Source organism: Chryseobacterium pennae (assembly GCF_003385515.1).
In the GTDB taxonomy this organism is placed as follows: Bacteria; Bacteroidota; Bacteroidia; order Flavobacteriales; family Weeksellaceae; genus Chryseobacterium; species Chryseobacterium pennae.
Genome location: NZ_QNVT01000002.1, coordinates 57,672 through 115,342, shown reverse-complemented (window position 1 = coordinate 115,342; position 57,671 = coordinate 57,672). Strand labels below are relative to the sequence as shown.

The 57,671-nt window shown below is 35.1% G+C and carries 52 protein-coding genes and 1 tRNA gene (1 of these 53 only partly in view); 41 read left to right on the top strand and 12 right to left on the bottom strand.

The window, feature by feature from the left end:
- Window positions 1-80 precede the first annotated feature (80 nt).
- A complete protein-coding gene (gene cmk / locus DRF65_RS03060) occupies window positions 81-755 on the bottom strand; it encodes a (d)CMP kinase (protein ID WP_115968787.1) in 675 nt (224 codons plus the stop codon).
- A 73-nt stretch (window positions 756-828) separates the two neighbouring features.
- The gene (porQ, locus tag DRF65_RS03055; protein ID WP_115968786.1) at window positions 829-1,821 is read right to left on the bottom strand and encodes a type IX secretion system protein PorQ; all 993 of its coding nucleotides are present in this window, start codon (window positions 1,819-1,821) and stop codon (window positions 829-831) included.
- A 168-nt stretch (window positions 1,822-1,989) separates the two neighbouring features.
- Here porQ and pyrH point away from each other — a divergent pair, with 168 nt between their 5' ends.
- From pyrH to DRF65_RS03040, 3 genes are all read left to right on the top strand, one after another.
- On the top strand, window positions 1,990-2,697 hold the full coding sequence (gene pyrH, locus DRF65_RS03050; RefSeq protein ID WP_045496358.1) for a UMP kinase: 708 nt from the start codon (window positions 1,990-1,992) through the stop codon (window positions 2,695-2,697).
- A gap of 135 nt (window positions 2,698-2,832) precedes the next feature.
- A complete protein-coding gene (frr, locus tag DRF65_RS03045; protein ID WP_115968785.1) occupies window positions 2,833-3,387 on the top strand; it encodes a ribosome recycling factor in 555 nt (184 codons plus the stop codon).
- 195 nt (window positions 3,388-3,582) lie between these two features.
- Entirely contained in the window at window positions 3,583-4,644 is a 1,062-nt protein-coding gene (locus DRF65_RS03040) for a 3-oxoacyl-ACP synthase III family protein (RefSeq protein ID WP_115968784.1), read from the top strand.
- 50 nt (window positions 4,645-4,694) lie between these two features.
- Here DRF65_RS03040 and DRF65_RS03035 read toward each other — a convergent pair whose 3' ends face one another.
- From DRF65_RS03035 to DRF65_RS03020, 4 genes are all read right to left on the bottom strand, one after another.
- Window positions 4,695-5,492, bottom strand: coding sequence for a hypothetical protein (locus DRF65_RS03035; RefSeq protein ID WP_115968783.1), 798 nt, complete (start codon window positions 5,490-5,492; stop codon window positions 4,695-4,697).
- 342 nt (window positions 5,493-5,834) lie between these two features.
- Entirely contained in the window at window positions 5,835-7,292 is a 1,458-nt protein-coding gene (locus tag DRF65_RS03030) for an LptF/LptG family permease (RefSeq protein WP_115968782.1), read from the bottom strand.
- Between the two features lie 108 nt (window positions 7,293-7,400).
- Window positions 7,401-8,048: a LolA family protein gene (locus DRF65_RS03025; protein ID WP_115968781.1), complete on the bottom strand. Its 648-nt coding sequence runs from the start codon at window positions 8,046-8,048 to the stop codon at window positions 7,401-7,403.
- Window positions 8,049-8,115: 67 nt separating this feature from the next.
- The gene (locus tag DRF65_RS03020) at window positions 8,116-10,707 is read right to left on the bottom strand and encodes an FtsK/SpoIIIE family DNA translocase (RefSeq protein WP_115968780.1); all 2,592 of its coding nucleotides are present in this window, start codon (window positions 10,705-10,707) and stop codon (window positions 8,116-8,118) included.
- Between the two features lie 659 nt (window positions 10,708-11,366).
- On the opposite strand from DRF65_RS03020, the gene DRF65_RS03015 reads away from it, so the two are divergent.
- The 17 genes from DRF65_RS03015 to DRF65_RS02930 all read left to right on the top strand — a co-directional run bounded on the left by DRF65_RS03015 (window position 11,367) and on the right by DRF65_RS02930 (window position 32,227).
- The gene (locus tag DRF65_RS03015; RefSeq protein ID WP_115968779.1) at window positions 11,367-12,011 is read left to right on the top strand and encodes a cysteine hydrolase family protein; all 645 of its coding nucleotides are present in this window, start codon (window positions 11,367-11,369) and stop codon (window positions 12,009-12,011) included.
- Between the two features lie 70 nt (window positions 12,012-12,081).
- Entirely contained in the window at window positions 12,082-12,663 is a 582-nt protein-coding gene (locus tag DRF65_RS03010) for a Crp/Fnr family transcriptional regulator (protein ID WP_115968778.1), read from the top strand.
- Window positions 12,664-13,056: 393 nt separating this feature from the next.
- Window positions 13,057-16,344 (top strand): cytochrome c biogenesis protein CcsA, encoded by a 3,288-nt coding sequence (gene ccsA / locus DRF65_RS03005; protein WP_115968777.1) that lies wholly within the window; start codon window positions 13,057-13,059, stop codon window positions 16,342-16,344.
- A 437-nt stretch (window positions 16,345-16,781) separates the two neighbouring features.
- Window positions 16,782-17,648 carry an SPFH domain-containing protein gene (locus DRF65_RS03000; RefSeq protein ID WP_115968776.1) on the top strand — a complete coding sequence of 289 codons (867 nt, stop codon included), beginning with the start codon at window positions 16,782-16,784 and terminating at the stop codon, window positions 17,646-17,648.
- Between the two features lie 83 nt (window positions 17,649-17,731).
- On the top strand, window positions 17,732-17,920 hold the full coding sequence (locus tag DRF65_RS02995; RefSeq protein WP_115968775.1) for an Arc family DNA-binding protein: 189 nt from the start codon (window positions 17,732-17,734) through the stop codon (window positions 17,918-17,920).
- Between the two features lie 167 nt (window positions 17,921-18,087).
- Window positions 18,088-19,470 (top strand): T9SS type A sorting domain-containing protein, encoded by a 1,383-nt coding sequence (locus DRF65_RS02990; protein WP_115968774.1) that lies wholly within the window; start codon window positions 18,088-18,090, stop codon window positions 19,468-19,470.
- Window positions 19,471-19,809: 339 nt separating this feature from the next.
- On the top strand, window positions 19,810-21,360 hold the full coding sequence (gene amaB, locus DRF65_RS02980; protein WP_115968772.1) for an L-piperidine-6-carboxylate dehydrogenase: 1,551 nt from the start codon (window positions 19,810-19,812) through the stop codon (window positions 21,358-21,360).
- 113 nt (window positions 21,361-21,473) lie between these two features.
- Window positions 21,474-22,799, top strand: coding sequence for an L-lysine 6-transaminase (lat, locus tag DRF65_RS02975; protein ID WP_115968771.1), 1,326 nt, complete (start codon window positions 21,474-21,476; stop codon window positions 22,797-22,799).
- Window positions 22,800-22,862: 63 nt separating this feature from the next.
- The gene (locus DRF65_RS02970) at window positions 22,863-23,090 is read left to right on the top strand and encodes a DUF2007 domain-containing protein (protein WP_106915805.1); all 228 of its coding nucleotides are present in this window, start codon (window positions 22,863-22,865) and stop codon (window positions 23,088-23,090) included.
- A 451-nt stretch (window positions 23,091-23,541) separates the two neighbouring features.
- Window positions 23,542-24,054, top strand: coding sequence for a GNAT family N-acetyltransferase (locus DRF65_RS02965; protein WP_115968770.1), 513 nt, complete (start codon window positions 23,542-23,544; stop codon window positions 24,052-24,054).
- Between the two features lie 116 nt (window positions 24,055-24,170).
- Entirely contained in the window at window positions 24,171-24,626 is a 456-nt protein-coding gene (locus DRF65_RS02960; protein ID WP_115968769.1) for a transcriptional regulator, read from the top strand.
- A gap of 1 nt (window position 24,627) precedes the next feature.
- Entirely contained in the window at window positions 24,628-25,815 is a 1,188-nt protein-coding gene (locus tag DRF65_RS02955; protein WP_115968768.1) for an efflux RND transporter periplasmic adaptor subunit, read from the top strand.
- Window positions 25,815-28,961 carry an efflux RND transporter permease subunit gene (locus DRF65_RS02950; protein WP_115968767.1) on the top strand — a complete coding sequence of 1,049 codons (3,147 nt, stop codon included), beginning with the start codon at window positions 25,815-25,817 and terminating at the stop codon, window positions 28,959-28,961. The genes DRF65_RS02955 and DRF65_RS02950 overlap by 1 nt, the downstream gene beginning before the upstream one ends.
- A 74-nt stretch (window positions 28,962-29,035) precedes the next feature.
- On the top strand, window positions 29,036-30,451 hold the full coding sequence (locus tag DRF65_RS02945; RefSeq protein ID WP_115968766.1) for an efflux transporter outer membrane subunit: 1,416 nt from the start codon (window positions 29,036-29,038) through the stop codon (window positions 30,449-30,451).
- Window positions 30,452-30,746: 295 nt separating this feature from the next.
- Window positions 30,747-31,235: a GNAT family N-acetyltransferase gene (locus tag DRF65_RS02940; protein ID WP_115968765.1), complete on the top strand. Its 489-nt coding sequence runs from the start codon at window positions 30,747-30,749 to the stop codon at window positions 31,233-31,235.
- Window positions 31,236-31,237: 2 nt separating this feature from the next.
- Window positions 31,238-31,717 carry a MarR family winged helix-turn-helix transcriptional regulator gene (locus DRF65_RS02935; RefSeq protein ID WP_115968764.1) on the top strand — a complete coding sequence of 160 codons (480 nt, stop codon included), beginning with the start codon at window positions 31,238-31,240 and terminating at the stop codon, window positions 31,715-31,717.
- A gap of 42 nt (window positions 31,718-31,759) precedes the next feature.
- Entirely contained in the window at window positions 31,760-32,227 is a 468-nt protein-coding gene (locus DRF65_RS02930) for a GNAT family N-acetyltransferase (RefSeq protein ID WP_115968763.1), read from the top strand.
- 164 nt (window positions 32,228-32,391) lie between these two features.
- Here the strand turns inward: DRF65_RS02930 and DRF65_RS02925 are convergent, their stop codons facing one another.
- A complete protein-coding gene (locus tag DRF65_RS02925) occupies window positions 32,392-33,363 on the bottom strand; it encodes a hypothetical protein (protein ID WP_115968762.1) in 972 nt (323 codons plus the stop codon).
- Between the two features lie 250 nt (window positions 33,364-33,613).
- On the opposite strand from DRF65_RS02925, the gene DRF65_RS02920 reads away from it, so the two are divergent.
- Window positions 33,614-33,976 carry a hypothetical protein gene (locus tag DRF65_RS02920; protein WP_115968761.1) on the top strand — a complete coding sequence of 121 codons (363 nt, stop codon included), beginning with the start codon at window positions 33,614-33,616 and terminating at the stop codon, window positions 33,974-33,976.
- A gap of 125 nt (window positions 33,977-34,101) precedes the next feature.
- Here DRF65_RS02920 and DRF65_RS02915 read toward each other — a convergent pair whose 3' ends face one another.
- Window positions 34,102-36,711 carry a TonB-dependent receptor gene (locus DRF65_RS02915; protein ID WP_115968760.1) on the bottom strand — a complete coding sequence of 870 codons (2,610 nt, stop codon included), beginning with the start codon at window positions 36,709-36,711 and terminating at the stop codon, window positions 34,102-34,104.
- Window positions 36,712-37,216: 505 nt separating this feature from the next.
- On the opposite strand from DRF65_RS02915, the gene DRF65_RS02910 reads away from it, so the two are divergent.
- From DRF65_RS02910 to DRF65_RS29220, 9 genes are all read left to right on the top strand, one after another.
- On the top strand, window positions 37,217-38,038 hold the full coding sequence (locus DRF65_RS02910) for a hypothetical protein (RefSeq protein ID WP_115968759.1): 822 nt from the start codon (window positions 37,217-37,219) through the stop codon (window positions 38,036-38,038).
- A gap of 105 nt (window positions 38,039-38,143) precedes the next feature.
- Window positions 38,144-38,217 (top strand) — tRNA-Ala (locus DRF65_RS02905).
- A gap of 530 nt (window positions 38,218-38,747) precedes the next feature.
- Window positions 38,748-39,824, top strand: a complete 1,077-nt coding sequence (locus tag DRF65_RS02900; RefSeq protein ID WP_115968758.1) for a hypothetical protein — start codon at window positions 38,748-38,750, stop codon at window positions 39,822-39,824.
- Between the two features lie 28 nt (window positions 39,825-39,852).
- Window positions 39,853-40,356 (top strand): DUF4280 domain-containing protein, encoded by a 504-nt coding sequence (locus tag DRF65_RS02895; RefSeq protein WP_115968757.1) that lies wholly within the window; start codon window positions 39,853-39,855, stop codon window positions 40,354-40,356.
- Between the two features lie 12 nt (window positions 40,357-40,368).
- Window positions 40,369-43,158, top strand: coding sequence for a hypothetical protein (locus DRF65_RS02890; protein WP_115968756.1), 2,790 nt, complete (start codon window positions 40,369-40,371; stop codon window positions 43,156-43,158).
- On the top strand, window positions 43,158-44,141 hold the full coding sequence (locus DRF65_RS02885; RefSeq protein ID WP_115968755.1) for a hypothetical protein: 984 nt from the start codon (window positions 43,158-43,160) through the stop codon (window positions 44,139-44,141). The genes DRF65_RS02890 and DRF65_RS02885 overlap by 1 nt, the downstream gene beginning before the upstream one ends.
- A 34-nt stretch (window positions 44,142-44,175) precedes the next feature.
- Complete coding sequence (locus DRF65_RS02880; protein ID WP_115968754.1) at window positions 44,176-45,291, top strand: hypothetical protein; 1,116 nt, start codon at window positions 44,176-44,178, stop codon at window positions 45,289-45,291.
- Between the two features lie 22 nt (window positions 45,292-45,313).
- A complete protein-coding gene (locus tag DRF65_RS02875; RefSeq protein WP_115968753.1) occupies window positions 45,314-45,577 on the top strand; it encodes a DUF6882 domain-containing protein in 264 nt (87 codons plus the stop codon).
- Window positions 45,541-45,807: an SH3 domain-containing protein gene (locus DRF65_RS29220; protein ID WP_115969160.1), complete on the top strand. Its 267-nt coding sequence runs from the start codon at window positions 45,541-45,543 to the stop codon at window positions 45,805-45,807. Before DRF65_RS02875 ends, DRF65_RS29220 begins: the two co-directional genes overlap by 37 nt.
- A 32-nt stretch (window positions 45,808-45,839) precedes the next feature.
- Here the strand turns inward: DRF65_RS29220 and DRF65_RS02865 are convergent, their stop codons facing one another.
- Complete coding sequence (locus DRF65_RS02865) at window positions 45,840-46,058, bottom strand: glyceraldehyde-3-phosphate dehydrogenase (RefSeq protein WP_115968752.1); 219 nt, start codon at window positions 46,056-46,058, stop codon at window positions 45,840-45,842.
- Window positions 46,059-46,343: 285 nt separating this feature from the next.
- On the opposite strand from DRF65_RS02865, the gene yddG reads away from it, so the two are divergent.
- A complete protein-coding gene (gene yddG / locus DRF65_RS02860) occupies window positions 46,344-47,255 on the top strand; it encodes an aromatic amino acid DMT transporter YddG (protein WP_115968751.1) in 912 nt (303 codons plus the stop codon).
- 231 nt (window positions 47,256-47,486) lie between these two features.
- Here yddG and DRF65_RS02855 read toward each other — a convergent pair whose 3' ends face one another.
- Window positions 47,487-48,170, bottom strand: coding sequence for a hypothetical protein (locus DRF65_RS02855; RefSeq protein ID WP_123947263.1), 684 nt, complete (start codon window positions 48,168-48,170; stop codon window positions 47,487-47,489).
- Between the two features lie 389 nt (window positions 48,171-48,559).
- On the opposite strand from DRF65_RS02855, the gene DRF65_RS02845 reads away from it, so the two are divergent.
- Window positions 48,560-48,928, top strand: coding sequence for a hypothetical protein (locus DRF65_RS02845; protein ID WP_115968748.1), 369 nt, complete (start codon window positions 48,560-48,562; stop codon window positions 48,926-48,928).
- 34 nt (window positions 48,929-48,962) lie between these two features.
- Here DRF65_RS02845 and DRF65_RS02840 read toward each other — a convergent pair whose 3' ends face one another.
- Entirely contained in the window at window positions 48,963-49,598 is a 636-nt protein-coding gene (locus DRF65_RS02840) for a hypothetical protein (protein ID WP_115968747.1), read from the bottom strand.
- A gap of 152 nt (window positions 49,599-49,750) precedes the next feature.
- On the opposite strand from DRF65_RS02840, the gene DRF65_RS02835 reads away from it, so the two are divergent.
- The 3 genes from DRF65_RS02835 to DRF65_RS02825 all read left to right on the top strand — a co-directional run bounded on the left by DRF65_RS02835 (window position 49,751) and on the right by DRF65_RS02825 (window position 51,148).
- Complete coding sequence (locus DRF65_RS02835; protein ID WP_115968746.1) at window positions 49,751-50,323, top strand: C40 family peptidase; 573 nt, start codon at window positions 49,751-49,753, stop codon at window positions 50,321-50,323.
- Window positions 50,324-50,331: 8 nt separating this feature from the next.
- The gene (locus tag DRF65_RS02830) at window positions 50,332-50,658 is read left to right on the top strand and encodes a LytR/AlgR family response regulator transcription factor (RefSeq protein WP_115968745.1); all 327 of its coding nucleotides are present in this window, start codon (window positions 50,332-50,334) and stop codon (window positions 50,656-50,658) included.
- Between the two features lie 112 nt (window positions 50,659-50,770).
- The gene (locus DRF65_RS02825; protein WP_115968744.1) at window positions 50,771-51,148 is read left to right on the top strand and encodes a DUF2255 family protein; all 378 of its coding nucleotides are present in this window, start codon (window positions 50,771-50,773) and stop codon (window positions 51,146-51,148) included.
- 242 nt (window positions 51,149-51,390) lie between these two features.
- On the opposite strand, the gene DRF65_RS02820 is transcribed toward DRF65_RS02825, so the two are convergent.
- Window positions 51,391-52,563, bottom strand: coding sequence for an MFS transporter (locus DRF65_RS02820; protein WP_115968743.1), 1,173 nt, complete (start codon window positions 52,561-52,563; stop codon window positions 51,391-51,393).
- Window positions 52,564-52,651: 88 nt separating this feature from the next.
- Between DRF65_RS02820 and DRF65_RS02815 the strand changes: the two genes are divergently transcribed.
- The 6 genes from DRF65_RS02815 to DRF65_RS02790 form a co-directional block, all read left to right on the top strand.
- Window positions 52,652-53,500, top strand: a complete 849-nt coding sequence (locus DRF65_RS02815; RefSeq protein ID WP_115969158.1) for an AraC family transcriptional regulator — start codon at window positions 52,652-52,654, stop codon at window positions 53,498-53,500.
- A gap of 203 nt (window positions 53,501-53,703) precedes the next feature.
- Window positions 53,704-54,315: a methyltransferase family protein gene (locus DRF65_RS02810; RefSeq protein WP_115968742.1), complete on the top strand. Its 612-nt coding sequence runs from the start codon at window positions 53,704-53,706 to the stop codon at window positions 54,313-54,315.
- Window positions 54,316-54,398: 83 nt separating this feature from the next.
- Window positions 54,399-55,211, top strand: a complete 813-nt coding sequence (locus DRF65_RS02805) for a 2,3,4,5-tetrahydropyridine-2,6-dicarboxylate N-succinyltransferase (RefSeq protein ID WP_068943197.1) — start codon at window positions 54,399-54,401, stop codon at window positions 55,209-55,211.
- A 31-nt stretch (window positions 55,212-55,242) separates the two neighbouring features.
- Window positions 55,243-56,412: a glycosyltransferase family 87 protein gene (locus DRF65_RS02800; protein ID WP_115968741.1), complete on the top strand. Its 1,170-nt coding sequence runs from the start codon at window positions 55,243-55,245 to the stop codon at window positions 56,410-56,412.
- 3 nt (window positions 56,413-56,415) lie between these two features.
- Window positions 56,416-57,345, top strand: coding sequence for a glycosyltransferase family 2 protein (locus DRF65_RS02795; RefSeq protein WP_115968740.1), 930 nt, complete (start codon window positions 56,416-56,418; stop codon window positions 57,343-57,345).
- A protein-coding gene (locus DRF65_RS02790) for a polysaccharide deacetylase family protein (protein WP_115968739.1) crosses the window boundary here: on the top strand, window positions 57,346-57,671 show its start. Its footprint extends 451 nt past the window's final position; the window shows 326 of its 777 coding nt (coding positions 1-326); the start codon lies at window positions 57,346-57,348; its stop codon lies off the right edge, out of view.

The following is a 57,671-nucleotide window of genomic DNA, read 5'->3' as shown; positions in this document are numbered from 1 at the left end:
AGTTAATAATAGATTAGTTTTTACACTGGTAAAACTTGCAATTTGTATACCAAAGGAGGCTTTGTGCCTATTAAAAATTGTTAAATCTTTTTGATATAAGAAAGGATCAGCTCAATGGTTTCTTCTTTAGTAAGCTCAGAGTTGTCGATCACGATGGCATCGTCAGCCTGCTTCAAAGGTGCTATTTCACGCTCACTGTCGATTTTATCTCTTTCAATAAGGTTTTGTTTTACCTGTTCTTTATCAGCTTCTATTCCAAGGCCTTTTAGTTCAAGAAATCTTCTGTTGGTTCTTTCATCAATGCTGGCAGTAAGGAAGAACTTATAGTCCGCATTTGGCAGAACTACTGTCCCTATGTCACGTCCATCCATGATGACACCGCCTTTTTCTGCCAAAGAACGTTGAGACTGCAATAAAAAATCTCTTACTTCCTTTTGCTTGGCCACCAGGCTTACATTATCTGAAACCTGATGAGTTCGGATTTCCATAGAGATATCCGTATTATTAAGGTAAAGAATGAGTGTTCCGTCGTTATTTTTAAATTCAAGATGGACCTGATCCAAAGATGAAAATAAAGTTTTCAGGTCAATTTCGCTTTTTTCATTCAGACAGTGTTGCAGAGCAAACCAGGTAACTCCTCTGTAAAGTGCTCCTGTATCCATGTGAATAAGTCCTAGCTTATCAGCAATGATTTTGGAGATAGAACTTTTTCCGGTAGACGAGTACCCATCGATAGCTATTACAGGTTTTTTCATACTGCAAATTTCAAGATTTTTTTTAGAAAATCAAGAATTAATAAGAAATTTTAAGAGGGTTTTATGAATTTTTTTATTCTCCTCTGTGACTGGAAAGGTCCATGGAAATCCCTATCTGATTGACGTTCGAGGAGTTGTGATATCTTACGTGAGCATAATCTATACGGAATTTTGAAATCTTGATTCCAAACCCTCCCGAAAGTCCTGAAAAGTTTCTCTGATCTGCTACAGCAAGCTCATTTCCTCTTCTCACATTATATCCCAGTCTGATATTAAAGTTTTTTTCCGGGAATAATTCTGCTCCTAAAGAGAAGTGATCGGCAATTTTTCTTCCTGCATTCACTTTCTGACCATCCTTATTATATTCAGATGAAATATTAAACTCTTGAAGATCGTGTGCCGTAATAGTAATGGCAAGAGGGAAGTTCTTTAATATTCTGGTATATCCTACATCTACTCTGAATGGCAGATTTTCACGGGTACCGTTGAATGATTTAAGCTGGAAACCGAAGTTTCTCAGTACAAGGGAAAGAACTTCTTTGTTCTTTTTATTATGATACGTAATTCCGGCAGTTCCTGAGATTGCGGAAGAAGTATAGTTGTCTATTTTTGAGGTAACGAAGTTTAATCCTCCGCCAATGGTCCAGTCTTCTTCAAACTGGTAAGCATATCCGGCACCGACAGCTACATCCGAAGCTTTATATTCTCCATCCTGGAAACCGCTTTCATCTGTTCTGGGAATACTTCCATAGCTCATATACCTTGCATTGATGGTGGCCATATGTCCATTTTCAAAGTCTTTGGCATAAGCAATGGTTCCGTATTTGGAGTCGGCAAGATAAGCAGTAGCATTTACAGAAAGCTGCTTGTCTGAATCTTTATTTAACAGGGCCGGGTTTGCAATAGCAAAGGAAACATCATAATCTCTTATCGAAATTGCATCTCCACCCAAGGCAGCCTGTCTTGCAGATACAGGTACATTTAAGAACGGATACACATTTGTTCCTGTTTGCGCATAAGAAACAATTCCTGATAGAAATAATGAAAAAATGATAATTTTCTTCAACTCAATTTATAATTAATGCAAAAATAATCCTTTTTCGTACTTTTCAAAATATTTCTTACATTATTTCTAATTAAATATTTTTCTTTTACCAATATTTTTAATGATTATATTTGCAAAATCAAATTTTGGGGAAACCCACTCTAATAAATAGCTTATTAAAAATAAAAGATGAAATATAAAAGAATCCTTCTAAAACTTAGCGGTGAGGCCTTAATGGGGAACAGACAATACGGTATTGACAACGAAAGACTGCAGGAATATGCTGCCGAGATTAAAAAAGTAGTTGAAAAGGGCTGTGAAGTAGCGATCGTCATTGGAGGAGGAAATATTTTCCGTGGTGTTGCAGGTGCTGCAAAAGGAATGGACAGAGTACAGGGAGACTACATGGGAATGTTAGCCACTGTAATTAATGGTATGGCACTGCAGGGAGCATTAGAGGATGCCGGGATCAAAACAAGACTTCAGTCTGCAATAGAAATGGATAAAGTGGCTGAACCTTTCATCAAAAGAAGAGCGGTAAGACACCTTGAGAAAGGAAGAGTAGTGATCTTCGGTGCAGGTACAGGAAACCCTTATTTTACAACAGATACTGCTGCAACATTGAGAGCGATCGAAATTGGGGCAGATGTAATTCTTAAAGGAACAAGAGTAGACGGAATCTACGACAGTGATCCTGAGAAAAATGCTGATGCAGTAAAATATAATTCATTATCTTTCGATGAAGTATTTGAGAAAAATCTTAAGGTAATGGATATGACTGCCTTTACTTTGAGCCACGAGAATAAGTTGCCTATCATTGTATTCGATATGAATAAAGATGGGAATTTAGTAAAAATTGTGGATGGAGAAAACGTAGGTACTTTAGTTGATTTGTAATCAAGTAGATGACAGGTAGCCGATAACAGCTAAAGAGGTTAATATTACTCATTGCTCATTACCGATTACTCGTCATTTATCTTTTATCAATCATCATTTATCATAATGTGCAATTTATCAAACTTTAATATAATAATGGAAGAATTAGATCTAATATTAGAATCTGTAAAACATGACATGGATGGAGCGGTAAAGCACCTTGACCATGCATTTCAAAGAATTAGAGCAGGGCGTGCTTCTACAGCAATGGTTCAGGATGTAATGGTTGAATACTATGGAGCAATGACTCCAATCAACCAAGTTGCCAATGTTTCTGTTCCAGATGCAATGACCATCTCTATTCAACCTTGGGACAGAACAGCAATCAATGCAATTGAAAAAGCGATCATTAACTCAAACCTAGGTTTTGCACCTTCTAATAACGGAGAAAATATTATTCTTAATGTACCGCCTTTAACGGAGGAAAGAAGAAAAGAATTAGCAAAACAAGCTAAGGTAGAAGCTGAGAATACTAAAGTAACAATAAGGAATGCAAGACAGGACGGTTTGAAAGAACTTAAGAAACTGGAAGGTATTTCTGAAGATGTTGTGAAAGGTGTGGAAGAAGAAATCCAGACGTATACAGATAAGTATGTAAAGCTTTGCGATGAGCATCTTAAAACAAAAGAAGCTGAAATTATGAAAGTATAATTTTCAGCTATTGAAAATAAAAAAAGAGGATTCCGGTTTTGGAATCCTCTTTTTTGCTTTTTTTAGAAATTTTGCGGATAAATTATTGAAAATTTTATCATATTAAGTAGGTCTGTTATACTAATTAGTAAGTATTATCGTTATATTTATCGAATTATTCCTGAGGAGTTGTAGAGCAGGATAAATAACATAAAGATGATGACCAGAATTATTGGCGTGGGGAACTATATCCCATCTGAAATGATAACCAATTTATTTTTTGACAAGCATATTTTTCTCAATGAAGAAGGAGCTTTATTAAAAGAAAACAATGCTTCAATAACAGAGAAATTAAAGAAAATCACAGGCATTGAAGAAAGAAGATATGCACATAGTACACAAGTAACTTCAGATTTAGGACTTATTGCAGCTCAGGCAGCTATAGAAAATGCAGGGATAGATCCTGAAACACTGGATTATATTATATTTGCCCACAATTTTGGAGATGTCCGTTTTGGAACGATCCAGTCTGATACGGTACCCAGCCTTGCTGCCCGGGTGAAGCATTTATTGGGAATAAAAAACAATTTCTGTGTTGCATATGATGTTTTATTTGGATGTCCCGGTTGGATTGAGGGAGTAATACAAGCCAATGCATTTATTAAGGCAGGTATTGCCAAGCGTTGCCTGGTAATTGGAGCGGAGACACTCTCCCGTGTTGTGGATATTCATGACAGAGATAGTATGATTTATGCTGACGGTGCAGGAGCAGCTGTTTTGGAAGTTAATACTGATGATGAATCTGGAATAAAATCTCATTTATCCGCATCTTTTACTTTTAATGAAAAGGATTATTTATATTTTGGAAAATCTTATAACAATGAGAAGTGTCCGGATACCCGATATATTAAAATGGATGGGAGGAAAATATATGAATATGCACTTGTAAATGTTCCTGAGGCAATGAAAAAGTGTCTGGATAATAGTGGATACTCAATCAATGAATTGGATAAAATTATTATTCATCAGGCCAATGAAAAAATGGATGAAGCCATTGTGAGCAGATTTTATCAATTGTATAATGTTCCTGTTCCTGAAAATATCATGCCTATGGTGATTCATAAACTGGGTAATAGCAGTGTGGCAACCATTCCTTCTTTACTGGCCATGATTTTGAAAGGAGAATTGGAACAGCATGAGCTTAAAAAGAATGATGTTGTTTTATTTGCTTCGGTAGGTGCCGGGATGAATATTAACGCCTTTGTATATCAGTTTTAAAGAAAAAAGAGACTCCAAACCGGAGTCTCTTCTTATATATTACTGGTGATTTATTTACAGTTTTCATTATAATCTGTAATAACCTCGTCTACAATTTGCGGAATGTTTGATGTCACATCATCAATCTGGCTTTTGATCAGTTTACCCAGACCGGATCTTTTCTTTTCATCATTCTTCAGAGAAGTATAAGCGCTGCTGGTCATTTTGCCTTTTGCATAGCTGCAGTCTGCGATGATGATTTTAGCTTTGGCAAAAGTAAACTCTTCAATTTTTCCCCCTTTTTTACTGTAGATATAAGACGGATTTTCCCTCATTCTCTTGGTTTCCGCATCGGCTGCAACCATCTGGCTGGTTCCGGCTGAGAAAGTAGTAGGGTAGCCGTATAGTTTATATACCTTGATCTTCCCGTCTTTTACAATTTCAGCGAATTGATTGCTTTTTGTAAGGTTATTAAAGGCTTTGATATTGCCGCTTAAGCCTCCTGTTGCAGTATTGAAGCCTTCTTTGGTATTGGTATACTTAATATTTTCAAAGTGTCTTTCATTATTGCTGTCATCAATGGAAACATACTCTTTGATATCATCAGTATCCAGTGTTTTGAATTTTTGTTTTTTCTTGGATTTGTCGATGTCAGAAACCGAAATGAATTTTACTTTTTTCTGATTATTCCAGGGGTAAATGGCATCTCCGTTCAGTCTTACAATTCCTTCGATTTTTTTACCGTTTTTGTCGATGATATAACCATATTTTTCATCTCCTCTTAATTCATAATCCGTATTGTTGTCTTCCTGTGCGTAAGCGTTAAAGGAAACCAATGCAAACAGGCATAAGGCCAGTACTTTTCTCATGTAATTATAGTTTTATTTTTTGCAAATATAATCTTTTTGGTATAGTAAGGAAGCAGGAAGATGGAGGGGATTGTAGTTTACTTTAGATAAGAAAGCTGATGATATGAACTCTGGATGTGGTTATTGGTTGCGGATAACCGGAGCCTGTTTCAAGATAAAAAAGGAGAAGAAGAGTATTTTTGAAATGGAATAGAAAGCTTAACTGTAGTAATTTTATATAGTTGTATTTTACGGCTTGTTTTAATTATACGTGTGTAAGTAACTTCCAGCCTCCTGCTTCTCTCTTCCGTCTTTCAAAAAACAAAAATGCCCGGATTTTCCGGGCATTTTTGTTTTTTGAAATTATTGATATCTCTTATGTTCTTTACTTTTAGAGAATCTTTTTGTAATTGGTTTAAACAGGGCTTTATATTTTTCTGCATCAAATAATTGTGAATCTGTAAGCGCTTTGAAGGTCATCCAGATCCCAAACGGAAGAAGAATGAAATTAGGAAGCCATGCTGCTAAATAAGGATTCATTTTACCACTCCAGGACATGTTTTCTACTCCAACGTTGATGACGTAGAAAATGATAAAGATAACAATAGCTATAATAACCGGAAGACCCATACCCCCTTTTCGGATAATAGATCCTAAACTTGCTCCAATCAGGAAGAAAATAAGACAGGTTACCGAATAAGAAATGTATCTCTGCTGGTAAATAACAATCTTACTGAAGTATTTCACATTGGTACTGAATTCATTCTTTTTTGATTCCAGTGTGGATTTCAGGGTTTCAAGCCTGTTGTAAGAATTATAGATCAGTTCTAGTTTTTTATCACTTTTTACTGTATCCAGTTTTATTTGCGATTTTGGTGCTACTTTAGGTTTGTTATCCTGATCCATATAACCTACCACAGTATTGGTCTGGTTTAATACATCTCCTCCGACATTTTTAAAGAACAGCGCATTTTCTTTCTTACTGGTTGCAATGGTTGAGTTAAGCTCATTATAGGTTTGGAAACGGTAATCGTCCGTAATCTGCTCCTTTTCGATTGCTTTATTGATGAGTTCACTGATGTCAAAGTGATTCACTAATGTATCAAACTTGATGGCCTGATCAGGCTGCTTTAGTCTTGCTAATTCACCTTTTCCGGCAAAGGCATCTTCAAATACATATCCGTTGTAAAGGATCAGTTTCAGGTAATTCTTATTGGTAGCCGGAACAAATTTTCCTTTTTCAGCTACAACAGATTGCTGGTTTTCGTAGGTATTGGCTTTTTTGTGAACAAATACTCCTTCAATATTTTCTCCATTCTCTCCATAGATCTTATCAAATTTTACCATGTATCCTGGGATCTGGTCAATGAACTGACCGGGAGTAAAGTTGATGGCCGGCTTCGTTTGAGCAATATTAAAAAGCATGTTTTTGGCCTTTCTCTGAAAATCCGGAATAATGTTATTGGAGAAAAAAAACAGCATGATAGCAAGAATGGTTGTAATTCCCAGCAAAGGAGCCATTACCCGGGTAAGGGGAATTCCTGCGGCTTTCATGGCAGCCAGCTCATAGCGTTCTCCAAATTCTCCGAATGACATGATACTCGCCAAAAGGATGGTAAGTGGAAGAACCATACTGATAACGTTTACCCCAAGGTAAAAAAGAAGTTTAAGGATTTGCCAGTAGCTCAATCCTTTTCCCATAAACTGTCCTAATTGAACCCAGATAATGTTTACAATGAAAATGAAAAACAATACGCTGAATATAAAGAAAAACGGTCCAAAGAAGGTTTTTATGATATATCTGTCTAGTATTTTTAACATGTGCCAAAATTAATCAAAAAGCCGCAAACTTGCGGCTTTTATATTTTGTTATTTTTTTTCTGAAGCGAAATTATGAAAAGGTAGATTCACCCTTTTGATATTCAGCTTTTAAAGTTCTGTAATTATATAATTTTTAAACTTATTCTTATCAAAAACAAACATATTAGGATCCAGATTCTGGTTTTCCTTGTACTCTTTAATAGCAATCACTGCAACATCTTTGTTGTTTCCATACTGTTCCAGTTTTACCATTTGTTTTTTTGCAGAGTCTACAAAAAGATATACAAATTGAATTCCGTTTGCCTTTACAGGAGTGAGTTTAATGAAATCTGTACTTACACCATTTACTGTCTTCTTACCGTTATAAGTGACGTTGTATTCGTTTCTGTAGGTCGTAAGATAATTAATAGGGGAGAACATGGTCGTACTTCCGTTAGGTTTTGCGATGGTTACTTCCATATCATCAGCATTGATGTTGTAGATTTTATTTCCATCGAAGATCTGTTCTGTATCCATGATCTTCAGCTTATATTTATCTCCTGCAGTATAGTAGATACCAGGCTCTGTTTTGTTAACCTGTCCGTTAAGTCCTGTTCCAAAAGAAAATTTGAAGTAAGAATTCTTTTTAGAATTGTAATTGGCTGTAATGTCATCCAATATCTTTTTAGCTTTTGCGTCTATTTTCTGAGCATTGGCCATACCTACTGCACCTACCACAAAACTTCCCAATATAACTTTTGAAATAATATTCTTCATTTTTCTTATTTAATAATCTTTAGATAATTTTAAATTTTCAAGGGTAAAGCTTTTTGCTTTTTTCCCTTTAACTACGCAGATCTTCCAAAAACTGTTCCAAAGAATGAAGATCACTAATAAGAACTTCTCTTGCTTTAGCTCCGTTAAAGCCTCCTACGATACCACTTGCCTCCAGTTGATCCATAATTCTTCCGGCCCTGTTGTAGCCCAGTTTCAATTGTCTCTGAAGCATTGAAGTAGATCCCTGTTGGGTAGAAACAATGATTCTTGCAGCTTCTTCAAATAATGCATCCTTTTCATTAGGGTCAAAAGAGCCTACAGAAGAACTGTTAGCATCTTCTGAAACATATTCCGGCAGAAGTAAGGCAGATGAATATCCTTTCTGTTCTCCAATGAATTCTGCAAGTCTTTCTACTTCCGGAGTATCTACAAAAGCACACTGAAGTCTTAAGATTTCATTACCATTGAAGTAAAGCATATCTCCTTTACCAATCAATTGATCTGCTCCCGGAGAATCAAGGATCGTTCTTGAATCCACACTTGAGATTACTCTGAAGGCAGCTCTTGCAGGGAAGTTGGCCTTGATCATACCCGTAATTACGTTTACAGATGGTCTCTGTGTAGCAACAATAAGGTGAATTCCTACGGCTCTGGCAAGCTGTGCCAATCTCGCAATTGGTAATTCCACCTCCTTTCCAGCGGTCATGATCAAATCTGCAAACTCATCTACTACTAATACGATATAAGGAAGGAAACGGTGTCCGTTTTCAGGGTTTAATTTTCTTTCTGTGAACTTCTTGTTGTATTCTTTCAGGTTTTTACAGAAAGCATTTTTAAGCAAGTCGTATCTGGTGTCCATTTCAATACAAAGAGAGTTCAGGGTATTGATTACTTTATTGGTATCCGTGATGATAGCTTCTTCTGCATCTGGTAATTTTGCCAGATAATGTCTTTCTATTTTTGAATATAAAGAAAGTTCCACTTTTTTAGGGTCAACCATTACGAATTTCAGTTCGCTTGGGTGCTTCTTGTAGAGTAGGGAAGTAAGGATAGCATTAATCCCGACAGATTTACCCTGCCCTGTTGCTCCTGCCATCAGTAAGTGAGGCATTTTTGAAAGGTCAGCCATAAAGATCTCGTTGGAAATCGTCTTTCCGAAAACCACCGGAAGATCCATGTCTGTATTCTGGAATTTATGAGACCCAATAACAGAACGCATAGAAACCATAGTAGGATTTTTTCTTGGTACTTCAATCCCAATTGTTCCTTTTCCTGGCATCGGAGCAATAATTCTGATTCCCAAAGCAGAAAGGTTCAATGCAATATCATCCTGTAGTTTTTTAATAGCCGCTACACGGATTCCTGCTTCCGGTACAATTTCGTATAAAGTAACAGTGGGTCCAATAGTTGCCTTGATCTCTGCAATTCCTACGTTGAAGTTCTTCAGAAGTCCAACGATTTTGTTTTTATTTTCTTCTAATTCTTCCTTGTTGATAGAAATTTCTTCGTTCCCGTAATCTTTCAGTAGTTCAACAGGTGGCATCTGGAAATTAGGAAGATCCAATTTGTGGTCATATAAACCATGTTTTTCTACCAGCTCCTGAGATTTTTTGTCAGAATCATCCAAAATATCAATTACTGGGGCTACCTCTACATTAAACTTAATGTTTTCTGCTGGAACAGGTGTTACAGGAACTACTGATACCGGAGCAGGAACAGGAATAGAAGGTGTGATGTCAAAAGCATCCTCCGGGCTTGAAACCGGAATTGTCGGTTTTGTAGAAAGGTTTAAGCTGACAGGCTCAGAAACTTCCTTAGGTTCATTATCAAATGAAGTATGATTAGGAGTTGTAATTGTTTCTATAGAACTTGCCGGCTGAATTTCCGGGAAACCTTTTGGTACATTTACAGGCTCTTTAACTTTACTGATCGGATTATTATTTGTAATATCACTTACTGTAACATTAGGAGCTTCTGCTTCCTCAATTTCAGTTTCGTCTCCTTCTTCTTCTTTTAATTCTTCATCAGCTTTAAAGTCCTCATCAGAATCTGGCATCATGGATCTTACTTTTTCGATGGTATTTTCATTAATCTTAGTCAGTTTTGCCTTGATTGAACTTGGGCGAAGATTAAATTCAAGAATGAAATATAACAGGATGCTGGCCGCCAATACAGTCCATAGACCTACAGATCCGATAATGGCATTTAGGTAATCCATAATCTGGTATCCATAAACGCCTCCCAAAACTCCTTGTCCTTTGGTAAGTGCACCCATAAAGATAGGCACCCAACAAATGAAAAACAGGGAATGGCCAATCGTTTTCCATGGCTTAAACATCTTCTTTTTAAGGATCATAGTTCCCACAACAAGAAATAAAAATGCTATAATGAATGAAGCTATCCCAATGCTTTCAAATATGAAAATATTTCCAAACCAATCTCCGGCTTTACCGAAAATGTTTGAAGATTTTATACTCTTGTCCAGCATAGTTCCTGCCTGGCTTTGGTCTGCTTTCCAGTTCATTAAATAGGAAATGAATGATAAAGCGAGTACAGCGGAGAACAGTATAAAAGTAAGCCCGAAAAATATGCGTGGCTTAGATAAAATTCTGCCTTTTTCAGGCGATTCAGTCGGTTTTTTTTGTGTCTTTTTATCCATAAATATCAATGTGGCAAATTTAATGTTTTTTCAATACTAAAAAGAATCTTTTTTCTTCAAAAAACATTTTGTAATGCCCACTTTTTAATACTATTATTTAAAGTTGATTAAAAAATATTTTGTGTTATAAATATTGTCTGAAATAAAAATAGGGTTATTTTTTTTGTTAATCCAAATACAGAGCTGTTAAATTATATTAATTGATCTGTATTTCTTTATAATTTTTCAAAAAAACGTGGAGCATAACTTTAAATTCTGCAAAAAACATTGATTATTTAAGCCATGATGTCATCTTAAATTGAAAAAAGTATTTCATATATTCGTAATCTGCATAAAATTAAGTACTTTTTAGAACCTATTATTTCATTGCTTTAACAGGTGTTGTAGATGAAGAAAAGTTAACGGTATCAATTTTTCACTTTTCATTAATTTCTATATTCAACCCCTCTTAGCGACTTGGCAACTATCAGGAACCTATGATATAGTGAGTAAAACTATAGCTGTATTTGATGGGTTGAAATGGAGTTATTGGAAATAAAATAAATTTGAAACCGGAGGGCCTTCCTTCGGTTTTTATTTTGTAACCAGTGAGTTTTTTTGAACTAGTTCAAAGGTTAGAAGCTTTAGGACTGATAATTTTGTCATATAAAATTTAAGCAATGAAAAATCTATTGAAAAGCACGCTGACTTTATGTCTGGCTCTATTATCACTGATATCAATGAACGCACAACAAAAAAGAAAAATGGAAAACACTGCATTATTAATTATCGACGTACAAAACGATTACTTTCCAGGAGGAAAAATGACATTGGAAGGAGCTGAACAAGCTGGTAAAAACGCTCAACAGGTTTTGGAATATTTCAGGAAAAACGATCTTCCCGTTATTCATATTCGTCATATTTCAACAAACGAAGGCGCTACTTTCTTTTTACCGGGAACCTCAGGAGCAGAAATACATGCATTGGTTTCCCCTTCGATTGGTGAGAAAGTGATTGAAAAACATTTTCCAAATAGTTTCAGAGATACTGATCTGTTGAAATATCTGCAGTCTGAAAAAATTGAAAATCTGGTTATTGCAGGGATGATGACAGACGTCTGTGTAGAATCTACAACTAGAGCATCTTTTGATTTGGGTTTCAACAATATCATTATTGGTGATGCTACTGCTACAAGAGACAGGGAGCTTTATGGTCAGGTTGTAAACGCTGCAGATATTCAAAGGTCTTTTCTGGCAGGTATATCTGCATTGGACAACCTTTACGCCCGTATTGTTAATACACAGGATTTTGTAAAAGGAAAATAACGCTTGTCTGCTTTATGAATGAATAAAGATATCAGTAATATTGGTATCTTTATTTTTGTTAAATATGATCATGTTCAATCTGCTTTATAAAAATATCAGCCGGTATATTCATCTTTCAGAGGAAGAATTCAGTTATTTTTCTGCTCCTTTCCAGTTGAAAAATTTCAAAAAAAAGGAAGTGGTTTTGAGGGAAGGTGATTACTGTCTCTTTGAAGGCTTCGTTCTGGATGGATGTTTTAAAATCTATTACCTGAACGAAAGCGGATTTGAACAGACTCTTTATTTTGCTGTAGAAGGATGGTGGATTACTGATGTTGATAGTCTGATTAATGATGTTCCAAGTATTTTGAATATCGAAGCCCTTATGGACAGTAAGGTATTGATGATCTCAAAGAAAGATAAGGAACATCTTTATGAAACAATGCCGCAAATAGAAAAGCTTTTCAGAATCATGAATCAGCAGTCGTCTGTAGCGCTTCAGAGAAGAATTCTTTCTTTAACAGGTAAAACGGCAGATAAACGGTATCTTGAATTTTTACAGAAATATCCAGGCTTAGAACAAAAGCTTACCCAGCAACAAGTGGCATCTTACCTTGGGATCACCCACGAGTTTTTAAGCAAAATCAGGAAAAGAATATCTCTGGAAAAATAGACAAGTGATTATTTAAAGATACTGTCTATCAACGATTTGTTATCTCTAAGGTTACACATTTTGAATTAACCTTTCCTAAAAAGCTAAATGAACTGATTTTTTAACTCAAAAAATCAGTTCAGAATCATTGTGAGTCAAAAAAGATATACTTTATTGCTTGTCCTGATTTTTCTTAAAAATGAAGACTCATAAATAGAAGTCTTCAATCGCTGATATAGGCATTATGAATCTGTATTTTTTCGGTTTTAAAAATTGATTTTTTCATAATAACTCCAATCTTATTAAGAATGGTTCAAAATAACGAAAACAGCGATCAAAATGACAAAAAACAGCTTTTTTTCAGCTCTTTATGGTTTATCATCCTTATTTTTGCATGTCAAGTATATATAAATCATGAAGAAGCTCCAGGATATTATTATCTCAACCAGGACAATGGCTGTATTGTTACTGGTGTACGCATTCGCAATGGCCTATGCAACGTTCTTAGAAAACGACTACGGAACTCCTACAGCAAAAGCATTAATTTATGAGGCGAAATGGTTTGAACTCATTATGGTGCTGCTTATCGTTAACTTCATAGGGAATATCGGAAGATACAGACTGTGGAAAAAGGATAAATGGCCGGTTTTGGTTTTTCACCTTGCCTTTATTTTCATTTTTATTGGTGGTGCCATCACAAGATATATCAGTTTTGAGGGGCAAATGCACATCAGAGAAGGGGAAACATCCAATGAAATTGTAACGGATAAAAACTTCCTTAAAATCCAGATCGAGGAAAAAGGAGATGTCCTTAACTATCAGGATATTCCTTATTTGATGTCTCCACTTCACAAAGATCTTAATGCCACTTACGATTTCCACGGAAAAGAAGTGAAGATCTTTGCAAAAGAATATATTCAAAGAAAAAAAGACAGCTTACTGGCTGAACCTAACGGAACTGAATATCTTCACCTGGTTTCAACAGGAAAAACCGGAAGACAGAACATCTATATCAAAGCCGGTGATACAAAATCCATTAACGGAACTTTGGTAACCTTTAACAGACCCATTGACGGAGCTGTTGAATTCAAAAATGAAGGTGGTAAATTATTCATCAAGACTCCGGTGGATGCAAGCTATATGACTATGGCAACGCAGGCTACCGGAAATACTGCAAAAGATGTGTTTCAACCTTTAGTATTGAGAAGTTTATATAGCATCAATGAACTAAAACTTGTAGTACCTGAAGGTCTTAAAAAGGGTAAACTGATGGCTATTGAAGGTGATAGAAAGAAGGACGCTAGTGTTCCTGATATGCTTCAGATCGAGCTTCAAGGTCCAAAAACAAAGCAATTGGTTGATCTTTCTGTAGAAAGAGGAAATCCAAATGCTTATAAGCAAATCACGATGGACGGATTGAACATCATGGTTGGATACGGTCCAAAAGTGTACAACACGCCATTTGCCTTGAAACTGGATGATTTCGTAATGGAAACATATCCGGGAAGTAGTTCTCCAAGTGCTTATGAAAGTCACATCAAAATTGTAGACGAAGGAAAAGAAACGCCTTATAAAATCTATATGAACCACGTTCTAAACTATAAAGGATACCGTTTCTTCCAGTCAAGCTTTGACCCGGACAGAATGGGAACAGTATTATCTGTAAACCACGATTTTTGGGGAACTTTAGTTTCTTATATCGGGTATGGATTATTATTCTTAGGAATGTTTGTGATCTTCTTCTGGAAAGGAACACACTTCTGGAAATTAAATAAAATGCTGAAAGACGTTAATAAGAAGAAAGCAGCAGCAGTACTTTTATTATTCTTAAGCTTTGGGTTGAATGCTCAAAAAATCGAAACGCATGGAACTACTGACGGAAGCAGAGAACATGTACACGTAGAAGGTGATGGGCATACGCATGCGGCACCTGCTCCTCAAGCTCAAACTCAAACTCAAACCTCTCAGGATAGCGAGATAAGACAAAACTCATTAGCTTCTCCAATGGGGAAAATGAGAACCATTTCAGCTGATGAAATCATTGGTAAAAATAAGATCAGCAAAGAACACGCAGAGAAATTCGGTTACCTTTTGGTTCAGAACTTCGAAGGAAGGATCATTCCAATGAACACGCAGGCTTTAGAGGTTTTAAGAAAACTTTATAAGCGTGATCATTTCAAAGGAACAGACGGGAAGTCTCTGGATGCTAACCAATGGTTCCTATCTATCAATACAGATACAGAAAGCTGGACATCAGTTCCTTTAATCAAGGTTGATGAAAAAGGAGGAAAAGCACTTCTTGAAAAAACAAAAGCAAATGAAGAAGGATATACTTCTCTATTGAATTTATTCCCGGTAGATAAGAGAACAGGAATGTTAACCTATATTCTGGAGGGAGACTATAATACAGCTTTTGCCAAGAAACCGGGAGACCAGTCTGAATACGATAAGCAGGTAATTAAACTTAATGAAAGAGTTCAGATTTTCAATGAATTTTTCAGTGGTCAGTTCTTAAGAATTGTTCCTGTGAAAAATGATGCGAATCACACTTGGCATTCTTGGCTGGATCAGAAATTTGAACCGGACATGGAATCTCAGCAGGTAATGGGACCTTATTTTTCACAAGTAATCGGATCTCAAAGATCCGGTGATTGGAGTAAAGCAGATGCTGAATTGGTAAAACTTTCAGACTATCAGAAGAAATGGGGGAAAGCAGTAATTCCTGATCAATCCAAAGTAGACCTTGAAGTATTTATGAATACTGCGGATATCAATTTTAAACTATTGATTTTCTATACCATCATCGGTGGACTTCTTTTACTGCTTGGATTTGTAGAATTATTCAAACCGAATAAAGTATTAAACAAAGTAATTAAAGTAATTATTGCAATTGGTTTAATTGGGTATTTATTCCATTTCTTAGGTCTTGTAGCAAGATGGTATATTTCAGGGCACGCTCCTTGGAGTAACGGATATGAAGCTATTATTTTTATCTCGTGGGTTGGGATTACAGCAGGTTTAGTACTTTATAGAAATGCTAATGCATTGATTCCTGCATCCGGATTTATGGTTGCTGTTATCATGATGGGGTTTGCACACGGAGGTTCAGCCCTTGATCCACAGATTACACCACTTGTTCCGGTACTGAAATCTTACTGGTTGATTGTTCACGTAGCAATTATCACATCAAGTTATGGATTCTTTGCCCTGTCGATGATTATCGCCGTACTATCTTTGGTATTCTATATCATTTCAAACAAAGAAACATATAAAATTCACCACGATACTACATTGAAAGAGCTTGTAATTGTTTCTGAAATGTCATTAACAGTAGGTCTTTTTGCCTTAACGGTAGGAAACTTCCTTGGAGGAATCTGGGCTAACGAATCATGGGGAAGATACTGGAGCTGGGACCCGAAAGAAACCTGGGCTTTCATTTCCATTATGGTATACGCTTTTGTATTGCACATGAGATTAGTTCCAGGATTAAGAAGCAGATGGGCATTCCACGTAGCAACTATGTTTGCTTTCTGTTCAATGGTAATGACCTATTTTGGAGTAAATTACTACCTGAGCGGACTTCACTCTTATGCAGCAGGTGATCCGGTACCAGTACCGGCTTGGGTATACATCGGAATCGCAACAATGATTACTTTAGCAGCTGTATCTTATTTCAAGTTTAAAGTTTTAACGAAGAAGTAATTTTTTTCAACATATTATTCAAAATCCCGGAAGTTACTTTCCGGGATTTTTTTGCATAAAAGATGGAAGTATAACTGTTCTTTTATGTAGATAATGAAAATACTTTAAAGATTTATTTTAACGCGATGTTTGCAAGGTTAAATATATAATGTGGCTAGTTTTTCGATCATAACGGCACTTCGTTCAGCAAAAAGCGTCCTTAACTGAGTGAAACGCCTTTGCACCTTTTCATTATAGACTTTGAAAAAAACTTGCGAGCTTAGCTTTTATATTTTTTGCTCTCGGTTCATAATTGTAAAAAAATTATAATGGTGTACTTTATACCTTGAGCATTGGATCTCACGCTCATCAAAAAAAAACGAAAATTTATCATTCAGAATCCAAAATTTACTGCTAACTTTATGATATCAAAATAATATCAAATTAAAAATTCAATCATGGAAAAAACATTAAAACCCATGTCGGGTTATATTACATTAGTAATCTGTCTGGTACTCTTTGTTGCTGCACTGTACTTCTTTATCAGTGGAGTAGATCAGAGTATTACATTTGTTGTCCTAGCAATGCTTTGCTTCCTGCTTTCATGCTTTTTCTTAAAAGGGTTAATGATTATTCAGCCTAACCATTCAAGAGTATTAAACTTCTTTGGAAAGTACGTGGGAACAGTAAAAGATAATGGATTGTTTTTTATCAATCCATTGTACTCCTCTCAGAAAATGTCATTACGTTCAGAAAACTTACAGGGGCAGACTCTGAAAGTAAATGATAAGATGGGGAATCCTATCGAAATTGCTGTGGTAATGGTATGGAAGGTAGGAGATACTTATAAAGCTGCTTTTGATGTTGAACGTTATTCTGATTTTGTAAGAATGCAGAGTGAAGCAGCAGTGCGTCATTTGGCGATGAGCTTTCCTTATGATAATTTAGAAGATGACCATGCACCTATTACTTTAAGAGAAGGAGGTGATAAAATCAATTCTATTTTGGAACAGGAACTTACAGACCGTCTTTCAAAAGCAGGAATTGTGATTCAGGAGGCAAGAATTTCACACTTGGCATATGCCTCTGAGATTGCCGGAGCTATGCTTCAGAGACAGCAGGCTACTGCTATTGTAGCAGCCAGAACGAAGATCGTGGAAGGAGCTGTCGGAATGGTAGATCTTGCGTTGAAAAAGCTTTCAGAAGACAATATTGTTGAGCTTGATGATGAAAGAAAAGCGGCGATGGTAAGCAACCTGATGGTGGTTCTTTGTGGTGAAAAAGCAGCAACCCCAATATTGAATGCAGGTACACTGTATAATTAGTAACAATGAATAAATTCCAGATTTATAAAGAAACGATGAGTCTGGAATATAACCCATGCATCTTGCATTAAAAACAAGAATAAATGAAATCAGAAAAAGCTCAGAACACTTCGGAAAACAAAGGCAAGAAATCCTTTGTCTTAAGAATGGATGAGTCTACCTATAAGCTCGTTGAAAAATGGGCCAATGATGAATTCAGAAGTGTGAATGGTCAGATTGAATATCTCCTGCATCAAAGCCTTGTTAACTCCGGGAGAAAAAAGAAAGAATAAGTTATAAATAACCGGCTTGAAATTAAAAATCCGTCTTCATGTTTTTTTGTAGGGCGGATTTTTTATTTTTTTTTGAAAAATATCTTAGAAAAGCCTTTAATTTCGGTAATTATCCAAAGTGTTTCAAAATATTGACTCTATAAACTTATCTTTGCAAAAAAAATATTTTGAAAAAAACACTAATAACCCTAACTGTCATTCTTGGGCAGTTATCTTCATCACAATGCTTTAAAGAATTCAGTCCTTCTAAAACTGGAAGGTATACAGCAGGTATAAAAACTGATGGTACACTATGGACATGGGGAGAAGTGGGGTATGGGGCACTTGGAAATAATCTACAAACATCTTCCCCAACCCAGATCACTTCATCTACCTGGAAGAATTTTTCATTGGGAAGGCATCATACATTAGCTATTAAATCTGATGGTACTCTTTGGGCTTGGGGATTAAATAACTACAAACAAATAGGTAATGGAACAAATGTGAACCAACCTGTTCCTGTACAAATTGGGACAGACAGCGATTGGAGTTTTGTAATGACCAGTGAATATTCTTCTTTTGCTATTAAAACAAACGGTGAGCTTTGGTCCTGGGGAAGCAATGGTAATTATGGCTTGGGATTAGGAACTAAGACTGAAGTTTCCGTACCGACTAGGGTTGGTACAGATACGGATTGGAAGAAACTTTCAGGTGGTGGCAGCCATACAATTGCTCTTAAAAATAATGGAAGTATTTGGGGATGGGGTCTCAATGCATCAGGGCAGGTAGGTGCTGGAAATACGTTTGTAAAAACTCCTATTCAGATTGGTACAGATACAAATTGGAGAGATATATCCGTAGGATATAAAAGTTCTTTTGGAATAAAAAATGATAATACTATTTGGGCTTGGGGAGATAACTATGGTGGCCAAATGGGAAATGGTGGATGGGGTGCTCAGATTTATACCCCAACTCAGGTAGGTACCGATAATAATTGGAAAACTATCAAAGCTGGTGGTTATCAGATTGTTGCTTTGAAATATGATAATACTCTATGGGGATGGGGATCAAATGGGTTGTCAGAATTAGGAGGATATCATGGAACTTTGAATTATAAAACTCCGATCAGGATTGGTTTGGATTCTGACTGGAAAAACATCTACCCAGGGTATGCTGCAACATATGCTGAGAAAAATGACAATACCATGTGGGTAACAGGAGATCAGTGTTGTAATGAATTTGGAAGCAACTTCTCAAGCGGAAAGCACTATCCTTTGGCAATTATTCCAGGATACTGTGCAGAATCTGTACTTGCTACATCAGATTTGCCTAAGAAAAATGATATCATTGCTTTTTATCCTAACCCGGTAAGAGATATACTTAATATCTCTTTAGATTCAAAAATGGAAGGAGTTGAAGTATATGAAATGAGTGGTAAAAAGATTAAAGACTATGCTGATGTGAATAGTTTTCAGTTAAAAATTAGCTTTTCTGAACTGCTTCCTGCTACATATATTGTTAAAATTAAAACAAAAAATGAAGTGAGGACTGTTAAAATAGTCAAAGAATAAGTTTGAATACATATTCTACAAAAAGAAAGCAGAGAAAATTTTTCTCTGCTTTTTTATTTTATACAACTCTGAAGTGTGTCTGCTCCAAAGTAGAAGATTATGAGCCAAATCAAGCCTTTAATGGTAAAAAAAGCAAACCCTGCCCATCCCATGCGCTTGAACCACTTTTTAAACTTTGAGTTATTTTCTTGTGAATTTTCCATTGGTGACTGTCAAAAAGATTACCCTACAAAGATAAGCATGTTTATAATTAGTCCAAATAAATAACATATTAAAAAATTAAAGTTTTGAGGTTCGCATAATATTTTTATCTTTAGAGAGAACGAAAAGTAAGATTTTATGTCAAAAAAAGTAAAGGATTTCGGAATCGAAAAAACACTCAAAAACCTTGGTATTAAAGAAGAAAATAAAGGTACTTCAGTGGGCGGGAAATATTTCGCTTCAGGAAAGACGATAGAAAGCGTATCTCCTGCAGACGGGAAATTAATTGCAAAAGTAAAGACTTCCGGAGAAAGTGATTATGACAAAGTAATTGAAACGGCTCAGAAGGCATTTCAGGAATTCAGGCTGATCCCGGCTCCTAAAAGAGGAGAGATCGTAAGACAGCTTGGATTAAAATTAAGAGAATATAAAGACGATCTTGGAAAACTGGTTTCCTATGAAATGGGTAAATCTTTGCAGGAAGGGCTTGGAGAAGTACAGGAAATGATTGATATCTGTGATTTTGCAGTAGGTCTTTCAAGACAGCTTCAGGGATATACAATGCATTCCGAAAGACCTGGCCACAGAATGTATGAACAATACCATCCGCTTGGGGTAGTAGGAATCATCACTGCATTCAACTTCCCGGTAGCAGTTTGGTCCTGGAACACAGCATTAGCTTGGATCTGTGGTAATGTTACGATCTGGAAGCCATCAGAAAAAACTCCACTTTGTGCCATTGCATGTCAGAATATTATGAACGAAGTTTTGAAAGAAAACAATCTTTCAGAAGGAATTTCAAGTGTATTGGTAGCTGACCATGAAATCGGACAAAAACTGGTAGATGATAAGAGAGTTGCTTTGGTATCTTTCACAGGGTCTACAAGAGTAGGAAGAATGGTTTCTTCTAAAGTAGCAGAAAGATTCGGGAAATCTATCCTTGAATTAGGAGGAAACAACGCAATTATCATTACTAAAGAAGCAGATCTCAATATGTCCATTATTGGAGCTGTTTTCGGAGCTGTGGGAACTGCAGGACAAAGATGTACTTCTACAAGAAGACTGATTATCCACGAAGATGTATATGATGAAGTGAAAACAAGATTGGTAAAAGCTTATGGTCAGCTGAAAATCGGAAATCCATTGGATGAGAATAACCATGTAGGACCGCTAATTGATGTTGATGCTGTAAACCAATACGAAGAATCTATCAAGAAATGTAAAAAAGAAGGTGGAAAATTTGTTGTTGAAGGCGGTGTTCTTTCAGGAAAAGATTATGAATCAGGATGCTATGTGAAGCCTTGTGTTGCTGAAGTGAAAAACTCTTATGAGATTGTTCAGCACGAAACTTTTGCACCGATTTTATACTTAATCAAATACAAAACATTAGAAGAGGCAATTGCTATTCAGAATGATGTTCCACAGGGACTATCTTCTGCCATCATGACTCAAAACCTTAGAGAAGCAGAATTATTCCTTTCTCATGCAGGTTCAGATTGTGGTATTGCGAACGTTAATATTGGTACTTCAGGTGCTGAAATCGGAGGAGCTTTCGGTGGTGAAAAAGAAACCGGAGGTGGAAGAGAATCAGGATCAGATGCATGGAAGTATTATATGAGAAGACAAACCAATACTATAAATTATACTGCACAACTTCCTTTAGCACAAGGGATTAAATTTGATTTATAAAAGCTTTACTTAAAGCATCAAAAAAAACAATAAAAACTTAATAACCTGAATGATTAAATGCTCAGCCTTTGATCGTTTAATCATTCATTTATTAAATCACACAACAATTTATTATGGAACACACATTAGATATACAAGCAAATAAAGTAAAAGAAACAGTTGGAAAACACGTGTTGGCAGACGGTTTCGATTTCGTGATGGATATTGAAAAATCTCACGGATCATGGCTTTATGATAAACTTACAGACAGAGAATACCTGGATATGTTCTCTATGTTTGCATCCGCTTCCATCGGGTACAACCATCCGTATCTTGTAGAAAGATCAGAATGGTTGGGAAGAATGGCTGTCAACAAACCAACATTGGCAGACGTTTATTCAGAAGAATATGCTCACTTTTTAGAAGTATTTGAAAGAGTGGTTATTCCAGAAGAATTACAGTATGCTTTCTTTATTGAAGGGGGAACTTTAGGTGTTGAAAATGCATTGAAAGCTTGTTTCGACTGGAAAACACGCAAAAACTTCGAAAAAGGACTTGAGACTGAAGCAGGAATCTGTATTCATTTCAAGCAGGCTTTCCACGGAAGAAGTGGGTATACTTTAAGCTTGACAAATACTTCAGATCCTAGGAAATATCAATATTTCCCAATGTTTAAATGGCCAAGAATTTTAAATCCAAAATTATCATTCCCGATTACAGAAGAGAATCTGGCAGAAACAATCAAGAACGAGCAGTTAGCATTAGTTCAGATTGAAGAAGCTATTCTGATGAACCCTGATAAAGTAGCTTGTATCATCATTGAGCCTATCCAGGCAGAAGGTGGTGACAACCATTTCAGAGATGAATTCTTACTAGACTTAAGAAAAATCTGTGATGACAATGAAATCTTACTTATTTTTGACGAAGTTCAGACAGGTATTGCTATTACAGGTAAAATGTGGGCATTCCAACACTTTACAGCTAAGCCTGATATCATTTCTTTTGGTAAAAAAGCCCAGGTTTGTGGAGTATTGGCTAACAAAGAAAAATTTGATGAAGTTCCAAACAACGTTTTCAGAGAAAGCTCAAGAATCAATTCTACATTTGGGGGTAACTTTATCGATATGCTTCGTTTCCAACTGGTAATGGAAGTTATTGAAAAAGAGAATCTTGTTGAAAATGCAAGAGTTGTAGGAGATTTCCTATTAGAGAGCTTAAAAGCAATGGCAGATAAGTATCCTTCAAAGATTTCCAATGCAAGAGGTAAAGGGCTGATGTGTGCTATTGATCTTCCATCCGGATCAGACAGAAACAAGATGATGAACGAACTTTTCAATGACGGATTGATCATTCTTCCGTGTGGAGATCAGTCTTTACGTTTCAGACCGCATCTGAATGTTACCAAAGAAGAAATCCAACTGGCACTTGACAAAATTGAAAATAATATTAACAAAATTTAAAAACAAAGATTTGTAATTTTCAAAAAAACATTGTACATTTAGATACTCAAACAATTAGAATATATGGAAAGAAGTACGAGAGTATCAGTTTATGAAAGTGATAACCCTTCAGAAATTCAGTTGGTTAAATCTAAATTGGATGATGCACAAATTACAAACACCGTTGAAAACAACTATCTTACATTTACCACAACACCTACTGCAACATCGCTAAAGGTAATGGTGGATCTGGAAGATGAGAAGAAAGCATTTGAGATTATTGATGCATATCTTCAACAAAGTGAAAATTAATAAAACAATTTCATAATTTTAAATTTTACTACTTCAAACCGAAAATTAATACTTAATTAATTTTCGGTTTTTTAATTAAACAAATCATTAAATATTTTAAAATTAAATGTTTAAAAGGTGACTTAAAAAATCATTATTATAAAGAAGAACTAAAGTCCGGATAAACAGGAGTTTATATTGGTCTGATTTAAATTTAACACAAAGTTTTAGTAACTCTATATTATATTTTTAAGGAAGCAAAGACGGATCAATAAAATTCATTCTGATTAAGTGTTCGCATAGCCAACCACTTCTTCAACGACGAAGTCGCAACCTTTGCTTACTTAAAATCTTAGGCTTCATAAATAAAACCTTTGTGTCAAAAAAATCAGACTTTAGCTCACAGTAAAAAAGATAAATGATTCTGATTTCAGTCTTTTAAACTCTATATTTTTTAATCAAAATCAACAACATGAATCCAGAAATCAAACTAAGAAAATCGGAAATTGAAGACAGAGACATTATTTGGGAAATCATCCAGCAATCCATTGAAAGAAGAAGACAGGATGGAAGTACACAGTGGCAGAATGGCTATCCTAATCTTGGAACAGTAGAAAGTGATATTGCGAAAGGGTTCGGATATGTGCTTACCGTAGATGGGGAAATTGCAGTATATGCTGCTTTGCTCCTTAATGATGAGCCGGCATATAGTAAAATTGAAGGAGCCTGGTTAAGTAATGGAGAGTTTGTCGTTGTACATCGTGTAGCGATTGATGAAAAATTTGCAGGCCAGGGGATGACTAAAAAACTTTTCGATCATATTGAAGATTTTACCAGAGATAATGGAATTCAGAGTATTAAGGTAGATACCAACTATGATAATATAGCCATGCTGAAAATTCTTGAAAGCAAAGGATATTCTTATTGTGGTGAAGTGGTTTTGGCAGATGGATTAAGGAAAGCTTACGAGAAGATTATAATTTAAGCCAAAAGTTAAATCAAGTTTCATTGAATTTTTAAAACGCTGTGTATTTATAATCTCTATCAGCTTTGTTCGTTTGGTTCTGAACTAATTTTTACTTTTGTTAAAATTTTTATATTATGCACCAAAGTATAGAAATTGATGAAAAAATTTTTCAGGATGCCGTAAAGTTTTATGGCACTGTGTTCAGCTTACCCCCTTTAGCTTCAAAAATCTATTCCTACCTTCTTTTCGATTATGAGAAAGTAGGAATTACTTTTGACGAGTTTGTGGAAGTGCTCTCTGCGAGCAAAAGTTCTGTTTCTACAAGTATTTCACTACTGCTCAATGCTCAGCTTATTGTAGATCATAGTAAGATGGATGAACGGAAACGGTATTTTTTCATCAATGATGAATATAAGAAAATCAGATTTGAGAAAATTGTCCAAAAAATGCAGGACGAATTAAGACTATTAGATGATTTAAACAATTTTAAAAAAAGTAAAGACGATGGATACAACGAAAGAATAGAAGTTTACAAAGCACTCTTAAATAAAAACATAGAAAATATTCAGGAATCTCTTAATAAACTATAAAATGAATAATAAGCTAGTTATACTTTCAATTGCAGCGCTTTCTCTCACAGCCTGCAAAAAAGAAGCTCCGAAACAGGATGGTGCCAAGCCGTACCCTGTTGTTTCTGTGGAGTCAAAAAATATAGTAGGTTATCAGACGTTTCCGGCTACCATTCAAGGTAGAGTAAACAATGATGTACGTGCTAAAATACAGGGATATATTACCCAGTTATTGGTAGATGAAGGACAGTATGTTACCAAAGGACAGCCTTTGTTCCGTCTGGAGACCAATATCCTTACCGAAAATGCTGCAGCTTCCAAAGCCGGAATCGGAGCTGCTGAATCCAGTATTGCCGCTGCACAGGCATCTGTAAATGCTGCACAGGTAGAAGTAAATAAACTGAAACCTCTGGTTCAGAAAAACATTATCAGTAATGTACAGTTACAGTCTGCCCAGGCACAGTTAGCTCAGGCTCAGGCACAGTTACAGCAGGCACATGCTGCCAAAAGACAGGCTGAAGCCAATTATAAAGGGGTAGAAGCAAATATTGAATATTCCATTATTCGTGCACCTATTTCAGGGGTTGTTGGAAGACTTCCATTAAAAGTGGGAAGTTTGGTAGGACCATCTGATCAGACCCCTCTAACAACAATTTCTGATACTTCTGAAATCTTTGCTTACTTTGCGATGAATGAAAAAGAGTATTTTGATTTCCTTGAAAAATCTCCAGGTGCTTCTATGCCTGAGAAAATCAAAAACTTACCAATGGTTGAACTCCAGTTAGCCAACGGAAGTCTTTATCCTGAAAAAGGAAGAATTGAAGCCATTACCGGTCAGATTGATCCTACCACGGGAACCATTCAGTTCAGAGTAGCCTTCACCAATGCTCAAAAATTATTAAGCAATGGTAACAGTGGAACCATCAGATTCCCTCAGAGTTATGATAATGTTCTTGTAGTTCCTGAAAGTGCTACTTATGAGCAACAAGGTATTGTATATGTATACAAAATTGAAAAAGGAGATACAGCGAGAAACGTTGTTGTCAATGTTATTGACAGAATCGACAATTTAGCGCTTATCAAATCAGGAGTTAATAAAGGTGAAAGAGTTGTCGCAGCAGGTATCGGAGGATTAAAACCAGGAACAGCAGTGAAGCCGAAACCAATCAAAATGGATAGTCTTGTTCAATCAATAAAACCGAAATTCTAATGATAAAAAACTTTATTAACAGACCGGTTTTATCTACCGTAATCTCAATTTTGATTGTGATTCTCGGTGTGCTAGGGCTGATCTCGTTACCGGTTACACAGTATCCGGATATTGCGCCACCCACAGTAAGCGTTTCTGCAAACTATACAGGGGCCAATGCGGAAACTGTAATGAAAAGTGTGGTAGTTCCTTTGGAAGAGCAGATCAACGGGGTGGAAGGAATGGATTATATCACTTCCTCTGCAGGAAATGATGGTTCTGCCCAGATCCAGGTTTTCTTTAAACAAGGAATAGATCCGGATATTGCAGCGGTAAACGTACAAAACCGTGTGGCCAGAGCTACTCCTTTGCTGCCATCCGAAGTGACACGTTCAGGAGTTGTAACACAGAAGCAGCAGACCAGCGCCCTGATGTATATGTCTTTCTATTCTGAAAATAAAGATCTTGATGATGTGTATCTTCAGAACTTTCTGAATATCAATATTATTCCAAACCTGAAAAGGGTAAATGGTGTAGGGGATGCCAACGTTTTCGGAGGTAAAAACTATTCCATGAGAATCTGGCTGGATCCTGCAAAAATGGCTGCCTACGGGGTAACTCCTACGGATGTTACCAATGCTATTAATGAGCAGAGTAGAGAAGCAGCAGCAGGTTCTATTGGTCAGAACAGTGGAAGTTCTTTTGAATATATCATCAAATATGTAGGTAAATTCAACGATAAAGAACAGTACGATAATATCATCATCAAATCTCTGGCAAGCGGGCAAAATCTTATGCTGAAAGACGTTGCTAAAGTAGAATTGGCAGGTCAGTCTTATACAGGGGTCGGAGAGAATGGAAACAATCCTTCTATCAGTATGGGGATCTTCCAGACGCCGGGTTCCAATGCGCAGGAGATTATTAAAAATATCAAAACATATCTGAAATCAGCAGAAGGTACCTTCCCTAAAGGGATTAAATATACTTTCAACTTTGATACCAACGAATTCCTAGAAGCTTCTATTGAAAAGGTAGTACATACGCTGATTGAAGCTTTCATTCTGGTATTTATTGTTGTATATATTTTCCTTCAGGACTTCAGATCTACTCTGATTCCGGCCATTGCGGTTCCGGTATCCATTGTAGGGGCATTCTTCTTCCTGAATTTATTTGGATATTCATTAAACCTGTTAACCTTATTTGCATTGGTACTGGCGATTGGTATTGTGGTGGATGACGCCATTGTCGTCGTCGAGGCTGTTCATGCGAAGATGGAGCATGGTATTTCAGATGCTAAAAAAGCAACAGTGGAGGCGATGGATGAGATTACAGGGGCTATTATTTCTATTACTTTGGTAATGGCAGCAGTATTTATCCCAGTGACATTTATTACAGGTCCTACAGGGGTATTCTATCAACAGTTTGGGATTACGCTGATCATCGCGATCATCATTTCTGCTATTAATGCATTAACGTTGAGTCCTGTTTTATGTTCATTATTCCTAAAACCTCATGCAGAGCATCATGCAGAGTATAAGAACCTTAACCTGTTGCAGAAGTTTTTCTATAAGTTTAATATTGCCTTTAAAACAACAACTGAGCGTTACGGAAGAGGATTTGTATTCCTGTTGAGACATAAATGGGTAACCCTTGTTATTTTCGCCATTACAGGAGGTATCTTATTCTGGGCAAGCAGCAGTATGAAAAAAGGGTTTGTACCTACAGAAGACAGAGGAATTATCTTTACCGATGTTCAGCTTCCTCCGGGTGCTTCTATGGAAAGAACGTATAACGCATTGAAAACACTTCAGGCTAAAGCAATGAAAGTTCCGGGAGTGCAGAATGTAACGATATCCACCGGTAGAGGATTCTTATCCGGAAACGGAAGTAACAATGGTCTTGCCTTTGTGAAACTGAAACCATTCGAAGAAAGAAAAAAAGACGGCCAGACGTCTGAAGATATCACCAAAAAACTATTTGGAATCGTAGGAGCTGTTCCCGATGCTAAAGTAGTATTCTTTCAACCGCCAAGTGTACCGGGATTTGGTAGCAGTGCAGGTTTTGAAATGGTATTACTGGATAAATCAGGTGGAGAATATGTTGACCTGGATAATAAAACCAATGAATTCATCGGAAAATTGATGGAAAGACCGGAAATTCAGTTTGCACAGACTTCATTCAATACAAAATATCCTCAGTACCAGATGGAAATTAACGTTCCTCTGAGCAAGCAGCTTGGAGTTTCTGTAAATGACATTCTTGCTACAATGCAAGGGTATATTGGAGGTGTTTATACGGCTGACTTTACCAAGTATGGAAAACAGTTCAGAGTAATGGTTCAGGCACTTCCTGAAAACAGAAAGAGCATCGAAAATCTGAACCAGCTCTATATAAGAACCGGTTCTGGAATAATGTCTCCGATTTCACAGTTTGTAACCTTAAAAAAAGCTTATGGACCACAATCTGTAAGCCGTTATAACCTATTTACTTCAGTGAAGGTGACAGGAGCCAACTCTGATGGATACAGCTCCGGGGATGCTATTGCTGCAGTACAGCAGGTAGCCCATGAAACCCTGAATCAAAACTACTCAGTAGAATTTACCGGGTTAACCAGAGAAGAATTAAATTCAGGATCTCAGACCCTTCTGATTTTCGGGCTAAGTTTAGTCTTTGTTTACTTTATCCTTTCTGCACAGTATGAAAGTTATATCCTTCCGCTTATCGTTGTTATCTCTCTTCCTCTTGGAGTAATGGGGGCTTACTTCGGACAGAAGATTATGGGCTTGGAGAATAATATTTATTTCCAGATTGCCCTGATCATGCTCGTCGGATTGTTGGCGAAAAATGCGATCCTTATTGTTGAATTTGCAGTCCAGAGAAGACATCATGGTGAAACAATTGTAATGTCTGCCATCAATGCAGCAAAAGCGAGAGTAAGACCCATTCTGATGACTTCATTTGCCTTTATCTTCGGTCTGTTACCATTAGTGCTGGCAAGTGGAATTGGAGCTGTAGGGAACAGATCCATTGCAACTGGAGCAGCCATAGGATTGTTGATAGGTACTATTTTAGGACTTTTTGTAATTCCGGTATTGTATGTGATTTTTGAAAGCATACAGGAGAAAATTAAGCCTATTAAAAAAGAAGATATCAATTTAGCAGAGTAAATTAATTTAGTTTAAGGTTTTGGAGTTAAAGTTAATACTGAAACCGGAAACCTTAAACTTTTAAATTTCAAATAATGAAAAGTTTAATAAACATCATAAAAGGAATAACTTTCTCAGCGATTATGCTGGGAGCCATCACGTCCTGCATGGCCAGAAAGGAATACGAAAGGCCGAAGAACGTTGTTGACGAAAAGCTTTTCCGTACAGATATGCTTCCTTCAGACAGTACCAGTATTGCGAATGTTTCATGGAAAGAAATCTTCACAGATCCGATACTTCAGGGACATATTTCAAAAGCTTTAGATAATAATCTGGATATTAGGATTGCTTTACAGAGTATCAATTCTGCAGATGCCTATCTTAAGCAAAGTAAGGCGGCGTACGCTCCAACGCTTTCAGTTGGACCTAATTATACTTTCCAGACCCAGTCTATCAATACTCAGTTTGGGCAGATCATTGGAGAAAGAAGATATGTCAATCAGTTTGATATTACTGCTACCTTAGGTTGGGAAGCAGATATCTGGGGGAAAATGAAAGCGCAGGAAAAAGCACAGATCGCTGCATATTTTGGAACGGTTGCTGCTCATAAAGCAGTAAAAAGCAGTCTTGTTTCTTCCATTGCTTCTGCATATTACCAGTTACTGACATTTGATGCTCAGAAAAAGATCATTACGGAAACAATTGCTATTCGTGAGAAGAACCTGGAAACAACAAAGGCATTAAAATCTTCCGGAAGCCTTACAGAAGTTGCAGTACAACAAAGTGAAGCACTTGTTTTCAATGCAAAATCGTTATTGATTGATATCGATACTCAGATTCAATTGCTTGAAAATACCATGAGTCTTTTGATGGGAGAACCATCACATACCATCGAAAGGTCTACATTGGAAGGGCAGAACCTTCCCATTGATCTGAAGCTGGGATATCCTGCTCAATTGCTGGCTAACCGTCCGGATGTCATGAGAGCAGAGTACAGCTTAATGAATGCATTTGAGTTGACCAATGTTGCAAAAGCTCAGTTTTACCCAACATTGAAGCTTACAGGAACAGGCGGACTTCAGTCTGTAGATATCGATCACCTGTTCAACGTAAACTCATTGTTTGCAAATGTGGTGGCAGGATTGGCACAGCCTATTCTGAACAAAAGAACTATCAAGACCAACTATGATGTGAGTCTTGCTAATCAGGAGACCGCATATCTGAACTTCAGAAAAACAGTTCTTACTGCAGGAAAAGAAGTTTCTGACGCGATCAGGGTGTTCTCTGTTCAGGATTCATTTATTGAGTTAAAACAAAAAGAACTGGATGCCTACAAAAAATCAGTAGATTATTCTCAGGAATTGGTTAACTACGGGATGGCCAATTATCTTGAAGTTCTAAATGCCAGTGTAAATTCATTGAATGCTGAACTTAATATATCCAATGCAAGATATAACAAAATGAAGGCTGCCGTTGAGCTGTATCAGGCTCTAGGCGGAGGCTGGAAGTAGAAAAGCTATTTGCAGTAAATAATATAAACGTGTGTCAGTAATGGCATACGTTTTTTATTTTAATAAGCTTACAAAATAATAGAAAAATGCTTTTCGAATTGGAATAACAAAATATTCTGTTAGTTGTGATGGCTTATTGGTTTCTTCAACCTTCATTGGTAAAAAGAACAAATACAACTTCCATCCTCCAGCTCCCAGCCTCCTTTTAATTTCCGTTAAATTTGTTATAAAAATAAATTTCCATTTGTATATATGTATTTAACTACGTAGTTTTATACCTTAAAAATCAAACACTATGAAATTACAGATAGAACCCATAGGAAATGCTTATTCAGAGCAGGCCATTGACCTGATTTTGACAATTCAGCAACAAGAGTTCAATATTCCGATTACGGTAGATGACCAGCCGGATCTGAAGCAGATTGAAAGTTTTTATCATGAAGCAGGTGGAAATTTCTGGGGAGCTTTTATAGAGGGTGAGCTAGTAGGATCTATTGCGTTGGTAAAATTCGATGAAAAAGCAGGAGCGATAAGAAAGATGTTCGTTAAAAAAGAATTCAGAGGAAAGGAACTGAATATTGCCCAGATCTTACTCGAGATCTTAATTGCTTTCTGCCGTGAAAACAAAATTGATGATATATATTTAGGAACTATATCTGTATTGAAAGCAGCTCAACGTTTTTATGAAAGAAATGATTTTGTGAAGATCAAAAAAGAAAACCTTCCGGAACGTTTTCCATTAATGAGTGCCGATGATATTTTTTACCACATACATATAGACTGAACATGAATGTTATCAACGAAGCAGGAATTCTTGCCTTATCTACAAGGTTGCGCCGTCTTAGTGAACAGCTGAGAAAAGATGGAGCCCTAATCTATAAAGCCTTTGGAATTGATTTTGAACTCAAATGGTTTCCGGTAATCTTTACGATCTATAAAAAAGAAGTGGTAAGTGTAGTTGAAATTGCCAATGAAATTGGGTATACCCATCCATCTACAATTACTTTACTTAAAGAACTTGAAAAATTGGAACTGATACAATGGGAAAAAGATAAGCAGGATGAACGTAAAAGATTATTTAAGCTTACCCTTAAAGGACAGGAACTTATTGGAAAAATGAAACCAGTATGGGAACTGATGGCACAAGTATTAGGAGATATTTCTGATAATCAGAATAACTTGCTAGCAGCCATTAATGAAGCAGAAGAAAAGATTGCCAACCAGTCTTCTTATCAAAGAGCTTTACAGCTTAAAAATTCTAAATAAAAAGCATATTCTCATATCTCGAAAATATTAAAAATGTTAACTATGATTAGAAAAGCAATTGATGATGATACTCTTCAGGCCACTCAGGCTCTTGAAGAAGTGAAAAAGTACATGTTGGATCAGGAATATCCCAATGCAAAGATACTTATAGATGATATTGAAAGAGGTGAAGGTTTTGTTTTTATTGATCATGGGGAAGTATTGGCTTATATGGCACTGAATGAATTATGTGATGAAGAATACAATGATCTTAACTGGAAAACACAGACTCCTTCTCTTATTATCCATCGTTTATATGTAAAGCCTACAGCACAGGGAAAAGGAATATCAAGCAAGATGATTCGTTTTGCAGAAGAATTTGCTATAAATAATCACTATCAATCTATCAGATTTGATGCTTTCTCTTTGAATGAGACTGCTAATATTGTTTATCTAAAAAAGGGATATGAACTTGTTGGAACAGTCTGTTTCCGGAAAGGAATATTTAATTGCTATGAAAAGAATATGTAATAAAAGGCCTACAAAAAATACACATTAACCTATTTTTCATGTTGCTGATATTCTGAAGGTAAAATGAATATTTTTATTGGATAAATGTTTGTTGAATTAGAATTTGGAAAGGAAAACACCACTTTCCTGATCTTTCAGACAATTTAATTCTTATGTCTGCTGATTTAGTAAAAGTTATAGGAGATCTTTAGATTGCGGTCCTGAAAGTATTGAATCATGTTCATATCTTTGGATTTTCGTTCTATTGAGGTTAGAAAGCCTTTTTCATCGTAGATCATCTCTAGCTCACTTACTTTTTGTCCACCCCATAGATCTTCCAAAAGAATCAGATTCTTATCAGTAGTATAAGTGTATTTTTCTGTTTTAGAGTCAGAGCTGGATGGAACCTCAGTCAGTTGGGACAAAAGACCCTCTTTGAATTGATATATTTCCGAAGGTGTTTTCTTGGGTTCACAGCCGTTATGAAGAAATAAGCCTGCGGGATGTCCATTCAAATAATAATATGTTTTTTTTTGATGACAGAAATCCGAATTTTCACTATTTTTTTGAAAATTAAAATATTCCGTACGCTCTTCTGCCTCAAATTTATCTTCGGTGTAATAGCGGTATTGCCAGGAAGAAAATGCATTTTCAGCCATCATTTTTTTCCAAAGATTATCATTAGGTAAAGAGCCCTTCAGAATCATTTTATCTACACCGGGAACAGGCTCTCCCTGCCAATCATTATGCTGCGATCTGTTGGGCATTTGAGAGTTTAATGAAAAGATTCTGATAGTATTAATTTTGTTTTTATTATCGTATTGATAGCTGTTGATTGTGACGATGCCATTCCGATAATCTATTCTTGCTTTTTTACCAATCAATCCGTTTGTATTATAATAATATCTGGTATAAAAGGCGGTATCTGTTTTTTCTTTATTATAACGTAAGGTTGTCATACTCTCTATAAATCCATTTGGGTTGAAATTATAGAGATACCTGGTGCCGGTTTCTTCATCACTTTTAAGCAGTATGCTTTTTACTTTATTGCTCTTCATAAAAGCAGGGTTGAAAGGAAAAACCGTCTTTGTAAAATAATCGTCATCTTCAAAAGGAGAAACCTTGTAAAATGGGACAACCTGTGCTTTACAGACCATGATACCGCAAATTAAAATGAGGCTTAAAAAGGGAGTGAATTTATATGTTGGGTATATCATGATTTTTATTTAAAACGTTGGTGAAATTCAAACATATTACATCCGGCATTAAATTCAAATATAATAAAATTGAGGGCTATTCATTGTAATTTTTAATTAAAGGAGGGAGCAAATAGTTCAACTCTGGTGAATTTTTATTTTATTTGAAAAGAATACCTGTGCGTAAATTATTTAATTAAAAAAAATCGAAATGAGTTACAATATTCAAATATTCAGAATTGAAACCAAAGAACGGGAACAAAAACTAGATCTTGATGATTTTTTTGAAACGGATGAAAATCTGGTTCCATTTACTGACCAACAATTTAAAGACCTGAAGGAAAGGCTTCTGCAATATGGATACAACCTGACTTCGGAAACGGATCAGGAGCTTCATTTTAACCATGATGATGAAGATTATGGAATGGTATTATTAACATCCAATGGGGTTTATTTTAATACCGGCTGGAATAGAAATTCAATCTTTGAAACGAGAATGGTTGCTTCAGAATTTACTGATTCAGGAGAGTTTGCCAAGTATGACCCGCAAAATGATGGGTGGGAAGAAGTATAGGTGACGGAATTCCATATATGAGTGTTCTTTACATAATTTTAAAATAGGAGAGAGGAAGATCTATTTTACAAGAAAAGAACCCACCAATATTGGCGGGTTCTTTTTTGTATTATTCAGATGATTGATTAGAATCTGAAAGTAGCCGCAACGGACCACGTTCTTCCGAATCCTAAGAATCCTGTATTAGCATCTGCAACACCCTGATAAACTCTTCCTGCTTCCTGGTATGTTTTTCCGGCACCCGGACCATTGGCAATTTTATCTGTAGCATGAATATTAGAACTTAGTTCAGAAATATAATATTTATTGAATAAGTTATATACATTCGCTCTTAATGTTAAAGACTTTTTCTGACCGATTTCGAATTTATAACTAGCTCCTACATCAAACAGGTTGTAACTAGGTAATTTTACAATTCCTCTTTCTCTGTCAGCTTCTGTAAGGAAGTTGATAGGGTTGAACTGTGCATACAGCTTGTCATAGTATTCCCAGTTTGCATCAATACTGAATGCTTTGGTAATATTATAGTCAACTCCTAAACTTGCTGTTGTTTGTGCTGCATCTCCGACTTTCAGATCTTTAATATTGATCATCCCTGTTGCTCCGGCAACTTCCTGATTGCTTTGAACATCAAGAATGTTGAAATTAGCGTTTCCTTTGTATTTCCAGTTTCCTAAAGATACCATCCCTCTTACCCTAAGATTTGAAAAAGGTCTTGCTTTCGCTTCCAATTCAATACCCTGGTGAAGCTGTCCAACATTCAGAGCATTATAGAAATAAGCATTTCCTTGCTTTAACTGAGAGAACTTAGCAACATCAGCAGCACCTGCATTAAAGCCTCTTGAGATGAATCTGTCATCCCATTGCGTTCTGTAGGCATTGATATTAACATCTATATAACGGGATTTGAAACCATATCCTAATTCCACAGAGAAGATTCTTTCATTCTTCGCATCGTTGTAGATGTTCTGGTTGGAAGGGAATAAAGCATTGAATAGTGGCTGTCTGGATATAACCCCTGTATTAAAGAATACATTATGGTGATCATCAATATTATAGTTAGCACCTCCTTTTACAATATAACCCGTTTTGTGATACCATTTGGTCTCCTGGTTTTCCGGAGTATATAGCATATAGTCTCTTCTTTTGTAATACTGCTCAGACACAGATCCCTGAACAGATGCACTTAGCTTTTCAGAGCTATATTCAATCATTCCATAAAGACCTGCCCATTTTACAAGTCCTTCGTTGTAGATAGATACCTTTTGAGTATTTCCGGTTTTTGTTAGAGGTTCAGGTTTTACGGCACGGTCTACATAATACCCGTTTGGAGCGTTTACTGTATTCTTCACAAATAAAGCATCAGATCCCAGCATATCAGTCACAATATCATAAAGACCTCCTTTATATGTTTTAAGATCAAGACCTCCGTTAAAAGTCCAGTTGTTTTTTTTGTAATTAAGGTCAGCGATTACACCATACCAGTCATGAGAATTAATACTCTGCTTTCTTACAATACCACTGGTTCCGTTTAAAGTAGATACATATTGACCGTTATAATCAGCAGGAGAACCCGCAGGAGCTAAAAATGTTCCTTTCTGGAATGTATTACCATTATAGTCTGTTACTGCGCCACCTCTGTTATAGCGGTAGATCATATCCCAGTTGATTGTGCCATCTCCACCTGCACCATAATTCATGAAATTCATGGTCTGATCTTTAGCGTTTTTAATAGAACCGTTAAGTCCGGTACCACCGCCACCGCGTCCCCATGATCCGTAAAGAACTGTTGATAGTTTTAGATTATCATTAATATTCCAGTCCCAGTTCAATGATGCAATAGGCTTATGATAGAAGTTAGGCGCTAAATTGAATTGAGAACCATTCAGCATACCTGTCTGTGGATTGTATCTTCTTCCGTAAGTTTCAAACTGCTGTAAAGTAGCTACATTTGCACCCGTTGCAGAAGATCTTCTTGTATCGTGTACCTGCGGGGCACCGGTTGCAATTAAATTGAACGCATGTTTTTCATTCGGCTTAAATCCTGTTGAGAAAAACCATGAATATCCTTCCCCTTTAGTCCCGTTGATGTAACCATCACCTTGCCAACGCGAAAGTAATACGGTAGTTCCCCATTTGTTTTTCAACCCGGAAGAGTACATTGCTGAAAGTCTGGAGTAGTTATCGTTACCTGCTTCTGCCTTGATCATGGCTTTCTGCTCAGAATCGGTAGCTTTGGTTACGATATTGATCGTTCCTCCTACAGAAGGAACTACAAATTTAGAAGCACCCAAACCTCTCTGAATCTGAATAGAACTGGCAATGTCAGCCAATCCAGTCCAGTTAGACCAGTACACAGTACCTCCCTGCATGTCATTAACAGGCTGTCCGTTGATGATCACAGCAATATTGGCACCATCAAATCCTCTCATGTTAATTCTGCTGTCTCCAAATCCGCCACCTACTTTGGTAACGTATACCGAAGGAGTAGATTTCATAATTTCAGGGAATTCTCTGTTTCCCAGTTTCTCCTGAATTTCAGCTGCCTTGATGTTGGAAACTGCAACAGGTGTTTTTCTCTCTTTGGCTGTTTGGGAAAGGTTTCTACCCACCAACATCACCTCATCAATAGATTTAGATTTTTCTAAAGAATCCTTCGTACTCTGCCCATAATATAAGGCGGCCGTTGGTAATACAAGCGCTATAAGTAAGCGCTTTTTCAAAATAATGCTCATGAAATAAACTAGCGTATTTGATTTTAAGGCTGCAAAGATGATTATTTATTTTTGAATTGAGTATTAAATGTTTTTTAAGCAATTTTGTAAACGTCGAAGAATGAGCGTGATCGCTCGCTATTTTATGATATGTTAACTTTATTTAACAGTTTAATTTGTAGATTGTTATATCAATAATTTTAACCGAAATGAGTCTGTTTTGATGATAATATAAACATTTATTTGATAAAAAATATTGAGAAATATCATTATTTTTATACAAAATATAGATTTTTTTTAATATTAAGTCTATATGTAGAGAATTATTGTATTTAATTCATGTAATATAATCTAACTTATATTCAAATGGTAAAGAATAAAGCTTTTATAATACTCCAATGGAGGATTGATATACTATAAAAGATAGAATCTTTCGAAAATTTGATACCTTTATTGCAAAGATTCAGATTCATAGTAGGTATCTTGAACTGATTGAGTATTTCTTTCAAAAATATAAACAATATTTATGCTACCACTTACAGAGATATCAGAATGGGAAAAATTAAACAGTGCATTTAATAATTCAGAAGAGATCCCTGAATTAATCCAAAAGCTATCCGAAACATTTGATATTGACCTGATGATTGAAATTACTACAGAATATATCAGCCATCAGATGAGTCTGTATGAAGTGACATTTGCTGCCTTTCCCTATCTTATAGAATTGATTGAAAAGACAGAAGATCATGAATTTAAGATTGAAACTTTTCTTTATACATTGGCAATCTTTTCAGAATATAATGGTGATGGAGAAATGGATTTTATTTTTTTGCATAGTAAATGTGATCCAGAAAAAATTATAGAGATAAAAAATGCATTTAAGCATTCCTTTGATAAATTAAAGCAGATAGCTGTTCCGCTGGAATTTGATATCCTGAAAAAAGACGAATATGATAAAAGGCACTTTCTGATTGCCTTAGCTGTTTCCAACAGAATATCTGAAGTATCATCCGTTTTATGGCGATACAGTGAAAACGAAGAATATGTATGTAATTGTCCAAGCTGTGGTGAATCTTTAACCTTATGGAACGAAAATAATATCCTTGTTCAGTACAAAGAGGATCCTGTTTTCGTAAAAGATCAGAAGAAATATCCTGTTGTTCCCGCAACTCTTCCAAAAAAAGAATACTCTCCAACAATCTCCCCAGAAAAGAACTACCAATGGCTCAGTTATTATATTGATAAACTGGAAGTGGAATCACTCAGAATGATCATCAACTATCTATTTGGGAAAACAATTTGTGGATACTGTAATACGGAATTTGACATTTTTGAGAATATTGAATAGTGTTTTTGTGTGATGATACTTGCTGTAAGCTCTTTTTTAATAAAATTTTCAACAAAACATTTGCAAATATCATTTAAATACTTACTTTTGTACCGCTTCAAAAATGGGGGATTGGCGCAGTTGGCTAGCGCGTTTGACTGGCAGTCAAAAGGTCACGGGTTCGAATCCCGTATTCTCCACTTTTTATATCAAAGAGTTGTAATTCAAAGGATTGCAACTCTTTTTTGTTTAACTTTTAGGGACAAAAACTGGAATCAGTGGAGCTTATTGGAATCAGGCGCAAAGTTTGAAGATTAGAAAAAGTTTCGTAGATATGCATTCGCCTAGAAAGAATCAATGAAATTGATTCCATTCTTTGCTCCCTTACAATATCAGATAAAGTGCTAAAACTTTACGTCAAATTAAATTGAAACAATATATCCTTCCAACTTTTGAGATTGATTCCAAAGAATGAAATCGATTGAATAATTTAGATTCATCCTAATAAACTGCTATATTCCTAGCTTTTCTTCATCCCTTGAAACTCTTAATGTTTCAAATTTTCACCATCAATTACCACAAATAGAATAAGTGTTGAAATAATATCTGTTTAGCCGGAAACAATCAAACATTAAAAATAACAGGAAATATTAATTCAAAGAATGGTGAAAATGCCTATGTTTTTATTGAGCAATTTTATTTATTATTGCATCATAAAAACACAGATTCAATGATCATTTATTACACCAAATCAGGACAATCCCTTACTGATCTCTGTAATGAGATACAGCTTGAAAATCCTGAGTATTTAAGGGAGTATCATAATCAAAATTGTTCTTTGTCTGAACGTTTTGAGGGGGATATTGTTCAGGGAATGAAAATCTATATGCCGTCATCATCTGAAATCCTTGAGCTCAACAAAAAAATCAGAGACAATAATCAAAGCTTTTATGATTTCCCAGCTAAAGGAAAATTTCCTTTTGACTTTAAACTCTGGGAGGGAAATTATCAAATTACCCAGACTACCTATTCTGATGATACAATCCTTGCAAAGTATGAAAACAAAGTAAGATTAGATCTTGAAGGAATTAAAAACGGGTATTATCACTTTCTCTTTTCAGCATTTGACTTCAGAAAAAATGAGGATACTTCAGATTACAAAATGGACACCCTTGCCAAAATGTGCATAGAGGTTATCTATCCAATTCGATATAGTATAGATCCTGAAGGAAAACTTATTGATATAGTACTGACAAAGAAAACAGAAGATATTGTTTCTGAATTAGATTCCATAAAGAACTTTTTTCCAGATCAATATTCATCTGATTATATTGAAAAGATGAAAGGTATCATTGAAAATCCAGAAATCATTTCACGGAAGTTTAAAAGTACGCTATTTAATTCTTTTATGTTTGGTACATTCTACAGAACTAAATTAGAAAGCTGGACGAGTTCAGATGTTTATTATGATTTTTATCCTTGGATCTTTGATGCTCAGCCGATACGTTTTGAATTTCAAAACATATTATTATCTAAAGATATTGTAGATGATGAAAGAGTAAAAATTCAGCAAAAAGGTATCTCTATTGACAATCGAAATCTGGAAGGGTTACACTTTACAGATTCCAAGTTTGATGAGAAAACAGATATAGAAAAGAAACCTATAGATTGTGAACATTTTGCAGAATATCTTTTTAACCGAGAAAATCTATCATTGTATAAAATTGAAGCAAGATTTGAATATTTTGGCCGTGAAAATACCCGAAGAGAAGATTTTTTATTAGAAAGAATTACAGATAATTACTAAATTTGAAAAACACCAAAATCACAATACGATGTCAGAAAATACTTCCCCTCACGATGGTAAATATTTCGTGATCCAAAAAGGAAAAGCCCAGTGTAATCAAGGGAATCAGTTTCCACAGTTTAAAGTAACCTCTCACCAGAAACATTATTGGAATAACAAAGAAGGACAAGCGGATTATTTAGCCGTTACAGAAGATGATCTACAATTCACACCATCTGGCCCTAGCTTTGGACAGTGCAAGCTGAAACCAAGTTCTGGTGGTTATTTACCTTGTGCTTTTGCCCCTGCTGGAAAATGGCAAAAACCTTATGAGAAGACAAAAGTCATGAACAAAAGTTGTATTACAGAACTTTCTGAATTGATGTGTACAACGGGAGGGAAAATTACGATAAAAGAACATGGGCAAATTGCGGAGATAACCCAGCAGAATGTTAGGAATGCAGATCCAAAACAGCAACAGAATATAAATCCATTGCTTGACTACAAAGAATTTCAGGATGAACAGGAAGAAGATGTAAACATCTGCGAATAAACACACGCAAATATGGGAAAATTAACAATTATCGGAAATGACAAGCCTGTAATAGGTAAACAGGAAATGTATTCTGTTGCTGCAATAAATGGATGGCAGAATCCTTTACAATCTATTAAAAATCCATTGCAAGTTCAAAAAGCACATTGGGAAGTGATGGTACAGACCAAAACAGGATGGAGAAAAGGCGGAAGCGATAAAGAAGGTCAAATGGTTCCTTATATTTTCGGACAGAAGAGTTTATTTCATAAGGGAATAAAGATCATTGTACGTCAGGGTGAAGACTATGGAGAACTGATTGTACATCCACAACGGGCTAAAGAACCTAAAATAACCAGGGTGGAACTTCTGGATGCTAACTATAAACCTATTCCAAAAGGTAAAAAGCTAAGCTATAAAGATACCATTATTGCAAGGGCATATTGTGTAGAAATGTTTGAGATGAATATTGCTTTTACCCTTTGGGAAGATGATGCTCAGGGAGAAGGACACAATCCCACAATAAATGCTTTGAATAAAATAAACCCTGTCCCTGTTCTTAGCAGAGTGAATGAAAAAGGAATGGCAGAAGCTGTTTTCAGATTACCTTTTTACACAATGGCTGTATTGATTGCCAATTCACGCACTGCATCAGGTGATAAAAACGAAGGACCCACCCACGAATATTATGTAACTGCTGATGTGGTTAGTAAACATATACAAAAAGCAAGTCCTAATATTAATGTAGTTAACCCAACTCATAATCCAGAACCTCCAAGAAAAAGAGAGGTTCCTAAAAAACAAACTCCCTCACCACCAAAACCTAAAACAACTCCAGCTCCAGAGAAGCCCAAACCTAAACCTGATGGGAATTCAGCAAAATTCCCAGTCACTACGGGTGGGAAAAAGAGTGATGATCCACAAGGGAAAATACTAAGTGCTGAATTTGTTGACGGAAACGGAAACAGACTCCATTCTTCCAAAGTGGGAACAGCTGTCGCTGTAAAAATTACAGCAAAGGGTATGAAGAATAAAAAAGTGAAGATCAAAATATGGGAGGAAGACAATTTCAGTTGGACTAATGATTTGATTCATGAAAAAGATTGTGTATTGGTTGGTGATACTAGTTTTGTAGGAGTACTGTTAACAAAAGAAATGTTTGACAAAGCCAAAGAATTTGGTACTGACAGCGCAAGGCAGGATTATTTTATAGAAGTAATACACAATGATACTTCCGTAAAATCTGCCATCATGCCTGTGAGTGCAGATGCTACTCCTACTGAAGTGCCGAGTGGGAATAGTGCAACGATGGTGAAAGAATCGAAGCAAGGGAAAACTCCTTCTAGTTGTATTTGTAAAGAGCAATATAAAGACTTGATTTGGGGAGGAAAAGTAAGTTGTGAGTTTAGGAAGAAAGTTGTACAAATCTGCTCTGAACTATGGGGAGAAAGCAGAAAAATGGAAATGGCCAACGGTTTAATGGCCGTGATGAAAGTAGAGACTTGGGGAAGCTTTAAAGCCCATCATAGAGAAGGATATAAGTCAGCAAATGATAACCCTAAAGAATTAACAATAAGCAGTTTCCATAAAGAGAGTGCAAAGTCATCAAGAGCGGTTGGATTAATTCAGTTCACACAAGATGCTTTAGAGGGAATGGGTGAATTTCCTAAATCTACAACAGCTACAAAGGGAACGCAACTAAGATATGATAATTTAAATAAATTGAAACTGAGCTATGCCCAAATGGGGGAAATTAAACAATTAGATAAAGTGAAAAAGTATTTTGAACCTGCTAAGAACAAAATAAAGACTCCAGAGGATATTTATTTGCAGGTTTTTGCTCCTGATGGAGTTGGTAAAAATGATAATTACTTATTATACTCTAAAGGCACGGATGAATATACTAACAATAGAAGTGTAGATAAAAATGATGATGGAATACAAAGGAAAGAAATTTTGGAAAGATATTATGATAGTAAAAATGAAGGGGGAAACTATAAAGCTATAGACTTTTCATGTGGTATTGATAGAAACGAAAAAAATGATATTAAATCAACTGATATTGTAACCTATCATATATATTCAACTGGAATAATTGAGAAATTTATACCTAAGAAAGTCAAATCAGGATATGAAAATAAATATAAGTATATATATCATGATTCAACTGATAAGGAACATGAAATATGCATAGTTGATTGGCACAAAACAAAAGAAAAAAGTGTTGGTCAAGTATATAAAACCAAACCTACTCACGCTAAAATTCTTGAAGATAAAAATGTTTCAGAGGGTAATACTTCACGACGAGTTAAATATATTAATGGAGATATTGCAGAATATGGCAGCCATCCAAAAAAAGGAATTATTTGGCTTCTTTATTCTGCTGGAAAAAACGATGTTGAACTAGTTAGAATGCCAGATACTTTAAATTATTCAAATGGTGATGTTAGGATTTCGTATATATTTAATAAAACCCAAAGAAAATTTACTGGAGCAAATGCATTTGCTGGATTTATTGGGTATCTTGCAAGATCAGGATATAAGGTAACCACTTCAGGAAGTTGTTTTTCAGAAGGATCAAGTTTTCCAAGTCAGGAACATTGTAATGGTAGAAGTGTTGATACTTTCTATCTAGGAAATATTATTCAAGACCAAAAAGTAATTGACAGTGCAATATTCTTTCATTTTACTGAAGTTTTAAAGGGAGTAAATGAGTATTGTAAAAAATTAAAAAGGGCAGGAAATGGTGGAACGTTGCATAATTCGCACTTGCATTCTGGAAACTTTAATAACAGTTCGATAAAAATAATAAAAGAAAAATAATGAAATATTTAGTAATTCTAATGTGTTTTTTTACTACGTTTTCTTGTAAAAAAATAACCAATAAATCGGATAAAATAAATAATTCCAATCAAGCTTCTATAAATAATCAATGGAATGGTGATAAGCTGATATCTGATTTAGATTTTGTAAGCCAGATAAATACTTCTTGTCTGCTAACATCATCTTATTTTAATCGTTCAGAAGAAAAAGTTAAACAGGATGATTTAAAATGTGTATTATCTAAAATTAATTTTGACTATTCAAAATTAGACTCACTTAAAGGAAAAAGAATTATTGGAAACCTTAATAATGCTTTGGAATTGTACATTGAAAAAACAACTCCAAGAAATCTTGAAAATGCAGATATTTATAATCAGGTGACCCTATTCATAAAAAAAGATAAAATAATAATGGATTCAATTGTTATTTATGAATCAATAAATTATATTGAAGCCCTTACTGTAAAACAGCTTTATTACTATATAGATAATAATAAAATTTTTCTACTTAATTTATCAGAAGATGAATCTGGCTCAATTGTGAAAGGTTGGTCTGAATATTATATAAATGAATCTGGGAAAATTAAATTAGTAAAAAATAAAAAGACTGATAATACAAAAATAGAAAAAAAGCCATCTCAAATAGAAAATGCTGAAACAACGAAAAATACAAACTTAATAGGTAGTTTTAAAATTTATGCAGATGCAATAAGTAACAATACCAAAGAAAAAGTTTCTTTAGGATATTTTATTACAATTAAATCTTTAACCAAAGCTGTTTTAAGTATTGATGCTAAATATTCAGAAGATTATGGTTGTGAAGGTGAGTACAGATTGATAGATGAAAAAAGTATTCTACATGCTAAAGGAAAATGTGATCAGGATGATGTAGATGATTTTTATCTTAAATATGATAATGGAAAATGTTTTATTAGAAGTAAGCGCTTTATTAATCAGGATTGGCTAGAGCTTATAAGAGAATAAAATTGGGTTAATAATAAAACCTTAAAATAAAGTAATGAAATATTTAATCTATTTATTAATCAGTACTTTTTCAATATTTAGTTGTCAAAAAAATAACAAGAAAGAAGGTCTTCAATCATCTGAAAAACTCTCAACAGAGTCAAAAAATTATTTAAACATTAAAATTAATAATGATTTGAATGTATCAATTGGTGAGCTAACATCGATAGATGAAAGCATTAATGAAGACTATGAAGTTATAAACAAGCATGATACAATCTATATTACTAAGCAATTTTTAGAGTCAGATAATATTGATGGAAAAAACATAAAAGTTCTAAGTAATCATAAGACTGATATTAATGTAAAATATAATGTTGGTTTTAATTTTATGGGGAATGAAAAAGAATCAAATTATTTACCTATAAATTATACTATTTCAAAAAAAATAAATTCTGGATCAATTCTTCCCTTATTTGAAAAGATTTACAATGATATGGGGTTTCAAAATTTTGTAAAAACGAATAAACAAAAAATTTATAATCAATCATATAATACTTTTATAAAATATTACGGAAGCATGACAGAGAATGATTTGAAATCCTGTTGTCCTGCAGACTATGAAAATTATTCCAAGATTAAAAAAATAGATAATAATCATCTACTTAGCTTAGATTTAGAAAAAGATCTGATTACGGTTCCAGATTATAAATCTATAATCATTGATATTAAAGATCTTGATTCCTCAAAAAATTATGTAGTAGTATTTAAAAAAGATAATGAAAAAGTAGAAGACTTATCTACGAACTCAACGATAACACAAAAAATAAATTGGGATGGTATTTACTGGCTTTATCCTTATAAGATTGACAGCGAAAAACAAGGAAACTACTACATAAATATTTCTAAGGATAATAATGAATTTGGATTTAGTGGAGATATTCAATTTAATTATAAAATTAACTACAAATCCACAGACAATAAGTTATATATTTTTGATAATAATCAATCTGCTATAGATCCTTTAGCGTTTATCTACAAAGAAAAAGATAAGTATTATATAAAAAGTGATTTGATAAAAATGGAACGTACCGATTTAAAAGAAACTAAAAACGGCTATCCAATACGTTGGGCAAAATCGAGTGATGATGTTCCAGACACTCCCCAGTAATTAAGAGAATAGTAAACACAAAATGAATTACGAACAATACAACAAGCAAAGTTTTGATAATTTAATTCAGATTCAAGAGAAGTTCAAAGAAACTTTTGAAGTTGATTCGTATGCAAACTGGTTTTATGACGATGAAACAGAACTTTTAAGGTTATACAACAATGATGAAGATGAGATATATTTTAAATATGTTTCTGTAGGAACTTACTCTTTAAAATCAGAAACATGGATGTGGAGCTGGTTTAATAAATATTCCATTTTAATCAAAATATTCAAAACACATTAAAAGGATATATAATTAATTCCGAAAAAACAGCCAGCCAGTCTTCAGCTATCATAATTGACCTAGATGGTTATACCAATTTAAGAAAAGATAAAAACACATCTTCAGAGATTTTACAAAAAATAAAATCAGGAGAACATATAGAAGTTTTAGATAATGCAAGAGATTGGTTCTTAGTAAAGACTAAAGAAGAAAAAGAAGGGTATATTCATAAGAGCAGGCTCAAAAAATAAAGCCCCTTAAATAGAGGCATTTATTAGAATATTTAAGGGGTAACTTTATCAATGATTGTAATAAAACTATTCTTCAAAAGTTCCGAGGGGTAAATGAGTTGTTCTCCTTTATCGTTTCTTACAACTATAGCTGCCTGTTCATTGTTTAAACATCTGTCAATCTGTTCCTGCATTTCATTAAGCCTTCCGGGAGCCACATCCAATATATATTTTCCTGTAACATGGGTTATCTGAACGAGTTTTTCTTTCATGATTAAAAATTTAATTCTTTCAAAGATAACTTTTTTCCCTTAACTAAAGGGGCATCATTGGAGTAGAAATGGATTAAAAATAACAAACAGAAACTGACAGATCATTTTTACTTTTTTGTAGTTTTATGAAGGTAGTCCTTTTTGCCTTTTTGCCTGTGCTTATAGGATATAATAAAAAAGAAATTTAGCGTGATTCTGTTCATACTGAAGAAATAAAGTAATTGGAAATCGTTAATTTTGAGGACAACTGAGGACGTATTCAATTATAAAAGACAAAAACATTCTATGACCCAACAGACCAGAGCCACAGCTATCGGATTTTGTGCTATTTTACTGTGGGCCTCCATTGTGGGGCTTATCAAAGAAGTAAGTCATTCCTTTGGAGCGACAGTAGGTGCAGCCTTAATTTATACTGTGGCTTCTATATTTTTACTTTTCACTATGAAATGGATTCCGTTATCAAAATTTCCAAAAAAATATTTGATATATGGAGGGCTGCTTATGGTTTCATATGAGCTTTGTCTGGCCCTTTCCATAGGATATTCTAATAATAGTAAACAGGCTATTGAAGTCGGAATGGTCAATTATCTTTGGCCTACATTCACCATGGTGGCAACCATTCTTTTTACCGGTAAAAAAGCAAACTGGCTCATTGTGCCGGGAATCATTCTTTCTATGTTGGGAATCGTCTGGGTATTGGGTGGTGAGCAGGGACTGGATATTAGTCAAATGTTTGCCAATATAAAAACCAATCCGCTGAGTTATGGATTGGCTTTTATAGGAGCTCTGTTATGGGCTGCTTATTGCGTGGTAACCGTTCGTATCGCAAATGGAGTAAACGGAATAACATTATTTTTTATGATGGTAGCTGTTGCTTTATGGATAAAATATTTAATAATAGGTGATTCAGTGAATATAGAAATTAATTTTTCTTCAATTGTATACCTCTTGCTTGCCGCATGTGCAATGGGATTTGGATATGCGGCCTGGAATATCGGAATTCTTGGTGGAAATGTTACGATTTTAACGGGGGCATCCTATTTTATTCCGGTTTTGTCTTCGGTACTGTCGTCAGTTCTTTTATCTACATCATTAGGATTGTCTTTCTGGCAGGGAGCTTTAATGGTTTGTGCAGGCTCCGTACTTTGCTGGCTGGCAACAAAAAAATCTACTGTCAAGAATTATAGCAGTTCTTAACCCTATCGCACAAGCTGAATATTTTCGATTTCCTTATTCATAAGGATAAGATTTAAGTCTTCATCGTAATCAGCATTCCATGTAGTTAATTTGCATAATTAATCTAATTGTATTTATAGGTGAAATTGAATGCATAATGGTTTAATAAATCATAATTTTATTTAATAAAAGAAACCCCAGAGAAAGAATGATTTTCTCTGGGGTATATATTAGTTCACACTGAATCCTTTACTATAAACTTTTTGAACGAGCTATAGAAAGAAGGTATACCAGGTGGGCATACATGTTTCTTTTTACAGATTCTATTTTTATATCTCCGGTTGTCTGGTTAATGGTTGTTATCAGATCCGTATTACACTGCCCGTTAAAGTTTCCGCTTCCTAAATAATTTACAGAATTAGCACCCGGATAGGAGATTCTCGGGTAGTCTGGTGCCGTTTGGTTAGCCACAGCAGTAGCATTTGAAAACCCTTTATTATCAACATATCGGGCAGACCATGAACCTAAGAATTGTCCGTTACTTGTATTAATACCTTGTACCACTACAACTTGTGTGTCTACGGGATTGGTAAATCCTGAACAAGAGGTATAATGATTTAAAGAAACAGTACAGGAAGAAGCATTGTCTCCAGGTTGAAAGCATTTTCCTTCATATACGGTGAATCTTTGCTCAGTGGATGACATGGAAGTATTTAATAAAGCTTTAGGAGAAAAAATTTCTTCAGGAGAAATTAATGTCAGAACCCCCTGTGCATTAGCAGCAACGATTTTATTTTCAGGATTTGAAAGTCCTCTTACTCTTACCAACCCGTTAACGTCCAACGTGTTTGTAGGAGACGTTGTATTGATTCCTACTTGGGCACTTGCGAAACTACACAAAGCAAGTGCTGACAAAAAAAAAGTCTTTGTTTTCATGGTATTATTTAAATACGTTAAAATTTTTCACTAAGGTAAGAAATATGTGTGAATGGAGTATAAAAAACTAATTAAAAATCTTTTATATCTAAATTTATATTACAATATATGTTTATTGATGAAAATTTTAAACAAAGGTTTTTGAACAATAACTCAAAAATTTAGCTTCTCTGTTTTGTTTGAAAAATATTTGTATTTTAGCCAAAATATGTTGTTTTTTAATAAACATATTGTCTCCTGATTAGAATTCAGATAATTTGAATGAAAAAATTAGTAGATTTGCACGGAATAAAAAATAATAAATATTAAGCTCATTCTCTGGAACAAAGTGTGTCTAATGCAATGTAATAGAGAATAACAGGATTTTAGGTTATAAAACTACTGAAACTATGAAGAAACTTTTTTTACTTTTACTAACGGCATTTTTATTTATCGGTTGCAGCTCTGATGATGACACTATCTATGATTATGTAGGAACATGGTCCGGAACATACGAAGGTGGTGATAAAGGAGTATGGAATTTTGTAGTGGATAAATCAGGAAAAGTATCAGGAACGATGCATTCCGAAGTTAGTAATGACAACTATAATATTTCAGGTAATCTGAGTAATACAGGAGATCTGATTGGAACAGTAGGTCTTCCGTCAAAAGGAGAATTCAAAGGAAAACTTAATCCGGATAAAAAAGGAAACGGAAGCTGGTCAAATACCCTGCCAACTCCGGCACAATACGGAACCTGGAAAGGAGACAAAAAATAACAGAAAAAGCCTGCAGTTTTGCAGGCTTTTTTATTTATACAAATCCCATCCGGGAAATTTCACCATTTTCATTTTTCAGTATTATAAAATAAAGTATAAAACCATCCTGTGAAAAATACTTTTTAAAAGCTATCTGATGCTGACCCAAAATGAGGTCTTCTTCAGTTTTCTCAACAGTATAATTCTCTGAATTCAGGTTTATGGTAATGATTATCGCTTTTCCTGCCTCAGCATTTTCTTTTATACGCAGAGTGTAATCCTGACGTTGAACTTCTAAGGCTACATTTTTTATTTCTCCAAACTGAAAGGTTGTAAGGAGTTTCTTTCCTTCTTCAGTTTTAAGTCCGTTCTCAACGGTCCGTTTTCCTTTCTCAGAAATAGTATCCAAATCCTTTATTTCAGTCATCAGTTTTGCAAATTTCTGGTAGAGTAGGGTATCACCTGTTTCTTTCAGGTAAAGATCTATGCTTTTTCTGATGATCTTTCCCATTTTTGAACAATGTCCGAATTCAGAACTGTTCTGTCTTACCTTTTCATAAGACGGATCCTTTTTAAAGGCCGTTTTATTGAACCCGCTTTTCTTCCGAACCACATTTTTTCCATTCAGAGTATAAAAAACCAGGTCACCCACAGCTCCTTTGATCTTAATTAAACTTTCATATGTTGCCATATTCCAAAATTGAACTCAAATATAGCAATAAATAACGGAAATTCAAATTTTAACATATATTTATAATATAGTTGTAGTATAGTTATACTATAATTAAAATATAAAATGTATATTTGTACATCAATCGTTAATCAAGTAAAAATCAGACGAATATGGGATCAGGATTATTTGAAAAAAAATTGAGCATAAAGCAGCTTTCTGTATTGCTGATTGCATCTGCTTTTGTAGTGTCTTGTGGAAGCTCAAAAAAAGTATCTTCCAGCAGGAAATCAGGTTCTAAAACGGTGGTGAAATCCGAAAATCTAAGGAAGCTGGATTCTAAATTTGATGGAAATGTTTCAAGATCCATTAATGATGTATTAAAAGATGCTGAAAAATACCTTGGAACTCCGTACAGATTTGGGGGGAATACCTCTTCAGGTTTTGACTGTTCAGGATTTACCGTAAAGGTTTTTGAAGAAAACGAATTTAACCTTCCAAGAAGATCTTCTGATCAGGCTGAAACAGGAAGAAATATTGACATTAGAGATGTAAAGCCCGGAGATTTGTTGTTTTTTGCAACAGCGGGCGGAAGCAGGGTTTCCCATGTAGGAATTGTTCATGATATTGGCCCGGACGGAGAAGTGAAATTCATCCATGCTTCCACTTCAAAAGGAGTTGTTATTTCATCCCTGAACGAAAAATATTGGAATAAGGCTTACCTTCATGCCCAAAGAGTCTTATAATAGTTTCCATGGAGAACCGGACATTTGCTTTTATCAAAACAGACAAAAAACTGGTAAAGCTTTTTTTTAAAGATATCGTTGTCTTCAAAGGCCTTGGAAACTATGTCGAAGTTCATACCATAGACGAGAAAAGATATATTTATTATCGGACACTTAAAGATCTTATTGAAAGCCTGCCGGATGAATTCATGCGAGTTCATAACTCATATATTGTGAACCTTACTAATATTGATTCTTTTGAGGATAATCAGCTTGTATGTGGGAATTTAAAAATTACCGTTGCCAAAAGCTATAAAGATTGCCTCCTCAATACCATCAGTAAAATGATGCTTTAAAAATCAATCTGCATATACAAATATACCATACACATCTTATTTCTATCCCTCTGTATAAAAAGTTTTTATTCAATACTTACTAATCATAGTTTTACAGAAACTTATTAGCAAAATGAATAAAAACAAAGCACTGGATTATATTAAAACTAATAATCTTATCGGAATAAAAGCAGGATCAGAAAGACCTGATTTTCTGGAGATCTGGATGGTCGTAGTTCAAAACCGAATTTTTGCCAGATCATGGGGACTTGCTGAAAGAAGCTGGTATAATACTTTTTTGAAAAGCTCAGTAGGACAGATCAAATGTGATGATGAAATATATACCATTAAAGCAATAGTTTCTGAAGATATAGAGCAATTAACCGACAAGATTAACCGGGCTTACCTTACAAAATATAATTTCGGGAGAAACCGAAAATATGCAATGGGAATCATTGAAGAAAAACATATTGAGAGGACGATGGAGTTTATTATTGATGATGTAAAATAAAGAGAATCTAAATATTTCATAATAGCATAATAAATCAATAGGATAGATAATAGCTCTGTAGGGTCGAAGTTTAATCCGTTTTGAGAATGATTTATCATATTCAATAGGAACGGACTTTAGTCCATGTAATCAATAAAACAAATCAATTCCATTGGCTTTAGCCAAAACATAACAAAAAAAGCAACTCTTTCCGGAGAGGAGTTGCTTTCATTTGTAAAATAAGCTCTTTGTATAGATTAAGTTTACTCACAAGCAGAAGTTACAAGTTCGATTTTCTCCTTTTCTAAAATGTCTTTTGGGAAAGAAAAGAAACTTAGTAAGAATGTAGCTGAAAGAAGTAGAACACTTACCGAAAGGACATACTGAACTCCATAATAAGCACTGACTATTCCTCCAAGAAAGGCACCCAGTGAAATTCCAATATTAAAAGAGGATGTAAGTAAGCTGTTCACAAATTCCAACGCATGATGAGGAATGTTTTGCGTGGTTCGGATATTTGAAACCAAAAAACCTCCTGTATGAATCATTCCCCAGAAAGACACAATGATAACCATCGGAATAAAAACTCCACCCATGAAGTAAGCCAGAACCTGTACTGAAATCAACAGCAGTAAAAACAACCTTGAGGTGAGTTTTACATTTCTGCTTAAAGCTATTCCCATGAGCCAGTTACCGAGAGTTCCCATCCCTCCGAAAAGAAGAAGCATAATGCTGATCTGGGCTCCATTCATTCTGGTGATTTCTTCCAGATAAGCAGTAAGATAGGTGTAACTGGAGAACATAGCGGCTAAAGTGCCAATAGTAGATATAAGATTCATCCACAAGAAAGGATTTTTCAATATGGTTAATTGATTCTGTCCAGATTTTTCTTTTTCTGCAGGTATAGAGGGAATAAAAACCAATAACCCGATAAATGCAATTAAGCTGATGCCACTGCTCAGAAAAAATGAAGCTTTCCAATCGTGAAAGAGGTCAGCTGCATAGGTCGTCATCGGAATACCGAGAACTGTGGCAAGACTCAGTCCCAGCATGACGGTAGAAACTCCTTTTGCACCCTTTTTCTTAAATGCAATAGCAATGGAAATATTCCAGAAAAGTGGATGTAATATTGCTGGTAATATTCGGGCAATCATAAGCATCGTAAAGTTTGTAGAAAAAGCAGATATAATATTGGATAGTACAAATATGCTCATTACAAGGCATAGGAGAAACTTACGGTTTATTTTGCTGGTGAAAGAGGTGATAAAAGGAGAAGACACAGCGACAGTAATGGCAAAAGCGCTCAATAACCATCCAGCTGTATCAATTGATACCCCAAATTGTCTGCTGATGGTAGGAAGAATACCTACAACACCAAATTCAGTAGTAATAATGCCAAAAGCTCCAAGCGCCAGGACATAGATTGATCTTTTCATTGATTTTAAAAATTTTGATGTAGCAAATTTGGACAGAAAAAATGTAAAAAATCAGTATATTTTAATGATAAATAAGTACTTTTATCACATGAAAAGAGAGAATATAGATCAATTGGTTAAAGTTGAATATTATGAAACTGAAAATTGCCCCTTAAAAGGTATTCAATTCTCGTTTTTTCAGATTATATATGTCATTTCCGGAAAAGGTTCTTTTGTAATCAATGACAATATTGCTTCTTATACTAAAGGGAGCCTGTTATTACTGACTCCTGAAGATAAGCATCACTTGGAAATTAAAGAAAGAACAGAGCTTTTACTCGTAAAGTTCAGTGAGCGTTATGTAAAAGATTATAAATGGAATAACATTAATTCAATAGGATGCCTGCTGTATGGAGCATCTTATCTTTCCGGATGTATTTTGCAGAATAAACCGGATGTTGTTCTGGTGGAATCAATTGCTTCTTCACTTCTTCATGGGATTCATCATCCCGATATTTATCAGGAAGAACTGACGCTGCATTATGTGAATGCTTTAATTGTGATTGCTGCAAGAAATATATCAAAAATGCGGATTGAACATGTGGCTTCCAACACTGATAAAAGAATTGTTGAAATCATTGATTATATTCAAGGTAATATTCACGATCCGGCCCTTTTAAAAGTCTCTGTAATCGCTCAGAAATTTGGGTTGTCTGAAACTTATCTCGGCAGCTACTTTAAAAATCACAGCGGAGAAACGATTACCCACTATATTCTGAATTATAAATTGAGACTAATTGAACACCGCCTTCTTTTCAGTGATATGAGAGTTAATGAGATTGTTACTGAATTCGGTTTTTCCGATGAAAGTCATCTGAATAAATTTTTTAAAAAGCAGCATAACATGAGCTTGACAGAGTTTAAAAAGCGCAAGTCTATATCTAAATCTAAGGTTTAAATAAACGTATTTAATGTTTTGTAATATAATGTTTTAGTTTGTATTATTAAAAGCTGTATTTAGCCCAAAATTCAATACATGCGGCGATTGTACAAAATGTACCGTTTTGTGCCGGATAAAGGTTGTAATGATTATTTCTGTACAGTAATTATTGCAATAGTATTGCATGGTAAAATCCTTGAAATTTGTCACAAAAACAAACCATGACAGATTTTATCAGATTCTTTATCCCTATTTATTTTATCCTGTTTTTTTTAGTTTCATTTCTCGGAATCAGCATTGCTGTAGCTAAAAAAATAGGGAAGAACCCTAATGTTTTACCAAAAGATGATTCTGCTTATGCATTGGTAGGGTTGTATTTTAAGCTTGTTTTAATGGGTTTATTCATGTATACATCACTGCTTTTATTATTTCCGGATATAATAATGGATGCGTTCAAAATATCTGTTTTAGATTCTGATGTATTTCAGTATATCGGCATTGCATTAATGATATTTTCTTTTATATGGGTGATTGTGGCTCAGCTTTATATGAAGGATTCATGGCGAATCGGGATTGATGATAAGTTGAAAACTAAGCTCATCACCAATGGTGTATTTTCCTTTTCCAGAAACCCTGTCTTTTTAGGAATGACAGTAAGTCTTATAGGATTCTTCCTCCTTCTTCCTACAATGATTTCTCTGATATTTTTCTTGACAGGAAATATTTTGATACAGGTTCAGATACGCCTTGAAGAGGATCATTTATTAAAACAACACGGAGAAACCTATGAGACTTATAAAAAGAGGGTTGGACGTATGCTGAGTCTTTATTAAAAGCATAAACTTAAAAATCGTTTTGCTGAACTTTTTTGTATCTTTGGCGGGTATAATTTTTCAAACTAATTTAAATAAGAAACATGTCGTTACAACAAACTATTGAAAACATCTGGGATAATAGAGAGCTATTACAAAATGAAGACAGCCAGAAAGCGATCAGAGAGGTTATTTCTTTATTAGATTCCGGAGAACTTCGTGTAGCTGAACCTACGGAAAACGGTTGGCAGGTAAATGAATGGGTGAAGAAAGCAGTAGTAATGTATTTCCCGATCCAGAAAATGGAAACTATTGAAGTAGGTCCGTTTGAATTCCATGACAAGATTCCTTTAAAGAAAAATTATGCGGAAAAAGGAGTAAGAGTAGTTCCTCATGCCATTGCGAGAGAAGGTTCTTTCGTAGCTTCAGGAGTAATTATGATGCCATCTTACGTAAACATTGGGGCTTATGTAGATTCAGGAACAATGGTAGATACTTGGGCAACAGTTGGAAGCTGTGCACAGATCGGTAAAAACGTTCACCTGAGTGGTGGTGTAGGAATCGGTGGTGTACTTGAGCCATTACAGGCTGCTCCGGTAATCATTGAAGATGACTGTTTCATCGGTTCGAGATGTATCGTTGTAGAAGGAGTACATGTAGAAAGAGAAGCGGTATTGGGAGCGAATGTTGTATTAACGGCTTCTACAAAAATCATTGACGTAACAGGAAGTGAGCCAATCGAAATTAAAGGAAGAGTTCCTGCCCGTTCTGTAGTAATTCCTGGAAGCTATACAAAACAGTATCCTGCGGGAGAGTATCAGGTTCCATGCGCATTGATCATTGGTCAGAGAAAAGAATCTACAGATAAAAAGACATCTCTTAATGATGCTTTGAGGGAGAATAATGTAGCTGTTTAAGATTAAGTTTTTAAACTAATACCAACCTATTTTGAAAGAAAAATTTCTTAACATACTTTTAAACCCTAAATATATATTTGGGGTTTATATTATTGTAGCCATAGCTACTGCACTTTCTAAATTTTCCAGAGGATATCAGGCAATTAATAACTATTTGATTTTCAAAGGAGTATTTTTCAATACTCTTGATGAGAAAAATCTGTATTTACAGTATCCTGAGCGTTATTCTGATATGAATCATTATGGCATTTTTTTCAGTTTACTGATCGCTCCTTTTGCGGTAATGCCTGACTGGATGGGAATTGCCTTATGGAATGTCGCCAACACAGCCATTTTCCTGTATGCGATTCATAAGCTTCCATTTTCAGATCCTAAGAAGGCACTTTTTGCCTTGTTATGTCTGCAGGAATACATTACTGCTGCTGTAAGTTTACAGTTCAATATTGCTTTAGTAGGGCTTCTAATGTTATCTGCCATATTTATTTATGAAAGAAAAGAAGTACAGTCTGCTACAGCCATTGTAATTGGGATTTTTGTAAAACTTTACGGGATTGTAGGGTTATCTCAGTTTTTCTTTATCAAAAACAAGGTTAAATTTATTCTTTCGGGAATTGTCATTGCCGCAGTATGTTTATGTATTCCGATGATCTATTCCAGTCCGCAGTTCGTGATTCAGAGTTATTCTGACTGGGCAACATCTCTGATTTCAAAAAACAATGATAATCAGGTGCTGGGAAATATGCAGGATATATCACTGATGGGGTTTGTAAGAAGAATTCTGGGGGATGCGTCCATTTCAAATCTTACCTTTTTAGCTTTTGGTGTTCCTTTATTTGCATTGCCGTATATCAGAATAAAACAGTATAAGAACTATGCATTTCAGTTGATGATTCTGGCTTCTACATTACTCTTTTTAGTATTGTTCAGTTCAGGTTCAGAATCACCAACGTATATTATTGCGGTGGCAGGAGTCATGATATGGTTTACTCTTCAGAAAGAAAAAACACCATTCATTATTGGATTACTGGTGTTTGTTATCATTCTGACCTGTTTTTCACCATCGGATTTATTCCCGAAATTTATCAAGCAAAATTATATCATTAAATATTCTTTGAAAGCCGTACCTTGTATCGTCGTTTGGTTGAGAGTTATTTACGAATTAACAACCAAAGATTTCGAAAAGGATTACACTTTAAATTAAGGTATGAAGAAAATTTCTATTGTCATTCCTGCTCATAATGAAGAAGGCAACGTTGCTTTAGTTCATGAAAAAATAAAAGAAGTTTTTTCAGAACTGGAGAATTATGATTTTGAAATCATCTTTGTGAATGATGGAAGCAGAGACAATACACAAGAGAAGTTGGAAGAACTGTCCGGCAAATATAAAGAAGTAAAATTTATTGAATTCTCCAGAAACTTCGGACATCAGCCAGCTGTAAAAGCAGGAATGGATTGTGCAGATGGAAACGCCGTTATTTCAATGGATGGCGATCTTCAGCATCCTCCTGAGCTGATCCCTGAAATGATTCAGAAATGGGAAGAAGGGTATGATATTGTGTATACGGTAAGAACCTATCCCAAACAGATTTCTTATTTTAAAAGGAAGACTTCTGATGTGTTCTATAAGCTTTTGTCCAGTCTTTCAGATGTGAACCTTACCAAAGGAGGCGGATCTGATTTCAGACTGATGGATGCCAATGCCGTAGAGGCGATGAGAAGCTTTAAAGAAGATGACCTGTTCCTGAGAGGTCTAACCAGCTGGATGGGCTACAAACAAATCGGAATCGATTTTACAGCAGGAGAAAGAATAGCAGGAGAGAGCAGTTATAACCTGAAAAAAATGCTCAAATTTGCTTTTACAGGAATTACTGCATTTAGCGTAAAACCGCTTTATTTAGCAGCTTATCTGGGCTTTTTATTCTCAGTACTTTCAGTAATTGGATATCTTGCCTATGTTATTCATTCATTTGTGGTGCATACTGAGATCTCAGGCTGGGCATCGTTAATTATGACCATTGTGTTCTTTGGAGGTCTTCAGTTGATTATCCTGGGAATCATTGGTATCTATTTAGGTAAGATCTTTAAACAGGTTAAAGAAAGACCTAATTATATTATAAAAAACAAAAATTTTTAAATGGTTTTATTAAGTTTTGATATCGAGGAGTTCGACATGCCTTTAGAATATAAAGGAGAAATTTCTTTCGATAAACAAATCTCTATATCTCAGCACGGACTTGAAAATATTTTAAATATTCTAAAAAAATACGGAGCAAAAGCGACCTTTTTTTCTACTGTAGTCTTTGCTGAAAACAGTAAACATCTTATTGAAAGGTTGCTTAATGAAGGGCACGAACTGGCTTCTCATACCTGGTTTCATTCAGAATTTGAAAATAAACACCTGAAAGAATCAAGAGAAAGGCTGGAAGAATTATTTTCCACAAAAGTGACCGGATTAAGAAT

Bases quoted from the DNA above. Each gene is read 5' to 3' on its own strand.
- DRF65_RS02810 (WP_115968742.1), top strand. From the start codon at position 53,704: ATGACAGATTTTATCAGATTCTTTATCCCTATTTATTTTATCCTGTTT.
- yddG (WP_115968751.1), top strand. From the start codon at position 46,344: ATGACCCAACAGACCAGAGCCACAGCTATCGGATTTTGTGCTATTTTA.
- DRF65_RS03010 (WP_115968778.1), top strand. From the start codon at position 12,082: ATGTTCAATCTGCTTTATAAAAATATCAGCCGGTATATTCATCTTTCA.
- DRF65_RS02945 (WP_115968766.1), top strand. From the start codon at position 29,036: ATGAAAAGTTTAATAAACATCATAAAAGGAATAACTTTCTCAGCGATT.
- DRF65_RS02875 (WP_115968753.1), top strand. From the start codon at position 45,314: ATGAATTACGAACAATACAACAAGCAAAGTTTTGATAATTTAATTCAG.
- DRF65_RS02830 (WP_115968745.1), top strand. From the start codon at position 50,332: ATGGAGAACCGGACATTTGCTTTTATCAAAACAGACAAAAAACTGGTA.
- DRF65_RS02880 (WP_115968754.1), top strand. From the start codon at position 44,176: ATGAAATATTTAATCTATTTATTAATCAGTACTTTTTCAATATTTAGT.
- DRF65_RS02910 (WP_115968759.1), top strand. From the start codon at position 37,217: ATGCTACCACTTACAGAGATATCAGAATGGGAAAAATTAAACAGTGCA.
- DRF65_RS02970 (WP_106915805.1), top strand. From the start codon at position 22,863: ATGGAAAGAAGTACGAGAGTATCAGTTTATGAAAGTGATAACCCTTCA.
- DRF65_RS03000 (WP_115968776.1), top strand. From the start codon at position 16,782: ATGGAAAAAACATTAAAACCCATGTCGGGTTATATTACATTAGTAATC.
- DRF65_RS02955 (WP_115968768.1), top strand. From the start codon at position 24,628: ATGAATAATAAGCTAGTTATACTTTCAATTGCAGCGCTTTCTCTCACA.
- ccsA (WP_115968777.1), top strand. From the start codon at position 13,057: ATGAAGAAGCTCCAGGATATTATTATCTCAACCAGGACAATGGCTGTA.
- DRF65_RS02895 (WP_115968757.1), top strand. From the start codon at position 39,853: ATGTCAGAAAATACTTCCCCTCACGATGGTAAATATTTCGTGATCCAA.
- DRF65_RS02915 (WP_115968760.1), bottom strand. From the start codon at position 36,711: ATGAGCATTATTTTGAAAAAGCGCTTACTTATAGCGCTTGTATTACCA.
- pyrH (WP_045496358.1), top strand. From the start codon at position 1,990: ATGAAATATAAAAGAATCCTTCTAAAACTTAGCGGTGAGGCCTTAATG.
- DRF65_RS02835 (WP_115968746.1), top strand. From the start codon at position 49,751: ATGGGATCAGGATTATTTGAAAAAAAATTGAGCATAAAGCAGCTTTCT.
- DRF65_RS03025 (WP_115968781.1), bottom strand. From the start codon at position 8,048: ATGAAGAATATTATTTCAAAAGTTATATTGGGAAGTTTTGTGGTAGGT.
- cmk (WP_115968787.1), bottom strand. From the start codon at position 755: ATGAAAAAACCTGTAATAGCTATCGATGGGTACTCGTCTACCGGAAAA.
- DRF65_RS02940 (WP_115968765.1), top strand. From the start codon at position 30,747: ATGAAATTACAGATAGAACCCATAGGAAATGCTTATTCAGAGCAGGCC.
- DRF65_RS03035 (WP_115968783.1), bottom strand. From the start codon at position 5,492: ATGAGAAAAGTACTGGCCTTATGCCTGTTTGCATTGGTTTCCTTTAAC.
- DRF65_RS03030 (WP_115968782.1), bottom strand. From the start codon at position 7,292: ATGTTAAAAATACTAGACAGATATATCATAAAAACCTTCTTTGGACCG.
- DRF65_RS02950 (WP_115968767.1), top strand. From the start codon at position 25,815: ATGATAAAAAACTTTATTAACAGACCGGTTTTATCTACCGTAATCTCA.
- DRF65_RS02925 (WP_115968762.1), bottom strand. From the start codon at position 33,363: ATGGTCTGTAAAGCACAGGTTGTCCCATTTTACAAGGTTTCTCCTTTT.
- DRF65_RS02890 (WP_115968756.1), top strand. From the start codon at position 40,369: ATGGGAAAATTAACAATTATCGGAAATGACAAGCCTGTAATAGGTAAA.
- lat (WP_115968771.1), top strand. From the start codon at position 21,474: ATGGAACACACATTAGATATACAAGCAAATAAAGTAAAAGAAACAGTT.
- DRF65_RS02885 (WP_115968755.1), top strand. From the start codon at position 43,158: ATGAAATATTTAGTAATTCTAATGTGTTTTTTTACTACGTTTTCTTGT.
- DRF65_RS02825 (WP_115968744.1), top strand. From the start codon at position 50,771: ATGAATAAAAACAAAGCACTGGATTATATTAAAACTAATAATCTTATC.
- DRF65_RS02820 (WP_115968743.1), bottom strand. From the start codon at position 52,563: ATGAAAAGATCAATCTATGTCCTGGCGCTTGGAGCTTTTGGCATTATT.
- DRF65_RS02840 (WP_115968747.1), bottom strand. From the start codon at position 49,598: ATGGCAACATATGAAAGTTTAATTAAGATCAAAGGAGCTGTGGGTGAC.
- DRF65_RS03020 (WP_115968780.1), bottom strand. From the start codon at position 10,707: ATGGATAAAAAGACACAAAAAAAACCGACTGAATCGCCTGAAAAAGGC.
- DRF65_RS02995 (WP_115968775.1), top strand. From the start codon at position 17,732: ATGAAATCAGAAAAAGCTCAGAACACTTCGGAAAACAAAGGCAAGAAA.
- DRF65_RS02815 (WP_115969158.1), top strand. From the start codon at position 52,652: ATGAAAAGAGAGAATATAGATCAATTGGTTAAAGTTGAATATTATGAA.
- DRF65_RS02795 (WP_115968740.1), top strand. From the start codon at position 56,416: ATGAAGAAAATTTCTATTGTCATTCCTGCTCATAATGAAGAAGGCAAC.
- DRF65_RS02805 (WP_068943197.1), top strand. From the start codon at position 54,399: ATGTCGTTACAACAAACTATTGAAAACATCTGGGATAATAGAGAGCTA.
- DRF65_RS02930 (WP_115968763.1), top strand. From the start codon at position 31,760: ATGATTAGAAAAGCAATTGATGATGATACTCTTCAGGCCACTCAGGCT.
- DRF65_RS02965 (WP_115968770.1), top strand. From the start codon at position 23,542: ATGAATCCAGAAATCAAACTAAGAAAATCGGAAATTGAAGACAGAGAC.
- DRF65_RS03040 (WP_115968784.1), top strand. From the start codon at position 3,583: ATGATGACCAGAATTATTGGCGTGGGGAACTATATCCCATCTGAAATG.
- DRF65_RS02845 (WP_115968748.1), top strand. From the start codon at position 48,560: ATGAAGAAACTTTTTTTACTTTTACTAACGGCATTTTTATTTATCGGT.
- DRF65_RS03015 (WP_115968779.1), top strand. From the start codon at position 11,367: ATGAAAAATCTATTGAAAAGCACGCTGACTTTATGTCTGGCTCTATTA.
- amaB (WP_115968772.1), top strand. From the start codon at position 19,810: ATGTCAAAAAAAGTAAAGGATTTCGGAATCGAAAAAACACTCAAAAAC.
- DRF65_RS02935 (WP_115968764.1), top strand. From the start codon at position 31,238: ATGAATGTTATCAACGAAGCAGGAATTCTTGCCTTATCTACAAGGTTG.
- DRF65_RS02960 (WP_115968769.1), top strand. From the start codon at position 24,171: ATGCACCAAAGTATAGAAATTGATGAAAAAATTTTTCAGGATGCCGTA.
- DRF65_RS02855 (WP_123947263.1), bottom strand. From the start codon at position 48,170: ATGAAAACAAAGACTTTTTTTTTGTCAGCACTTGCTTTGTGTAGTTTC.
- DRF65_RS02900 (WP_115968758.1), top strand. From the start codon at position 38,748: ATGATCATTTATTACACCAAATCAGGACAATCCCTTACTGATCTCTGT.
- DRF65_RS02865 (WP_115968752.1), bottom strand. From the start codon at position 46,058: ATGAAAGAAAAACTCGTTCAGATAACCCATGTTACAGGAAAATATATA.
- DRF65_RS02920 (WP_115968761.1), top strand. From the start codon at position 33,614: ATGAGTTACAATATTCAAATATTCAGAATTGAAACCAAAGAACGGGAA.
- frr (WP_115968785.1), top strand. From the start codon at position 2,833: ATGGAAGAATTAGATCTAATATTAGAATCTGTAAAACATGACATGGAT.